Consider the following 57,671-nt stretch of genomic DNA (forward strand, 5'->3'; position numbering starts at 1 on the left):
ATTATTGTTTTCTAGGTTTAAATTCTCTTTTAACTCGCTGAAAGACTCCATATCAACTCCTTTTGGCGTTCGAGATGATGTGATTTTTAGTGTATGTCAACGTGTTATCTCAACGTACCGCAGTGCCAAATGCCAAATAGTTGCCCGCCTTCCGGGCAAGACAGTTTTTTTTGTCATGTACAGAGCACTTTATTGCAGAAGGATTTAATTAAAGTAGAATGAATAGCAGTTTATTAATATAGAGTGTTTCTACCATGTTACAGCATTACAAAACCCAAGGGGGCGTTCATGTCGAGTTTTCTCAACATTCTCTGGATTATCGTCAGGGAATTGAGTCCTTGCTTGAGCGCATTGATTCTCACCGAGGCGCATTGTTTGCCTCCAGTTTTGAGTTCCCTGGGCGTTATACCTGCTGGGATATTGGGTTTTATAATCCCCCTTTAGCAATAGTGTGCAAACACAATTTAATCAGATTGGAAGCATTAAATCAGCGGGGGGAAGTTATATTAACTTTTCTTTACCCATTATTGTCCGATCAGGATGATCTGGAAATTATCGAGAACACGACGGTATCATGCCAATTAAAAATTAAACCTTCGCAAAGGGTCTTTAGCGAAGAGGAGCGAAGCCACCAGCCTTCAGTGTTTAGTGTGATACGATTACTGCTTGCATTTTTTAAATCAGATGAGGAACACTATTTGGGATTATATGGTGCCTTTGGTTTTGATTTAATCCATCAATTTGAACAACTGACGCAACATAAAAAAAGGGATGATGCTCAAAGAGAAATGGTGCTCTACTTACCTGATGAAATTTATATTGTAAATCACCGCAAAGAAGAGGCGTTTTTAAGGCGCTATGATTTTCAATATCAAGGTAAATCAACAGAGTCTCTGGCTCGAGATGGAATTTACTCACCCTATACACCAACCGATAAACCGCAAAAGGACTGTGATCATGCTCCCGGAGAATATGCTCAGGTTGTAGAGAAAGCGAAAAAACGTTTTGCTTGCGGTGATTTATTTGAGGTGGTTCCCAGCCAAACCTTTTACACGCATTTTGCGGATCAGCCCTCTTTATTATTTACTAAAATGCGGCGCACCAATCCATCTCCTTATGGCTTTTTCATTAATTTGGGGGAAGGAGAGTATTTGGTTGGAGCGTCTCCTGAAATGTACGTTCGGGTGCAAGGAAGACGAGTTGAAACGTGTCCTATCTCAGGGACGATTAAACGAGGCGCTGATGCAATTGAAGACGCACAGAACATTCAGTATTTATTGGATTCTGAAAAGGAAGAGTCTGAATTAACCATGTGTACTGATGTGGATCGCAATGACAAATCACGGATTTGTGAAGCAGGAAGTGTCAGGGTCATTGGCCGACGTCAAATTGAAATGTATTCTCGCCTTATTCACACAGTAGACCATGTTGAAGGCATTTTAAGGGAAGAATTTGATTCCGTAGATGCTTTTTTAACCCATATGTGGGTAGTTACCGTAACAGGCGCTCCTAAAATTTGGGCAATGAATTTTATAGAAGAGCATGAACAATCCCCACGAAAATGGTATGCAGGTGCTGTAGGATGGTTTGGTTTTGATGGCAACTTGAATACCGGGCTTGTTTTGCGTACTGTGCGAATTGAAAAAGGCATAGCCGAGGTCAGGGTAGGCGCTACTTTACTCTATGATTCTGTCCCGGAACTAGAAGAACAGGAAACTCGTTTAAAAGCTTCTGCTTTTCTGGATCTGCTAAGAAATGTCGAACCTCAGCATTATAAAAATCCCATTAGCCTGCCTCAAACAGGTAAGAATAAGAACGTATTGCTTATTGATCATCAGGATTCGTTTGTGCATACCTTGGCAAATTACATCCGGCAGACCGGGGCTTCAGTAAGCACCATTCGTTATGATAATGCTCTGAGCTATTTAAAGAATAACCGCTACGATTTGGTGGTCTTATCTCCTGGGCCAGGAAAACCCGCTGATTTTAATTTATCTGCAACCATTCAGGAAATAATCAGTCTTGGCATCCCATTATTTGGCGTGTGTCTGGGGCTGCAGGGAATTGTGGAGCACTTTGGCGGAACTCTTGATGTGCTCGAGTACCCCATGCATGGTAAGCCTTCCCAGATTTCGGTTCTAAAATCTGAAGGTTTATTTCACGGCTTGGGAAATTCGTTTAAAGCTGGAAGATATCATTCTCTTTATGCTCGTCTAGCAGCCATGCCAAAGGAATTATTAGTTACTGCAATGAGTGATGACGGGATCATTATGGCTGTTTCTCATCGACAGTTGCCTGTACACGCAGTCCAGTTTCATCCAGAAACTATCTTGTCATTAACCCATCAGGCTGGTCTTAGGATTATTACTAATTTAATGGATATGGTGAAATGAAATGGGTAAAAAAATACTGATTCTTTATGCTGTATCGATCTTGTTAGGAGTGATAACCGGAGCTTTTGCATCATTTTTTCAGTTGGCTATCGCCGGTCTGGTTGCTTTAATCAATTCGTTTTACAGTCTGGTCAGTACGCATGGTTGGCCTCAAGGAATCATCTCCGCTCTAGTGACTATGATGATGGTTCTGGTGGCTTTTCTTATGGTGAAACATATTGCTCCCGAGGCATCCGGAAGCGGAGTCCCTGAAATTGAAGGGACTCTTCTGCATGTTCGCCCTATATTTTGGAAGCGTTTAATACCTGTAAAATTTATCGGTGGAGTATTATCCATTTCTGCGAATATGGTTATGGGGCGTGAAGGCCCAACCATACAGATGGGGGGGAATCTGGGCGATATGCTGGGAGACTTGCTTCGACTTCCGCGTGATAAAAGGGATACTTTAATTGCCGCTGGATCTGCTGCCGGTCTTGCTGCAGCTTTTAACGCGCCGCTTGCTGGAGTGTTGTTTGTCATGGAAGAAATGCGTAATCAGTTTAATTATTCATTCACCAATTTCAAAATGGTCATCATTTGCTGTGTTATGGCTACAATAACTTTGCATCTGATCATTGGTCCTGAGCCTGCTATAAAAATGCAATTATTCGAATTACCCAGTTTGAAAGCTTTATGGTGGTTCTGTTTGTTTGGTATTGTCGTGGGGGTAGTAGGGATATTTTTTAATGTGGTTTTAATGGGAACACTACGCCTTCTGGATAAGTTGAAACCCAGGCAAAAAATGTTCTACGTGTCGTTTGTTGGGTTTTTGGTGGGGTATCTCGCTTATATTCATCCTCAAATGGTAGGTGGCGGTTATGACATCATTAATCAGGCGCTGACCATGTCTCCTGCATTTGGAATTTTATGCTTGCTGGTGGTTATCCGATTTTTTACAACCATGCTGTCCTATTCTACGGGCATCCCTGGCGGTATTTTTGCCCCGATGCTTGCATTAGGTACCTTGCTGGGGCTGGCTGCTTATCATGTGTTTGGATATTTTAGTATCGACTCTACAATTCATCCAGGTATGTTCGCCGTGGCTGGGATGGGGGCTTTATTTGCTGCCTCGGTTCGATCTCCGATAACAGGGGTCGTTCTGGTTGTGGAAATGACTCAAAATTATTCATTAATACTGCCATTGATGATTACTTGCATCACTTCCACAACGATAGTGCAGTTAGTGGGAAATGAACCTATTTATACGCAATTGCTGGATCGTACTTTAGAGCATGCATCAAAAGCGGAATAAATCCTACCTTAATCGGTACGAATCACTATTTTGCCAAAGTGCTTTCCTTCTTGCATGCGAGCATGTGCTTGTTCAATTTGATTAAGATGGAATTCTGAATCGATTATGGGTTTGACTTTAAGATCCTGCAGAGGTTCAAACCAATTTTTATGTGCCAGTTTCCATAGCCTGGCTTTTTCTTTTACACTCTGTGATCTCAATACAAATCCAATAATCTGCAATCTTTTGCGCATAATCAGAGCGAGGTTGCATTCAACGCTGCTTCCTTTAAGGCAAGCAATTTGAACTAATTTTCCTTTGGGTTTTAGTAGGTGAAGATGCTTGTTAAAATAATCACCACCTATAAAATCGATAATTAAATCAATACTGTGGTCTTCAATTAAATTTTCAAAATCTTGGTCTTTATAATTAATGACCTGATCGGCACCCAATTCAAGTGCCTGAAATCGTTTGCTTTCGTGTCCCACTGTAGTAATGACTTTTGCTTGGCTTAATTTCGCCATTTGAATTGCTAAAGAAGCGATCCCGCTTCCTGCACCATGAATCAACAATGTTTGTCCCTTTTTTAAAGAGCCCAAATCAAGCAGAGTGGCATAAACAGTGGTTAACGCTTCAGGAAGAGCCGCTGCCATAGAGTAGCTCCAGTGCAGGGGAATACGATGAGCTAATGACGAATCAACGGCACAATGCGTGGCATAGCCTCCGCTACCGACCAAACCATAAACTTTATCCCCTGGTTTAAAGTGTTGTACCTTAGCTCCAATAGCAATCACTTCTCCAGCAACTTCAAGCCCTGGAATTTCTGATTCACCAGGAGGAGGAGGATATTTTCCCAAACGTTGCATTAAATCAGCTCTGTTTAATGCCGTTGCGTGTACTTTAATCAGTATTTGATTGGGAGTGTATCCAGGTTGGGAGCCTTCTTTAAGAGTTAACTGGCTGTGTGGACCTGGATTTTCTATGTGGATGTATCGCAAAGATGTCTCCCTTTTGAACGTCTTAAGTGAATGATACTAATATTAATAATTTATACTACATAATCGTTATTAGCGCTCGCAAATTGATTCAAAATAGCTATATAATCTTTATTTAGATCGATGTAATCAGGGTCTGTTAACCATTGTTCCCTTAGCCCCGGTTCTGCGATTTATACGCGGAACCGGGTAATGGTCTCATTAACAGTAGGTGTATTTTAGTGAGAACAGTATAGATACTGCGCATAAAGTTCGGGAAGCAGGGGGTTAAAAGATGAAATGTCAACAGACCCTGTTAGTACATCATTTACCGCTCCATGGTTGGCTAATGGCTAAATTTAATCACCAAAGTTTCTATGCGTGGCTATTTATAGTACCGCAATTGTTTATCACTGTAGTGTTTTTTATTTGGCCTGCTTGTGGTGCATTGGTGCAATCATTTTTTTATACCGATGCCTTTGGTCTTCATCAGCACTTTGCAGGTTTAAGTAATTTTTCAGATTTGTTTGAAGATCCCAGTTATCTTAAAGCAGTCTGGGTTACTTTTATTATTGCTATCAGTGTTACGGCAATTACCATGAGCCTGGGCTTATTAATGGCTACTTTAGTAAACAGCAGAACCCGTAGCCAGGGTGTGTATAAATCTTTATTAATCTGGCCTTATGCAATTGCTCCTGCTGTGGCTGCGATACTCTGGCGTTTTCTTTGTCACCCGACTTTGGGTTGGCTGACGCATTTTTTGTATTCTATCGGAATACATTTTGATTATGTAAATAATGCGAATCAAGCATTGCTGGTTGTCATTTTAACCGCAAGCTGGCAACAATTCAGCTACAATTTTTTATTTTATTTTGCTGCTTTAAAAGCCATACCAACAACCTTGATTGACGCAGCCACAATGGATGGTGCTTCTTCCTTGCAACGATTTTGGCAGATAATCGTTCCTCTCTTATCGCCCACTACATTTTTTCTTTTAATTATGAATTTAATCTATGGTTTTTTTGATACTTTTGGAATTATTCAGGTTATGACGCATGGAGGTCCAGGGAACAGTACAACCAATTTGATATACAAAGTTTATGAGGATGGCTTTGAGGGCATGGATCTTGGGAGTTCATCTGCTCAATCGGTGTTATTGATGATCATTGTCATTCTTGTTTCATTAGCTCAGTTCAAATATCTTGAAAAAAAGGTACATTACGAATGAATCATTTAAATCGCCTGTTATCACATGGTCTTTTAAGTATTTTTATTCTTTTTATGTTGTTACCACTCTATCTGGCAATTGTTGCAGCCAGTCATGAAGGTTCTGCCATGATGCAGTCCCAGCTTCCTTTGCTTCCAGGTGCATCCTTTTTTAAAAATCTGAAACTGGTGCTCACTGAAGGTATGGCAGTTACTGGAGGTGAACCTATTACCGTGATGCTGTTGAATAGTTTAGTGATGGCGTTTGGTATCGCCTTTGGAAAAATAATATTGGCTTTAGGATCGGCATTTGCTCTGGTTTACTTTGACTTTCCATTTAAAAAATCATGTTTTGCGTTGATTTTTGCAACAATGATGTTACCCGTTGAAGTAAGGATAGTACCTACCTTTCAGGTAGTGGCATCGTTTGGATTATTGAACTCGTTCACTGGACTATCATTACCTTTACTCGCATCAGCAACAGGTACTTTCTTATTTCGTCAGTTTTTTAAAACCATTCCCAAGGAACTGGTTGATGCCGCCAAGCTTGATGGAGCAGGACCAGTGCGATTTTTCTTTGATATCGTATTACCTTTATCTCGTGTACAAATTTCAGCGTTATTTGTCATATTATTTGTCTATGGATGGAATCAGTACCTTTGGCCATTAGTCATTACTACAGAAACTAAAATGGCTACTATAGTTATGGGTATACGTTATCTTGCCGGTGTCGCGGATCAGGTTCCGGAATGGCATTATATTATGACCGTTGCGCTGATTGCTTTAATTCCTCCATGTATGGTTGTCATGTTAATGCAACGCTGGTTTGAAAAAGGATTAAAATAAATATGGCTACAGTCGATTTAATTAATGTTACTAAAAAAGTAGGAACAACCTCTATTTTGGAACAATTAACCCTTAGCATTAAAAAGGGTGAGTTTATGGTTGTTGTTGGACCATCGGGTTGTGGAAAATCGACTTTGTTACGTCTTATTGCTGGACTGGACCAGTTAAGCTCCGGAACTATTCTGATCAATAATCAATGCGTTAATGACATACCGGCAGCAAAACGAGATATGGCGATGGTATTTCAAAACTACGCGCTTTATCCGCATATGTCCGTTTTTGATAACATGGCTTATGGATTAAAAATGCGACGGATGAGCACTTTTGATATTAATCAACGAGTAAGGGATGTTGCAAAATTATTGCATCTGACACCGTATCTTGAACGAAAACCCAAAGAACTTTCCGGTGGTCAAAAACAAAGGGTCGCTATGGGAAGAGCCATAGTCAGATCACCTGCAGTTTATTTATTTGATGAACCATTATCGAATCTTGATGCCAAATTACGTACAGAAATGCGGCACGAAATTAAGAAATTGCATCAACAATTTAATACCACCAGCTTGTATGTTACGCACGATCAAACTGAAGCAATGACCATGGCCGAACGAGTATTAGTATTAAATCAAGGAGTTGTGGAACAACTGGGAACGCCACAGGAATTGTATCAAAATCCAGCGACAGAGTTTGTTGCTGGATTTACCGGTCATTACCCAATTAATTTCTTTACAGGAGTTTTTAAAAAAGATTCGGAGATTATTCAGACAGGATTAGGTGTAGACTTTCCAGCTCCAAAATGGACAGAAACGATTGAAGACAATGCTGCACTCACTTTGGCAGTCCGACCAGAGCACATTCAATATTCCAGTAATAAAAATTCCAATTCCATAGAATTAAAAATTGAATTTATAGATGACATGGGCGCAGACAAGTTGATTCAGGCAAAAAGTATTCTCAATGGGGAGCGTATTAATTTGCGATTGCCTGCAGATTACTCCTTTCCAGATGGACAAATCTTTGTAGAGTTACCTAAAATGAAATTGCATGTATTTCATCAACAATCAGGTAAGCGTATTGGAGAATGGTGTGGCGAAAAATAAAAATAACTTAAAACCTTTTGATGCTCCGGTCTACAGTTACTGGTCAGCACTGTACATGTCTTTTTATTCAAGAAGATTATACATTGATGTGGGGAAGCGTTGGCGAGGGATCGGGCTTCTTTATCTTTTATTAGCCATTGCGATTGGTGCTATTCCGTACTCTTTGAAAATGAGTGCTGACTTTAATTCCGAATTCCATAATCAGTTGATTGCGCCAATTCTTTCCTTACCTACTATTTATATACAAAATGGAGAAACCAAGTTTGATAAACCAATGCCTTATCTTATTAAAAATGATCAAGGACAGGTATCAGTAATTATTGACACAACGGGAACGGTTTCCAAGTTTACCAAGGATTATCCTTATCTAACTTTGCTCGTTAACAAAGAAGCTATGTCGATTAAAATTCCTTCGCCATCAATAATGAATGTTGGCGCAGACCAAACAATTAGAGGCCCAGTAGTGGTTCAGCCCTTTGATAAAGGCATGAATATGATGTTCGATGGTAAAAGTATCATCAACAGCACGTCTGTATACAGTTTAAAATATGCGGCACAATTGATGATATATCCTGTGGTTGTTGCTATTTTTTACTCATTACTGGCGGTTTTTTTCCTTGTATTGGCATTTCTGGGACAGGTTTTTTCAAGAGTCTTTTTTTCATTTAAACTGGGTTTTAAACAGTCCTGCCGATTATTCATGGTTGCAGCGACTCCAATGCTGCTTGTATTAATGACCTTTATCACATTAAATGCCATATTCTATGGATTTGGGTTCCTATTATTGATATGCATTGGGATTTATTTTGGTTTTGCGATCAGTGCGTTACGCTCTGATAGTAAGAAAATGGTGTCATGATGAAGGAGTTAATCCATTTTGCTCATGGCAATGGATTTCCATCATTATGTTATAAGCAATTTTTAGATCAATTGTCAGTCCGGTTTGATATCTGTTTCGTGGACAAGGTTGGGCATAATCCGGATTATCCAGTGACAGAAAACTGGCATCATCTGGTTGATGAAGTGATTACCAGTATTGAACACCAGGCGAACCAAAAGGTGATTGCAGTTGGTCATTCATTAGGAGGTGTTTTAAGTTTGTTGGCAGCGATTGAACGCCCCGATTTATTTAGAGCTGTAGTTTTACTTGATTCACCTTTAATTGGCCCACTTAAATCGATCATGGTTCGTTTGGCTAAAGCTTTAGGTGTTATTGACAGGGTGACTCCTGCTTATAGAACAAAAGGCAGAAGAGCTTATTGGCAAGATCATGATCAATTGCTTCGATATTTGAAAACCAGAGATTTATTTAAAACATTCACTGATGACTGTTTAAATGATTACATCACTTACGGTATGGATTTAAAAGAAGATGGGTACCATTTGAAATTTGACCGATATATCGAGTATAAAATTTATAGAACGATCCCTCATGTCATACCCAGTTATGAAGGAAAGTTAAAGGTTCCATCTGCATTAGTTTATGGTGATAAAAGTACCGTTGTTGATCGTTTGGATGTACGTTATATGCGCAAGCATTTTCATATAAAAGGTTTTAAAACCAAGGGGACACATTTATTTCCAATGGAACACCCAAAGTCTGTTGCTAAACAGGTTATTGAAGTCATAGATGCTATACTTTAAGAATAACCCAAAGTTATTTTAATCGGCTGATAATAAGGAGAACACTGTGTTACATGTACTATTAATACTTGCGACAATTGGTGCAGCAGGGATATTGATAACACGCCAAGCATCAATATCGGTTTGGGCTATCAGCTTTGCGCTATTCATGGGCTTGGTCTTTCATTTTGGTTCTCCAGGATGGTTCGCACAATCCCTCTTATGGGCTGTAGAACTTGTTTTAATCGCAGGAACGATAACCCCTTTGCGAAGAGCGTTAATCTCCAAACACCTGTTTAAAATAATCAGCAAGGCAATGCCCGCAATGTCCAGCACGGAACGAGAAGCATTGGAAGCAGGAACAGTGAGTTGGGAAGGCGATATATTTAGCGGCGCACCTGACTTTGCCAAGTTAAGAAGTGCTCCAGTTGTCCATTTAACACAAGAAGAACAAGAGTTTCTGGATGGTCCTGTAGATATTTTATGTTCCATGCTTGATGATTGGGATATTACTCATAATCGCACTGATTTACCTCCAGAGGTCTGGCAATTTATCAAAGACAATCGTTTCCTGGGTATGATTATTCCCAAGCGATATGGTGGGTTGGAATTCTCTGCAACGGCACAGATGTCCATATTGGTTAAAATCTACGGCCGTTCAATTACTGCAGCAACAACGATTTCAGTACCTAATTCCCTGGGCCCAGGAGAATTACTGCTGAAATACGGTACAGAAGAACAAAAAAATTATTATTTACCACGATTGGCCGATGGCCGTGAAATTCCCTGTTTTGCATTGACTGGACCAAATGCCGGATCTGATGCTGCGTCCATTCCAGATCAAGGCATTGTTTGTCGTCAGGAATTTAATGGTGAAGAAGTCATTGGCGTCCGCTTGAATTGGGATAAGCGCTACATCACTCTATGCCCAGTGGCTACTGTTGTTGGATTGGCATTTAGAATGTTCGATCCGGATAACATTCTCGGGAAAGGAGAAGACATCGGTATTAGCTGTGCGTTGATACCTGCTACTACACCCGGTGTAATCAAGGGAAGACGACATTTTCCTTTAAATACAGGATTTTTAAACGGACCTACCCAGGGTAAAAATGTATTTATTCCTCTGGATTATTTGATTGGCGGCGCTGCTATGGCAGGTCAAGGCTGGCGTATGTTAATGGAGTGTCTCAGTGCAGGACGCGCTATTTCTCTTCCATCAAGTGCTTGTGGCGGTGCTCAGGCAGTGGCTCTTGCTTCTGGAGCGTATGCGCGTATTCGCAAACAGTTTAACCAGCCCATTGGTAAATTTGAAGGGATAGAAGAGCCTTTGGCACGAATTGCTGCAAATACTTATATTATCGATGCCTCTTTGGTCATGGCTGCAGCTGCTATTGATCATGGAGCCAAACCTTCAGTAGCTGGAGCAATATTAAAATATCACACAACAGAGCGCGCCAGGGCCCTTGCTTTGGATGCTATGGACATTCATGGTGGGAAGGGTATTTGTCTTGGACCCAATAATTATTTAGGCAGGGGCTACCAGGGCTCACCTATTGGAATTACAGTAGAGGGTGCAAATATTTTAACACGAAGCCTGATTATTTTTGGTCAAGGTGCTATTCGTTGTCATCCCTATGTGTTTAAAGAGTTGGAAAGTGTGCGCAATAATGATTTGGCGCAATTTGATAAAGCCTTTTTTGCTCATGCAGGATTCATACTTGCCAACTTTACCAAGTCACTCGTGTTTGCCTGGACTGATGCTCATATGTCGAAAGCACCAGCCAGTTCAGTTAAGAGATATTACCAACTCATTAATAAGTACAGTGCGAATCTCGCTTTTCTTGCAGATTTTTCCATGGGCGTCATGGGTGGTGAATTAAAGCGTAGAGAGAAACTCTCTGCTCGGCTGGGTGATATGTTAAGTTGCTTGTATATGGCATCCAGTGTGTTGAAACGGTTTTATGAAGATGGTGAACCAGCAGCTGATCTGCCCTTGGTTGAATGGAGTTGTCAGCAACTATTGCATGAGTGTGAAGATGCGATGCATGGTGTGATCATTAATTTTCCAGCTCGTTGGGCACGAATTGCCTTGCCTTTGATCTTAAAACCATTCGGTAACAGAAGGCATATTCCTAATGATCGATTAGGGCATAAATTAGCTAGAATGTTAATTGAACCTAATGAAACCAGATCACGGTTAACACGTCTTGTGTACAGCAAGCCTGGTGTTAATTGCCCATTAGGTCGAATGGAAGAAGCGTTTCATAAAATATGCGCGGTAGAGGAGCTTGAGCGAAAAGTGATGAAAGCCGCTAAGGAGCATGTGTTGAAATCACTTACTTTCAAGGAGCAAATTGAAGAGGCTTTAAACTGCGGTATTCTTACTTCTGAAGAGGCTAAAGAGCTTGAAGATGCTGAGCGTGCTCGGCAGGACGTTATTAAAGTAGATGATTTTGCCGATGATGAATTAAGACGATCTTCTTCTCCATCTAAAAATTCCAAGAAGAAAATTGAAAAGGGCGCTGTTGAAACTGAAATCGTTTAAGTTGAGGTAATCACTTAGCCTTCAGCATGCTGCTATTTGCCATGAGTATGACTGAGGGTTGAGAGATTATACATTTTCCTTTACCATTGTTTTATTCCTTTTTTTCATTTCTATGCCAATAAAGTATCGTTTAACCTTTCTCATGCACAATAAGGACATGAAGTCATGCAAAGCAATAAAAGGATTTTTTTTAGATACGTTTTAATCAGCACATTGTTCTCCATGCTGATTTATTCGAGCGTACAGGCAGCTGGGCCCTTATGGTCGTTTGTACCACAAACTCCGACCGACATCGCAATTATGCCAGGGAATAACGCTCAAGTTACTTATACTGTGTATAATCAAACATCAAGAGAACGAATACTGGAGCTGAAGCCTGTAGCAGGAATCAGTCAAATCTCATCGTGCTATCTTCCTGCTAAAGGGATGTGCACATTGATACTCAACGTGAATGGCTCTGCCTTGGAAGGGGATGTACTGGGCGGTCCGACAATGTGTCAGCTGGGTAATTACCTGCAGTGCTATCAACCAAGTGCAACCAATATTTTACACATCAGGTTGATAACGGCTGCCAATCAGACAACTTTATCCCCTCTCACACAAAACCTGGCTCTGTCAATAAACAACCCTGGAGCTGACCCTGCACTAACTGGCAATGCACGCAGCATTCGAATAGTCAATACAGGGTCATTACCAGCTAACAATGTGCGGGTTAGCACATCCGGATTTCCTACGGGCACAGTTATTACCCATAATAGTTGTATCGGCACTCTGAATGTTGCTGCGTCCTGCGACATTACCATCACTCCAGGTAGTACAGCCAGTCCCGATAACAATGCTAACGCCTGTACCACATCACCAGGAACTGAGCCTGTGCCAACGACAGTCACAGTCAGTGCTGATAATGCTCCATCTACAAACATTAATGTTTCGGTTTTGGGTTATGGCTGCATCTATCAGGGGGGCTTTTTGTTTTCTGTCGATGACAGCACTCCTGCTTCTGGCAGTATCGGTGGAAAAGTGGCTGCGTTGACGGATGAGGAGGAGGGGCCAAATAACGCTGCTATCTTTTGGTCGATGGTATTAAATGCCACTTTCGCTGATAGTCTCACCAATGGGCTGGCGAACACCAATATTCTTGAAAACCCAGTAGGGCAGTACCCTGCCGCACAAAAGTGCCTCAATAAGAGTAGCCAAGGATTCAGTGACTGGTACTTGCCAGCAATTTGCGAGTTAGGGCGGTATGTAGGTATTGGTGTGGATGCCGGTTGCGGCCTTACCAATCCCAACTTATATTCAACGCTCTATTTGAATAATTTAGCTGGTTTTACTCAAATATACTATTGGAGTTCTTCTGAGTATTCCAGCAATACAGACAATGTCTGGTTCCAATTCTTTAGTAATGGCCGTCAAAATACTCTGGTCAAGAATAACGCTCTACCGGTTCGGTGTGTTCGGATTTTCACCCCTTGATTTCTGCATTGTTCTTGGGGCAGCTTAGCTGCCTCATATTTATTTGTATCAAATAATCTGGGGTTGTTGAACAAATCTATATTTGTTGAGCTATGTACTTAGACTATAATGACAGATCAATTATCTATTTACCCCTGGCTCCCGCGTATAAAGTGCGAAACGTAAACTACAGGAGTAATGGTCAATAGCTCTTCATTGTATTGGATATAATAGATTGCTGGTCGTGATCAGTGGTTGTTGCTTCTGTATTTATTTTCAACAATTCATTTTCTACTCTAGCAAATCCTTTCTTGATTTTTTTCTTGTCTTCGTTTACTTCTTCAATCAATTTTTCAACCTTGGGGCTTGGTGTTAGGTTGCCAATTTTAGCTGCAACCTCGTTATTGCGGGATGTGCGAAATTGATGCTCATCATACGCTATTGTAGTGCCAAAAATAGCCGCGCCAGTTAGCAATCCTGCACCCAAACCCACCGCTGTTGCAAGGCTAAATCCTGCTATCCCAATGCCTAAAGGAGCAAAAAAAACAATAGCAGTTAAAGTCACTCCAATACCAACTCCAACCATGGTTAATATGGCTACACCTAATAGTTTTATCCAATTACGTGATAAAAATGAACTTTGATTTGGTGTGACCACAGACACTGATTTATGGAACTCTTCAATTATATCGAGTTCAATGTGACGCTCTATTGTTTCATCATCAATTAAATCAAAATTCTCATGGGTTTCTGGCTTTATAGGCTCATACTCGGTAAGCGTTAAATTGATATCTAAAGTTTCTTTCGCTTTCGTCTTGATGAACTCAACTCGCTCTCTTAGTGAGAGTTGCAATAATTCCTGATCTTCTTCTTCAAAGTGAGACGATATGTATTCAGCAATTTGATGATAGCATTGGTCTAAAATTGATGGGTCTTGGTGAAGAAAAGTATGGACATGAGGATGTTCAAAAAATAATTCTAGTGCAATAGTGCTTCTATTCGTGCATTCATCAACTGCTCTCATTCTTTTATCTTCATCCCCGGGCGAATAAGCTTTATTTGCAAGAGAGCTTAACAATTCTTGAGAAAGCATAGCCAGTTTCAGTCGAGTAAATAGTTTTTCCTTGATGTATTCGGGGTTGCTCTGTACATGAGAAGCGTTATGATAAATTCCTCTTTCATGGCATGTTAACATATTATTTTCATAGTGTTCTTTGGACTTTTTTGAAGTCACATTGCAACGGTCAAAATCAATTTTTGTTAGATGGCTTTGATAAACATCTTGAGAAGATAATCCATAGTTTTCAACGTTTACATCTCCCTCGCCAACAAAATTCGTTACTTCATCAATAATACCTGTTCCAGGAAAAATTCTTTTTTCTTGTTCGATGTATTTTTTTCTTGCCTCTCGAGTATTGTGATCGGCTACTGATACAGCATAACCAGGTATTCCTCTTGAACCAACTAAACGATTATCAAGCAATCGCTCTGAAGAAAAATGAATAGGACTTACCAAAGTCGCAATTTTTGAGGCCAAAATAGCATTAGGAGAATAATGTTCTACCCCGCGTATGAATAATATTTTTTTTCCATTGGTAGCCACGAATGTGTTATTTCCAGAATTTCCCTTTACGATTTTACTAATCATTTTATATGGGAAATATACATCACTATTTTTAATCCCCTTTTTTAATGGATTTCTATCGGTTTTAATCACCTTCAAATGTAATGGATAAAACGCTTTGCTTAAATCAATGCCATTGAAATCATTAGTGAGCGGTAGTTTTCCAACTAATCGCAGCACATTGATAGAAAAGGGTAGGGCATAGGAAAAATAAGAGCGTTCAAATGAGCTAATCCCAGGATAAATCAAGTATTTAATACCTGCACTTGTAGAGACATGATGAGCAAAGAGTTGATAGCAGTTTAATAACCCGATGTACTTTGTAGCATTTTTTAATGATTGTTGTGTCAGTTCTTTTCCAGCAATTAAATTACTTTCAAGGTTCTTAATATCCTTTTCGATTTCACTCTTATGCTGTTCATAAGTATTTGAAGTGATTTTAAAAAGCAAATGAATAATGCAATTTTTCTCAAGGTTATTAAGAGATGACAGTTGCTGAGAGAACTTTTGAAATTCAGCGTTATTTATAGGCTTATTTTTACTAAATTTATCGATAAATCTGACCATTTCGTTTGGAATAATAGTATCAATAGAATTCTTTGCAATATAAACAACAGCTTCCTGTTTTTCATAAGACGAGACTAGGTAAGTCTTGATTAAATCTTTTAATATCATGTCGCAAAGGCTCGCTTGGTATTTTTAGACAATATGAATAAGATTGTATCATTGTTTTCGTAGTTTAATGTCATTATTTTTGACATTTCAGGATGCGGTAGACCATAAGGGTGGGGCAATGGATTTTATGAAATATCGAGACTTTATAGCTGGTGTTGCATTGCTTCTAAAATAAAACTACCGTGATGGATCATTTTTTAGAAGGAGGATTCTATATTGGTTTGCCTGAAGCAGCTTAATATCACTTGAATTTTTATTTTATATTAATTAGATACTATTAACTGTATCAATTAACAAAGTCTAATAGTATTAAGCTTGTTCTGTAACATCTGGCATTGTAATATTTAATTCCAGAACGGCATTATCACCCATACGCTCCAGATTGACACTGACCTGATCACGGGTAATATGTACGTATTTTGCAATAACCGCAAGAATTTCTTCTTGCAGTTTAGGAAGATAATCTGGAGTATTACGTTGAGAACGTTCATGAGAAATAATGATTTGAAGACGTTCTTTTGCAACGGATGCGGTAGAGTTTCTTCTACGGAGGTAATTAAAAATACTCATATTGTTACTTCCTCCTTGTTTTTACCAAATAAGCGACGCAGTAATCCTTTACGTTCATTGCTTATAAAGCGCATTGGTCGATCTTCCCCGAGAAAGCGTGCTATAGCATCCTGGTAGGCAATGCCGGCATCACTTGCTTCATCAAGTATTACTGGTGTGCCTGTATTGGATGCTTTAAGAACAGATTTTGATTCAGGTATCACTCCAATTAATGGAATCGCCAGTATTTCTTTCACATCACTGACAGAAAGCATTTCACCACGCTCAACACGCTCAGGATCATAGCGGGTTAATAAGAGGTGCTCCTGAATCGGGGTTGAATTTTCAATCGCTCGTTTTGTTTTACTGGCTAATATGCCTAAAATGCGGTCAGAATCTCTCACGGATGATACTTCCGGATTGGTTACGACGATTGCATGATCAGCAAAGTACATGGCCATCAAAGCGCCAGTTTCTATTCCGGCAGGTGAATCACAAATGATGAAATCAAAATCTTTTGCTAATTCGTTTAATGTTTTCTCTACCCCTTGAAGGGTTAATGCATCTTTATCACGTGTTTGCGATGCAGGTAGAATGAATAAGTTTGGGACGCGCTTGTCTTTTATCAGCGCTTGATTCAAGCTTGCTTCGCCATTGATGACATTTACAAAGTCATAAACTACACGGCGTTCGCAACCCATGATGATATCCAGGTTTCTTAAACCAATGTCAAAATCTATTACTACAGTCTTATGCCCTAATAAGGCAAGACCTGAAGAAATAGCCGCAGAAGAAGTAGTTTTGCCTACTCCGCCTTTACCTGATGTGATTACTATTATTTTAGCCAACGCTGAACCCTTCCTATTATTCGATTCAACACAATATTTAACCAACAGTGTACACGCTAATCAATCTTTAATTCAAGATGTCAAGAGATTTAAACGGAATTAAACCTAAAATTCATAATAAAATGTAATATTTATGAATTAAATGTTTAACTTTTTTTACAAATGGAGTAAACTATTCGGTTAATTTAACTACTGGAGTGAGAACACCATGGCTCTTTCCATCGTACAGCAAGCTCTGACTTTTGATGATGTTTTACTTGTACCTGCCCATTCCCTTATTTTACCAAAAGACGTAACCTTAAATACCCGATTAACACGTTCAATCAATTTGAACATGCCTTTGCTCTCAGCTGCAATGGATACTGTTACAGAAGCACGATTGGCTATTGCTCTGGCCCAGGAAGGCGGTATAGGGATTATTCATAAAAATATGAGTATTACTGAACAGGCTGAAGAAGTACGACGGGTTAAAAAGTTTGAAAGCGGTATGGTCAAAGATCCCATTTCAGTAACCCCCGATGTAACTGTTAAACAATTACTTGATGTAATGACCAAATATAATTTTTCGGGAGTTCCAGTTGTTGATGGTCAAAATCTTGTTGGAATTGTAACCAGCCGCGACATTCGATTTGAAACGAATATGGCTCTGACTGTAGCACAGGTAATGACGCCCAAGGAAAGGCTGGTGACCGTTAAAGAAGGTGCCAGTAGAGAAGAAGTACGCAGCTTGTTGCATAAGCACCGAATTGAAAAGCTTTTAGTTGTCAATGATTCATTTCAACTAAGAGGTTTAATTACGGTTAAAGACATTCAAAAGGCTAAAGATAATCCTTATGCCTGTAAAGACGGTTCAGAGCAGTTACGTGTTGGGGCTGCCGTTGGTGTTGGTGATGGTACTGATGAGCGCGTAGAAGCACTCATCGAGGCAGGAGTAGATGTTCTGGTTGTTGATACTGCTCATGGGCATTCTCAGGGAGTATTAAATCGGGTGAAATGGATTAAACAACATTTTCCGGATGTGCAAGTGATCGGTGGCAACATCGCTACAGCTGCCGCTGCTCGTGATTTATATGCAGCAGGTGCTGATGCAGTAAAAGTAGGTATAGGCCCTGGTTCTATATGCACAACTCGTATAGTGACCGGAGTTGGGGTGCCGCAAATAAGCGCGATATCCAATGTAGCTAATGAACTGAAAGGAGCCATACCCGTTATTGCTGACGGCGGGATTCGCTTTTCAGGCGATGTATGTAAGGCACTGGCTGCAGGGGCAGATACTGTGATGTTGGGTGGAATGTTTGCAGGAACTGAAGAATCTCCAGGTGAAATTGAGTTATATCAAGGACGTACTTATAAAAGTTATCGAGGAATGGGCTCTATCGGAGCGATGTCCTTGGCACAAGGCTCCAGCGATCGTTATTTTCAGGATGTGTCGCAAGGTGCAGAAAAACTGGTTCCTGAAGGAATTGAAGGGCGAGTACCTTACAAAGGGCCGGTACAGACAATAATACATCAATTACTGGGTGGATTACGTTCGTGTATGGGATATACGGGATGTTCTACCATTGATGAGTTGCATACCAAAACAGAATTTGTCCAGGTTACCAATGCGGGTATGCGTGAGTCACACGTGCATGATGTGAGCATCACCAAGCAGGCACCTAATTATCAGGTGGATAATTAATCATGATTGATTTAAAACAACGTCCTTTACTCATACTGGATTTCGGTTCTCAGTACACTCAGTTAATTGCACGTCGAGTTCGTGAAATGGGAGTTTATTGTGAAATACATCCATACAATATAACTCAGGAGCAGTTTCAGCAGCTTGAACCCTGTGGCGTGATTTTATCTGGTGGTCCTTCGACAGTAACGCATGATGCCAATCCACGAGCGCCACAATGGCTGTTTGTTTCCGGTTTGCCTCTACTCGGTATTTGCTACGGTATGCAAACAATGGCCGTACAACTCGGAGGCGAGGTGCAATCGTCTTCAATCAGAGAGTTTGGCTATGCTGAGTTATGCCTGCATGGTCAAAGCAAATTGTTTGAACATATTGAAGATCGCACTTCAGAAAAAGGAGAAGCGCTCTTGGATGTTTGGATGAGTCATGGAGATAAAGTGACTCAATTACCGCCTGGCTTTAAAATAATCTGTGAAACGCGTAATGCACCTATTGCTGGAATGGCTGATGAATCACGACAGATGTATGGACTTCAATTTCATCCTGAAGTAACCCACACCTTACAAGGCTTACGCATTTTACAACGGTTTGTTGTTGATATATGCAAGGCACCAACTACCTGGACTGCAGGGCATATTATTGATGAAGCAATAACTAAAGTGAGAAAGCAGGTAGGCGAAGAAAAGGTTCTCCTTGGTTTATCTGGCGGCGTTGACTCTTCTGTTGTTGCTGCTTTGTTGCATAGAGCGATAGGCAAGCAATTAATTTGCGTCTTTGTTGATACGGGTTTGTTACGTCTTAACGAAGCAGAACAAGTGATGACCATGTTTGGTCAACATATGGGAATTAATATTATCGCGGTTAATGCAGAAGAAAAGTTTTTATCCGTGCTTAAGGGAATTACCTGTCCTGAAGAAAAAAGAAAAATTATTGGCAGAACGTTTATCGAGGTTTTTGACGAAGAAGCTCAAAAAATTCAAGACGTCAGTTGGCTTGCCCAGGGAACTATTTATCCCGATGTCATTGAATCTGCGGCTACAAGTACCAATGGAGCATCAGTGGTTATTAAGTCGCACCATAATGTTGGGGGATTGCCAGAAACCTTGAATTTAAAATTATTAGAACCAGTTCGTGAATTATTCAAGGATGAAGTACGCAAGGTAGGCCTTGAATTAGGATTGCCACATGAAATGGTGTATCGACATCCTTTCCCAGGACCGGGCTTAGGGGTACGAATACTTGCTGAAGTCAAAAAAGAATATGCAGATATTTTGCGTCAGGCCGATGCTATCTTTATTGAAGAACTTCATAGGGCCGATCTGTATCATAAAGTCAGCCAGGCATTTGCTGTGTTCTTACCGGTTAAAAGCGTCGGTGTTATGGGTGATGGGCGTCGCTATGATTATGTGATTTGCCTTCGTGCCGTAGAAACTGTAGATTTTATGACGGCTCATTGGTCCCAATTGCCCTGGGATTTTTTAGGCACAGTATCTAATCGCATTATCAATGAGGTAGTAGGGGTGTCTCGTGTCACCTATGATATTTCAGGTAAGCCTCCTGCAACTATTGAATGGGAATGAACGATAAATTCTGGATGCACATGGCTTATGAACAGGCACTTCTTGCTCAATCGGAGGGGGAAGTACCTGTTGGCGCCGTACTGGTGAGCAAAGATAATGAATTATTGGGCGTGGGTAGAAATGCCCTGCAAAAAAGTCATGATCCTTCGGATCATGCGGAATTCCTATCCATAAGACAAGCCGCTCAACAGCTTAAAAATCATCGGCTTTTGGATACTACTCTTTTTGTGACGCTGGAACCTTGTGTGATGTGCGCGGGCCTTATTGTACAGGCACGCATCAAACGCTTGGTCTTTGCAACGAGAGATTTTAAAGGCGGAGCAGCTGGATCGGTATTTAATCTTCTTCAAGGCTATCCCTTAAACCATAAAGTGATAATAGACGAAGGACTTATGCAGCATGAGTGTTCCAGTTTATTATCTGATTTTTTTAAAACATGTCGCTGAGAGGATGATTTATCATCCCGTTTCATCATTTGTAACTCCCCAAGTCATCCCGAGCGCTGCGCAATAGTGTCCGGGGAAATTAAGCTGATTTCGATCAAATCCCCTCTCCACCACATGTAGCGTGGGGCAGAGGGTTTAGGGAGAGGAGGTTAAAATACTTACGTGCAAAAGCGCACTCATTTGCTTGAAATTCCTCACTGGGCTTCGGATAAAGTGGTGATTTACCATTATTTTGCACTGGCCAGATCATGAATTAATTTTTGCCGTAACAGTTCTTTTTCTTCGTTAGATAAGGGTTGACCTCGTTGGTTAGTGATGTAAAACATATCTTCTACTCGTTCTCCAGCAGTTGCGATTTTTGCATTATGCAAATGGATGTTCAAGCTAAGAAATACTCTACTGATGGTTGCCAGCAAACCAGGACGGTCATTGGTTACCAGGAATAAGCGCGTGTGATGATTCAGGTTGTCTTCACTGTAGTTAATTTGTGTTTTGATATCAAAGTGAGCGAGTACTCTGGAGAGTCTTTTTCGCGCAAGCGGGGGAAGATGTTCTTTATCTGCGAGGTGGACGCATAAAGCTTTTTGAATATCGTTGGAGCGTTCTTCATTAAAAAATGCCTGGTTTTTTTCATCTAAAATAATATAGGTATCCAAATCAAATTGATTATCGCAGGTTGTAATTGCTGCTTCCTGAATGGTTACATGATGATTACTTAGAACCGTAGTGGTGATGGTAAAGCGTTCATCTCGATGAGGAGTATAAATAAATACTTCTGTTCCTCCCTGGCTATGATGCGGCATGATGATAACCAGTGGAAATTGTGTACAGGATAAAATTGCTTTGGTATGACGTGCAATGACTTCAGGGGATTCATGGAGAAAATATTTCCCTTTAAACTGACTCCACAGTTGTTGAATGGAATCATCGGAAATGTGTTCTGATAGCAATAGATTCCTGGCTAGCTGTTTTCGGGTATTAATGAGCTCGGTTTCATCCATTAGTTCTTGTTCTTTAAGCAGCATGTGTTTGGCAGCATTATAAAGCTCTTTCAATAATGAATCTTTCCAAGCATTCCAAAGTGTAGGGTTGGTTCCACATATGTCGGCGACGGTCAATAAATACAAATAATCCAGATACCTTGGCTGAGGGAGAAGTTGGCAGAAGTGTTCTATCGTTTTAGGATCATATATATCCTGCCGTTGTGCCGTTTGGGACATTAATAAATGATATCGTACCAGCCATATTAATAAATCGCTGTCTTCTTTATTGATTTGGTGTCTTTCGGTAAATAACTGCGCCTCAGCAGCTCCCAATTCCGAATGATCTCCACCTCTGCCTTTGGCGATGTCATGAAATAAAGCGCTTAAATACAAAATTTCAGGTTTATCCAAAGTAGGCATAATTTTAGCGCACAGTGGGAATTGTTTTGTAAAGGCATCTTGTGTAAATCGTGAGATATTACGAATAACAAAGAGGGTATGTTGATCTACCGTATAAACGTGGAATAAATCGTACTGCATTTGACCGGTCACTGTAGCGAAGCAATCAAGATAATGAGCTAATACACCGTATCGATTCATTCGTTGTAATGCTTCGTAGGGATCATTACCTGTCCGGAGTATGTTCATAAAAATTTGCGTCGATTCAGGCGAATCTCGAAATCGTTTATTCAATAAAAACAAAGACTCCCGGATTAATCGAATGGTACTAGCTCTTACTCCTTCGATATCAGGACGTTTTGCTATCCAGAGAAAGAGTTTAAGAATGGAATAGGGGCGATGTTTGAATACCTGTGTGTGGCGCACTTCAATGTAGTTATTGGATAATTGAAATTCATTATCAAGCTGAATTATTTTTTGCTTTTGATGATGCGCAATCGTTTCTTCAAACCATTGCAGGAGCATTTCATTTAATTCGCGATTTCGTTTGATAACTTTAAAATAATCCTTCATAAATTGTTCGATTGCCAACGAATGCGGTTGATCCTGGTAACCAAAAACCTGTGCCAGTTTAACCTGTAAATCGAAGGATAAGCGTTCCTCTGCTTTTTCTGCCAGCATATGCAAAGCAAAACGGACTCTCCAGAGAAAGTGCTGGCAGTACATAAGCTTTTCATATTCCTTTTCTGAAATAAATCCATAGCCAATACCATCGGCCAGTTTTTTAATATTGAAATGACGCTTACCAATACTGAGGAGCACTTGAAGATCTCTTAAACCTCCGGGGCCATATTTAATGTTGGGTTCAAGGTTATAGGCTGTTTCGCCATATTTTGCATAGCGATTTTTTTGCTCAAGCTCCTTGGCGTAAAAAAACTCATTGCTTGGCCACATATGGAGAGGATGAATTTGATAAATTAATTCTTCCATTAATGTTCCTTTGCCGCAAATCAGAAACATATCAAGAAGGGTTGATATAACGGTTAAATCCTTGCTGGCTAATTCAGCGCAGGAATGAACACTGGTTATTTGATGACTGACCTCTAAACCTACATCCCAACAATCCTGAATAAAGGTTTGTGCTTTGTGTAATTGGTCACTGGAGAGAGGTTCTGTATGCAGAATAAGCAAGTCAATGTCGGAATGCAGTTGAAGCTCCCTGCGACCGTAGCTGCCCAGGGCGAGTAAACAAAAATGTTCTCCCTGGTCCATTTGGTTTTTAGTAAACAGGTCGATGAGCAGGGTATCTATAAATGCAGCCAATTTGCGAGTTATGGAAACAATATTGGCTTTTTGTCTGAATTCATTGCACAGTTCGTCCTTGAACTGTTTAATTATATTTTTAATCGTGCGATTATCGTTCTTCATTACGCAGAGTCAAAATTTCTACACCATTATCTGTGACAAGCAAGGTGTGTTCCCACTGTGCAGAAAGGCTATGATCTTTTGTCACTACGGTCCAGTGATCGGGTAATAATCGAGTATGGTGTTTCCCAACATTGACCATGGGCTCAATTGTGAAGGTCATTCCAGGTTCCAGCTTCATACCGGTACCAGGCACACCATAATGCAGTACTTGCGGATCTTCATGAAATACTCGGCCAATTCCATGACCGCAATAATCGCGAACTACGGAACAGCGGTTTTTTTCGGCATATTGCTGTATCGCGTGGCCAATGTCTCCAAGCTGTACTCCAGGCTTCACCATGTCGATTCCTATGAACAGACAGTCATGAGCAATTTGGACTACGTGTTTTGCTTTGATGGATGGTTCGCCAACCAGAAACATTTTACTCGTATCACCATGATAATGATCTTTAATTACGGTGATGTCTATATTAATGATGTCCCCATTTTTTAAGGTTTTTTTACCCGGAATCCCATGACAAACCACATGGTTGATCGAGGTACAAATGGATTTGGGAAAACCATTGTAATTTAATGGAGCAGGAATGGCTTTTTGTACATTCACGATGTAATCATGACATAAGGTATTCAGTTCCTCGGTACTGATTCCTTCTTTTACATAAGGCCCAATCATTTCCAGAACTTCACCTGCCAGTCGACCTGCGACACGCATTTTTTCAATTTCATCAGGTGTTTTAATTGTTACTGCCATTTTGGTTTTTCCAAAAATATTCATATTACCACATGCAAAACTTTAGAAACAGTATAGTCGACATGGCTGTCCCATTAAAAATTTGACGTCTTTCCGAGCGTAGCGAGGAATCTCCTGCAAATTGGCACAATCTGAATTAATGCATTAATTATCATTACCTTTTAAACTCGTTTTTTTACAAGGAATTTAATGATGTCATCAGAAGATGTACCTGGATTTTTATATCATTTCGACTGATATGATTTTAATGGCCGCATTTTAATGGGATCGTGCAACCTTGCAGGAGATTCCTCGCCACACTCGGAAAGACGTCACATTTTTAATGGGACAGCCGTGATATAGTCGATGTTGTAATGATTATCGTTTAACAAACTGATCTTATTTTTTTTTGAGGTTATTATAAAGATCAACAGGACGCTATTGAACTGACTTTATTGTCTTTTCCTGATTAGCAAATACGGTCAGACCCTGGGTCCTGAACCACTCCTTATCTTCATTGATAACCAATCCTTCAAGTCCGGGTATGGATGAAATAGATGGGTAATCAGTAGTAATGAAATAAGTTTGCCCTAAAAAGTAAAATTCTTTGCTCTTTTGGGTCGGTGTTACCAGAACTTTACCTTGGGGTACCAATTGGGTAATTTCTTTGATAAACCCGATAATATCCTCGGCTTTTTCTATTCCATTGCTTACCCCAAGTAAGTAGGGAACAAAGGCAGTGTCAAAAACAGGTTTATTCTTAGTGTGCATCAGGTTTTTTAATTCTCCGGCATAAAAGCTGATGTTTTTTTCAAATTCATATCGATTGTTCTCTTTAGCTCGAATCGCGTTGCGAACCAGCGTTACGATGTACAACAGATATTTACGGCGTAACATCCGGGGATTCAGAAGCCAAAGAATGTGAAGAGCAATTCCTTCAGAAGGTAGCTTCAGTACAGGTGGATACCAAAGGGTAAGCGCAGTCAACAGTTCACCAACCGAAGGGTAGGGGGTTCCCTGTTCGTCATATTCCCTGTAATGATAATATTTTTTATAAGCTTTCATCCAGGCTATAGTGACAGGGTCTTTATCGTAAACCGTGACAGATTGTGCTCCGGCTTTGGCAAAAATAAAGCTGCTGTTACCATAACCTGGGATAATCAGAATGTTTTTATGTTCTATGTCCTGCTTAAGTTGGTAACGATCATTGTATGTTCCTGATAATATAGAGAACAAATAACGCTCAGCGCCCATTGGATAAATCAAAACTTCTTTGTGATCCGTAATTCGAGTAAATCGTTGCTCAAGAATCCAGTTCTTTTCCTGTTTGCTTAAAATGGTGGTGGTCACATCAGAATCTGACATTAGTATACCTCAATTTGGAGATCTTTTGGATTATATTGCTCAAGCTCATTGAGAAAGTACCAAAATTTTTCATTATTCGCCATCTTAACATTTTATACCGATGATGCATTTCGCAAGAGAGCGGGTAGGTCGAAGAAAATTGATAAATCGGTGCTTAAGCCTTGTTTCAAGAGGGATCAGTAGGGGTGTCAAACACAACACGTGAGGTTGAGCGATAGTAATGACTCAACCTCATTGTATTGTCGATGAAATTACTGCTGCGTGCATTGAACAACTACACAATTCTTGGCATACTCAGAGCCTTCTGAGCACAATTCCATAGCAGTACCAAGGGCTGACGCTCTGTCCGAACCTGTACCGTTGAATACCTTTCCTTTTGCATCATTGACAATACATAACCAGTTGGCGCTTGCATTAAAACTCAATGTCATTATGGTTATTGCCAACACTAAATTTACAGTTTTCATTAAATTCTCTCCTTGTGAACAGACAGATCCAGCTGATGTTGTCGCAAACGTCACCAACAGCTTCTGGTTTTCATCATCGTTTTCGACCGCCTTGGGAATAACTTTAATTTGAATGATGAATCAGAATCGATTTTCCTAACCATGACATCTCATTTTAATTACAGTGCAAAAATATCTGTTTAGTGTTAAACTTGCTCAATTTATTGCACTTATTGAGCAAGTTTTGCTCATCAACTCAAAACAAGGCTGGGCAGATGTTAGAAGTTAAAAATATTAGTATGCAGTTTGGACCTAAATCATTATTCCAAAATGTGGACTTAATCTTATTGCCTACCCAGCGTTATGGGGTTGTTGGAGCAAACGGTACCGGTAAATCTACTTTTTTGAAAATATTGGCAGGAGAAGAACAAGCCTCTAATGGTTCGGTTGAAAAGGCTAAAAGTCTTAAAATTGGGATTTTAAAACAAGATCATTTCCGCTATGAAGAAGACAGGCTCATTGATGTGGTCATTCGTGGAAACTCCACGCTATGGGATGCACTGGTTGAGAAAGAGCAATTATACTCTAAGGATGTTTTCACTGAAGCTGATGGATATCGACTCAGTGAATTAGAAGAAATTGTTATGAACCAGAATGGTTATGAAGCAGAGGCGATTGCCAGAAAGTTGCTTTTAGGCTTGGGTATTGCTGAAAAATTTCATTATGGCCCCCTTAGTGCTTTATCAGGAGGATATAAGTTACGAGTCTTATTAGCTCAAGTACTCTATCAACAACCGGATATTATGCTTCTGGACGAGCCGACCAACCACCTGGATATCGTATCTATTGCCTGGCTTGAAGAGTTTTTGAAAACACAATTTAAAGGATTATTGATATTTATCTCCCATGATCGCAGTTTTCTCAATAATCTTTCGACCAATATACTCGACATTGACTACGATACCGTACTCGATTATCCGGGAAATTATGATAAATTCTGTAACGCAAAGGAAGAAAGTTTACGATTAAAACAATGTGAATTAAAAAATCAGGAAAAACGTATTGAAGCCTTACAAGGATTTGTTGATCGTTTTGGAGCAAAAGCAAGTAAAGCCGCTCAAGCCGCCTCCCGGCAAAAAATGATAGATCGGATTGAATTGGTGGAAATCAAGGAGTCCAATATATTCAAACCGTATTTTAATTTTCATCAGAAAAGACCTTCCGGGAAAACAGTTATCAGCGTAGAACAGCTTCATAAGAAGTTTGATGAGCGAATTTTATTAAAAAATGTTTCATTTGCCATTCAGCGTAGTGATAAATGCGCCATCGTCGGACCAAACGGGATTGGTAAATCCACTTTATTAAAAATTTTATTAAATCAGCTGGATGCGGATCATGGGGCGTTTGAGTGGAATGATACTGTTAGTATTGGATATTTTGCCCAGGATTATCGTACTCAATTAGCCCCTGAGCAAACGGTATTGCAATGGATGGAAAATCAGATAGCCGCTTCCTCTCAGGAAATCAGGAAAGTATTGGGGCAGGTATTATTTCGCGGCTCTGATGTAGATAAAAAAATTGGAATGTTAAGTGGAGGAGAGTCCGCTCGTCTTATCATGGCAAAATTAATCCTGGAACGACATAACGTTCTTATATTTGATGAGCCAACCAACCATCTTGATCTTGAGTCGATCGATGCCTTGATTGAGTCGATTCAGATTTTTCCAGGCGCCGTATTGTTTGTCAGCCATAATCGATATTTTATTGACAGTATATCAACCCGGGTATTGGTACTCACTGAACAACATGGAGTACAGAATTACCTGGGTAATTACAATGATTATCTTGAGCAGTACGGTGAAGATTATCTGGCTACTGCCTAAGTTGTGTTGATAATTCATCACCGACTTCACGGCAAGAGCACTCGAATACAAGAAATCAGCGCTTCACTATCCTGGCCAAATCTTCATCGACATCGTATCCTCTATCAGTACGTTTTGATGCGCTAAAAAAACTGCTTCCTGAACTGGAAACAGCGGCTGAACTCGAAACAGCGCTTGAGCTGGAAGCACTACTTGAACTCGCACTTGAAGCGTGTTGTCTTCCCTGTGTTTGTCGTGCACATTTAGTTTTTGCTTCCGCATGTTCGATGCGCGCATCAACTCGTTCACGCTTTTTGGCATTAGTGTTCACAGTGCTTTGAGCAAGACGGAGCAAATCCCTGAATGTTGGGCCAGGAAGAAGCTGTTCTTTTTTAGCTCGTTGTCTGTTGTTCATAAAGGCCTTAATCATGTCGCCAGCAACATTCTCTTTCACGCCTTCGTTGATTAAAATATTCAGCATCTCCTTTTTGGAATAAAGCGGCAGTTCTTCCGTAATAATCCTCCTGGATAAGGCAGTACTCGGTGCGCGGCGACCGGACAGGGTGATGGGATTTTGCGTTCCAATAATAAAAAATCCTGGAACATCGGGTGTATCTCCTTGCAGGGTTTTACCCATAAGAAGACTATTCAATAAATGTTCCATCATCGGAGAACTGTTCATCTCGTCAATGACCACAACTGCTCCCTCATGAAAAGCCTTAAGTAACAGCGCTTCCTTATCCGTAGCAGACATACTGACGGGGAGAACATACATGGGGTGCTCACCAGGAGCCGGCACCGAGTTTCTGGACATGAGTTTAAATCCGCGAGCGATTAACGTTTGCTTTATTTGCTCGGACTTACCAATACCGGGTTCTCCCTCAAAAGTTAAACCACCCAAACCGCCGTAGCGTTGCACGTCATTTGCAGCCGACTGTTGACGCCATTGTCTTAAATCCAGCACATCGTCCAACAGTTGCTGACTGCTCAACCGAGATTGAGTGAGAACAAAGTCCATCGGTTCACTGGATGTTGTGAACGGCAGTGGATTCTTCGGCTCAAACTCCTTAATAAACAACGCTCTTTTTGATTTTGGCACCAGGTTTATCGCTATTTTAAAGGCATAATGAGCGGCAACGTCCAGGCGATTGGCCTGGGGATTTTTTTGACAATAACTCTGGGCCAACAGAGCCATCATTTGTAATTCTCGAGGCGTGATTAACACGTCGGTGGTTGAGCAATCCACCATAAATCGATACACATCAAGAATAACGCCAGACAGTTGAACCACTTCAGCTTCATCGAGGCATTGGTGTTCCAATGCCGGTTTTAAAATCTTTTCATACAAAACGGCAACAGGTAAGGGTTCAAACTCCACCGCATTTCCGTGACGCTCAAAAAGTGTTGCAAGACGGCGCTCATCTCCATAACTCACCGGATTTCCAGCAAAAATCACTTTATGCTCGTCACTCAGAGGATAATAGGCACCCTCATAAAAAATACCCGAAGGAGTATGGAATAGTCCTTCAAATAAAGACCAATTTCCCGAGTTTAAAGTCGCCTCATCCAAAAACAGGTACTTCCGACCGGTTCGAGCATCCTGCGCCCAGGCTTTTATCGCATCGATGCCTTGATGCAGTTGTTCCCCCTCGTGCACGAGCTCCTGGGTTACAAAAGTCGTTTTTCCGACTCCAGACAGTCCCGAAAGAAACACATAGGGCGCTACGTCAAGCATTTGGTGCACTAAAGTGATTCGTGCCTGGGTAGATTCTTCTGCCTCCTGCATCGCCGTCATTGGGTTTAGCGCTGCGAGGGGTTTGATTTGTGCCGTGTGCTGAGACAGCCCTGACCAGGCCGCATGACGTTTATGACAGTCAGGGAAGGCCTGCCAATACGTGCTTCTGGCTTTTAGTTTGCACAACGGTTCGGTAGCGATAAACGGCTCCAGCTCATGAGGAAACTCACCAAGACAGACTCTTTTATCCTGTTCACTGACTTCATGAACCTGAGTTTCAACCCATTGAAAACTCTTTGAATCTTCGGTAATCAAAAGTAATCGTCCGGGTTCTATCCCTGTTTTCTTTCGTTGCACGATTAAAGACGCTAATTGGTCTTCCAGCTCTTTAGAACAATGTCCTTTCAGAACAATATTCTTGCCTTCAGATAAAGCATCAAGCAACCAGGATGAACGTTGATGAAATTCAAACTGAAGCACGGCTTCATTCAATCGTCCGTCAACACGAGTCAGTAAATCAGAAACCATTAATTCCGATACATCAATAATATGCCAATTCTGTTGGGATGTTGCGAGCAGGGAAAGCGTTACATCACTATCCGTACTGTGTATCACTTCAGTTGGGGAAGGAAGAGCCGGATGCCAATTCGTCCGTTCCACAGGATTCACTACGGTATTGAGTTCCAATGAATCAGGAAGTGATGCTCCCTGAGCACACTGCACTCTTAATTTGACCTGATGCTTTTGGCATTCAGTCAAAATCCTGGCCCAGTCATCTAATGAAATGGAGCGAGTGAGCATCACATCCAGAGTACTGCGCTGTGCCTGCTCGATCAACCCCGGCTCTTTTCTTAAACTGCAATCACTGGCTTCAGGGCGGTAAAAATGAAAATAATGAGCCAGACGGTGAGGATTAAGAACATGAGGAACCTCATTCCCGCTGGTGTCCTCATCGGATAAATAATCGACCTGAAGCCATTTTTTTAATTCATTCAGGGCATATCCCTCTTGTTTATTCAGTTGGAGAAGAGCTGGGACAGGAATGGAACTGCCGGGAAAATAGCGTGTTCCAGGATAACAGGCTTCCATCCAAAACAGATTAAAATCCTCATCATCCCAAGGGCCATTTTGAATGGTGATGAGTCGCCCTTGCAGATTGGACAAAGCTCCTTCCTGAAACGTCAAATGAGAACCATCCAGATCCCAACGACCTAACAAGCGCTCTTTCCAATCACTGGCATTGAATAAATTAATCACCAACCCCGCAGCAGCTTCCTCATCGATGGCGGTAGCTAACGGCGGGACCGATTGTTCTAATTGTTTTGCAGGGATGGGACAGCGCTCTTTGGTGTTAAATCGCGAATAAAAATCATCCCCCTGATAGCAATCCGGTTTACTGGTATTGTACAAACCAATAATCTGGACGTTCTCAGGCACTGGTGTTCCGTCGGCATAGCCCTGTTCATCAAGCAGCGCGTTAAAGCGGACGATATCCTCAGCAGAAAAGTGCTCGTAATTCACCAGAAGTACTGGTGATTCCAGCCGATAATCCTCGGATAAAAAATCATGAAGCGGACCACCCGGTCCTTTACGTAAAATACCACGATTATTGAGATCTCGTTGAATAAAAGAGGCAGAGCAGATTAAATCATCCGGGGAATGGATGTAATACACGGGTCTATTGTTTAAATGACATTGTCTTTGTAACGCAAGCCGTAGTGCGTGCACCGACGCTGTAGAGTCAAGTTCAATCAAATGCTTTTTAGAATCGGCAGGGTGTAACACCTGCTGACAATATCCCTCCAGCGAATTGACTGATTTTGAAGGTTTATGCCAGGTTTTCAATACCTGCTCAAAATAATTACTATCCGAACTGCTTCTAAGAACGTCAATGAGTGTATTAGTCTGTTCCGAAGGTTGCGACGGCGCCGGACAACCCATTATTTCAAAAAAAGAAGAATGATTTTTAGGGCCTGATCTGAGCAATGTGCTAATGCTCTGCTGTTTTTGTTCCGGAGTCAGCCGTTTCATGCTTTGGTCCAACATGGCGGAATAATCATCTGGACACACACTTCGCAATTGAGCTAATAAACTACAGGTCAACTCCAGAGTGTGAGGAGTATTAAGCCCTCTGAACCATGCAGGAATGCCCTGTAAATTGTTGAGCAACAGGCCTTGAAGTGCATCAGCACTAAATTGAAAATCCACGGGGATGAGGTCTAACAACTGCTTGGAATTTTGATTGCAAATTAAATGAAACAATCCACCATGTTGAATGAACTGATTGGGATCACGAATTTCGGGAACTATGACATCACGATCCATTTCAATACGAATCAACCTACCTAAATCGGTATGAATATGGTGCATGAGTTCCGTTGTGGAAACGGACTTAACCCCCTCTTTGTAGTTAGGGTTATAAATCAGCCACCGACCATTATCGATTAAACGGATGCAGAGCGCATGCCAGAAATTGGATAGGATGCATCCCTGGTGCAACTTGATTTTGAGAGGATTTTGAAACGGGTCGTCCTCTAAGTCAGAAAAGAGTATTGAGGATATCCAATCATCGACATCATCATCGTTCAACTGAAGGCGAGATCCAAAAGTGCTGTCATTTATTGAATTGCTGAGAAGAAAATGCTCCAGACTGTCTCCAATGTATTGTATATTAGATTGCTCATTAAATTGATATTGCTGAATGGCCACACAAAGTGCCTTAAAATCATAGAGTAATTTGATATCAATTGTGGATAACTGGCCATCCCATGTCTTCACTCGAAGAATAAACTCATTCCACCTTTCAAGAGTACTTCTTTGAAACAAATGACTTAAAGCATTACAAATTCCATCCTGAATTTTGGGTATGTGCTGTGTGCTGATTTTGGAAAAAGTGAAACATTGCGAGAGCTTTTCAATAATCATTTTTTGATCTATTGATGAACGCTTGCCTTTGAATTGAAATTTAAAATCTTCCGATGTCGGTTCAAAGTCTTTGTAGTCAGCAAGATTATATTTCGAATCCGGCTCATCATCACTATAGGACAGATGATCATAGTCATATTCAGAATCATATTCAGAATCATCATAACATTCATATTCATCTTCATAACATCGATAACACACATTAAGCCCGGGATAGATATGGGATAGCTCTACAGTATTATCACGATTTATGTTGACACAATTGATGAGATTCAGTGCTTTGAGATTAGTCAGAGTTTCGATGCCTAATTGAACCGATTCAATAGTCACTGTTCGGGCTTCATGATTATCACTGAAATCGATTACCTCAAGCATCTTACACGGAGTAAAATCAAATTCATATATGCCATTCCAATCAGAATCATAATGTTCATTATTAATGAATCGAAGTCTTTTTATATTTGGAAAACATTGAAGAAGCTTTTTAAAATCCGTTTTCAGTTCAAAAGTATTATTAGAGATAATGAGTTCTTCAAGCTGTTCTAAATGGAATGGATTTTGTTCTGGGAGCTTTTTAAAATTAAAATCATTAAGACGAAGACATTTAAGATGGGTTAATTTGTCTCTTAATGAGACAAAGGTGCGTTCATCCCAAGGCAGACTTGATAAACACAAATAGTCAAGCCCCCTTAATGCATCCTCATTAATTTTATCAAATTCAATAGATCTTCCTTGTTCCTTAAAAATTTTGCCTCCAAGGGTGAGTTTTTTGAGATGGGGGGTTCTCAACAGTAAGGAATTTAATACATCAGAATGAAACAATGTTTCCGATAAGTCTATTTCTCTCATATTAAAACAATGAGAGACATCCGATAAATCGAGTTCATCATGAACCTCATTGTCAATGACACAGTGTGTTAAGGAAAACAATCGAAGGGATTGCGCTTGCTCTTTCAATAATTGCAATAATTGCGTTAATGCTAATTGTCCCTGTTTTATTGTCAAAGACTCCAAATGAATTCCTTGAGTACTCAGATTTAGTGGATTGTGTTTTGTTGTAATTAAAAGTTCTTTAAGATTGGGGGCTGCGGTTATGAATCTATCTAAATAAATGATGCTTTTGTGATTCAAAGCTAGAAAATTCAGTTGATTCAAGTTGAATTCGGCAGGATTAAAGTTGCCTTCAGGTAAATTGAAATGAAGCTCCTCTAACGAGGATGAACTGGATAATAGTTCCCTCAAGCGTGCTTCACAATAACCCTTGGATTTAAGTGTGATGGTTCTCAGGCTCTGGATGTGATTGATTTTAGCAAATGTGTTCTTAAAGTATTGAAGTCGCTCAGGGACTTCATTTGACAAAACATCTGCAACAAGTACGCTTAATGGAGGGTTGAATTGCTCACGAGAATTATGAAAAATATATCGCTCATATCTATTTAGCCTGACATAATCGCTTAAATTAAGAGAACGAGGAGCATTAGGCTCTTTGGCGCCAATCAAGCGTTGAACCCAATAATCATCAAGTAATAAGGTTTCATCTTTAGATATTCGATGTTGTTCCGTTGCTCTCTTAAAAATGTCTTTAGGTTGTTCAATCCGGATATGAAATCGAGTATCCTTTCGATCGAGGTTCTTTATATCGTCCAATAGTAAGGGATACACTTGCCCTAGTTGTAGAATGTATAGTGAAAATCCCTGTTTCAGTAACTGCAGTAAGGATTCCTGAACGAGTGTTATTTTATGACAGGACCAGTGTTCTGCAGTCCAATCACTCAGAATGAGCTTTTTAGGTTTTTGGCCCATACTGGCTGGTAATACCCATGCTGCTTTGGACTGGATGAGTCTATTGATATCTAAAACATCAGTAGGGGTGTGCGTGTATGCAGGTTTTGTCTGCGACAGCATGTAATAAAACTCAGCAGGTATGTTCATCTTTTCTCTCAAAATCTATCCTATGTACAGCCATCTCCAAACGCGATGTTCTTTTTAGCTCGACAAATGGGGTTATAATCGTCTTATTTGATTCTCTAATAAGACGATGCTTTTCAGCATCAATCGGCTGCAAATATTGAACGCAAATGTCCATAATATATACAGGGAGAGTATTAAGAGATAATTAATGATGACATTAAATAATTAATAGTGGTTATATGATTTATTAATGGCTTTTTTCATAGGGTGAACAGACTGCAAGAGGCAAATCGTTCTTTAGTAGCGCTTCCTGAGCTTTTCCATGCAACCTAAGGAACATGAAACTCAAATGCATCTGGCATATGACGCATGATGCTTTTATTGATTTAATATATATCAGAAAGGCCTTGGTTTGTGTCATATTGTGCATTTTGTGCGCTCATGATATAGTCAGCCCATTTTAATCTTGCAAAGACTATCAACCATGCCTTTCAATCTCAATCACCAGATACTCGAAGAAGCTCAAAGAACACAGAGCACTCACAATCATGTCACCTCAAACGCTGCTGCAATGCTTGCCATCCGGCTCGCCTCAAAATATTTTTTGCCCGAGCACAAAGCCAGTAGCTCGAGTCAGGCCGCATCTTCGTCTTCTGTTACCGCTTCATCCTCTTCTTCCTCCACTAAAGAAAACTCATCCATGACTCTCGGGATTTCCCATAATTCTGCCGCAATAACAAAAAATCAGCATATCAGAGCACGTTACGAGCACAGAACCAAATCATCCTTATTGGAACTGTCCACAAGGAGCTGGCTAAGCACGATTTTGGACAAAAATATTCTCAATAAAGAATTTGACCGAGTCACGCTGGTGGAAGAGCGTGAGGGAAAGCGGGTATCCACTGAATGGTATCTGCCATTACCCGAAATTTTTGCCATTGTGCTGTGCGCACTTATGGATAAACACGAGCAGGCATGGCCTGTACCTCCTGGCAGTACAGCAACCAGGGAACGACTGCTCCGTCTGCAGAAATTTGACCTCATCAACAATGAACTGATGAACGAAATTCCATCCATTTGCTCTGCTGGTATCCGTCACCGATGGCTTATGGCACTGGATGGTTACGAAGGCAAACGTCTGCCGTTGAATGCAGAAGACGTTCTCATGCAGGGATTGTTCGATTTTATGGTACATGAAGTACTTGAAACACAACTCAAGTTAAAGCTCCCTGATGGACGAGACCCTGCAGGAGATGAATACATTCCATTTTATGAACGATTTCAATCTCTGTTTTTACCCTGGATATTCGACACCATTCCAGATGAAGTTAAAGCGGCAATCAGAAATGCGGGGCAAGAAGATGCCGCTAAGGAATACATACTCAAGCGCTTTCGCACCATCCAGACCATACCCAGTGATAACATGCTGACAAAAATTAACGGGTATTGCAGTTATGAAGGGCTGATAAGCATCCCTTGTAATTTCGTACCCATCCTCGCAGCATTGGACCGTTTCGCCAAACGTCACGCTATGGCATTAAGCTCTGGACGCATTGCGGCAACCAGTCTGCACTCGCTTGCCAGCCAAACGATTGCCTGGCTGAAAGGCCCTGGCTTCAGCCCTGAGTCATTAAAAAATGCCGACGCAGAAAAAAAAACATGGGATACTGTCTATCTGGTGATGAGACTCCACGATGTGCTGTACCAGTACAAAGACTACAAAAATCTGCTTCAAGTCTGTGATATGCCCCCAGAACACAAGACTGAATGGCTAGACTCACTCCTTGTTCTGGAGCAATGGCTCAATAATCAGGAGCTCTCTCTGCAAGCCTTACTAGCAGACACCGCTTCACTGGAGCAACAGCTGCGTGCTTTTGAGCGCGGGGTTAGCTTCTGGCGAAGCAACACCTATTATGACTTCATCAGCAATTACACCGCACAATGGTTCGCTGCAAGAAATGAAGGGGATATTCCTGTTCTAGCCAGTCTCTTTGCCCGGCTTTGTGAACTGTTTTTTAATGAAAATACACCCGAAGCTCACTCTAACCCCGCCATTCGAGTTGACGATGCTCTTTTATCCAAATGGATGACCCAAACGGCCGAAGACGGAACTCTGGATGTCTCGCCTTACCAGATAAACCGCATAATCCTTCATGCCCTGTGTTATGAACCCAATACCTGGTCGCTTTTGTTTCGCCGGTGCCTGACTGTAGTACTTACTTTCATTCACAACCGTTGCAATCAGGGGCTAAACAGCGCAGGAGAGGCACTATTCCGAGATTCATGGCCGCAAGAACTACTTGACCAGATTGAGTACCAGCTCAACTCAGAGCAAACAGGTGAATCACCAGTCCCAGTCATATTCACACCAGGTACTATTACGTTTGATACAAGTCTTGACACCGCACGTTTATTGGCCATATCCAGTTCTATGCCCGAACACATCATCAAAAAAATTGTGGAGCATCCGGGATTTAATCCGAATGCAACAGACGATCTGGACTTGACTCCATTTTATATTGCCGCAGAGTTTGGCAACATACCTTTTGCAAATGCTTTACGTGCAAGAGATGCAGAGTACAAGGTAAGTTATAAAGGCCTGTACAAGCCAATGGTTGCAGCTTTGGAAAATCAACATTTCCCTTTTTTGCAATGGTTTCTCCAGACACTGGATGATCTTAGCGTTCTTGATGAACTGACAACAAGGGACGCCAATGGCTCTTACCTGATGAAGCGCTTGGCTTCTAACCCTCAGGATTTGATAGACATATTACGATGTTTACCTGAGCATATAAGAAAAGAGGCTTTGCTGGCAGAGGATAACAGAGGTTTAACCGGATTGCGCTTATTTACACAACATCCGTTATTCATCAAGGATGTTGTGAATTGTCTGCCCGAGGATGAAAGGGCTAAAGCATTCATGAAAGATCAGATAGCTGCCCGCAGCCTGTTCCATATCGCAGCAACTGAACAACCTGACATCATAATACAGCTTCTGGAAGGCTTACCCGAGATCGAAAGAGAACCATTTTTACTGACGGAAAGTCAGGATGGAAATACCATGCTGCATCATGCGGCTGAAAAATATCCTGAACTATTGATAAGCATTGTGAGCTACCTGCCCAAAACAAGAAGAATTAGCCCTTTAAGCGCAAAAAACAATGAAAATGTGAGTGTGCTCCACCAAGTAGCTATTAGCCACCCCAAGTTACTGGAACGCCTTTTCCTTCTCATTCCAAGTCCCGACAGGTATTACGCTCTGACGCAACAAACGCAAAATAACAATACTCTCCTTCATGATGTAGCAGTAATTGCGCCCCAAATCCTAATAAAACTTCTTGATTGCCTTCCCAAAACACGAAAAGAAAAGGCAATCATGGCAATAAATAAAGATGGGGATACAATCCTGCACCTTATCGCACCATGGAATTACCCTAAAATTCTATTAAAACTCTTCAACTACTTGCCGTTGGAATTAAAAGAAAAGGCAGTGATTATAAAAGGCCGAAATAACTCTACTTTGCTGCATCTGGCAGCAAAATTTCACCGATGTTTAAAGCCACTCTTAAATCTTGTCCCTGAAGCAGCGAAAACGGATGTGGTGATGGCGTGTGATGATGGGGGTAATAACGTGGCGCACTATACATTATACAGTTCAAAAAGCCTGAAACTGTTTTTAAACTGGCTTCCCCAAAAAGATCACTTTACTGTTTTTATGGCAAGAAACAAGGACAATTGTACTGCGCTGGAACAGATTGCAAAAACCAACCCAAAAATGCTGATCCAAATTCTGAACACCTTTTCCGAGACAGAAAGACGTACCATCTTGCAGGAGAAATTCGAATTCGGCAACGGCATGTTACATCTGATCGCCTCAAATCACCCCAAATACTTGATACAACTTTTGGATTATCTGTTGGAGAGTGAGAGAATAGCCGCTTTGACAACACTTAACGGCTATGGCTGGAGCGTGTTGCACATTCTGGCAACAAAAGGCGCTCAACTTTTTATAAATGTTCTAAACTGCCTTCCCTCAGGAGAAAGAGCTGCTGCTTTAGCAGTAACGGATAACACTGGTCTACCTGTAGTACATCAAATCCTATCTTATTCTCCTATCATAACAAAACAATTCAAGCACTTCCTGCCTGAGGCCGATCGCGCTTTTGTAGTCAAGTTAAGAGACGCGCAGGACTCTTCCCTGTTGCATAGCGTAGCAGTAAAGTGCGCCATCGCATTAAGTTCTCTTTTGAATTCTCTAAACGAAGAAGAAAGAGTAGATGCAGTGATGACTCCAAACAGCGAGGGTAATAACGAACTCTATCAAGTAATACATCATACAGGGTTAGTAAAAGTAATAATGGAGTGTCTGCCGCAATCAGCACGCGCAGGGGTAGTGACGTCATGTAACAAGAATGGCATTTCGGTGCTGCATTATGCCGCATCATACCCTGACTTGCTGGATTTGCTTCTGAATTATCTGCCCGAAGCAGAACAGGATGCTGTTATGATGCTTTGTACCAGCGATGATTTTATCCCCTTAAAATCGTCTGAATGTCGCTCCAGATTCGATCCACTACATCAACTTAGACCAATATTGAATCGATCCAATGACATTTTAAGAGGATTAAGCTCCGTAGGTTTATCAAGTTTTAACCCGAATACACCCAGAGTAATATCTTCACCGGCCTCGTCATCAGCCTCGGATTCTTCTCCAATCTATGGCAGGCATTCATTGTTCAAACCGATTTCAAATACGCCTGAAAATGAGAGCGAAAGTGAATTGGATACAATGAATATGAAGAGACGAGCTTTATGAGCGCATGCTCTGTACATGACAAAAAAAATCGGTCATGCCCGCGCAGGCGGGCAACCATTGATGATTCATCACGGAAGTAAAATGAGATAACTCGCTGACCTATGTTAAACATCATATCATCTCGATCGCCAAAAGGCGGTGATATGGATAGTTTCAACGCGTATTTTGGCTGGAACAAGGCGAGAATGGCATGATGTGTCACTATGTTGCTTGCATTACTTGCTACGCATGCAGTCAATTGAAGCAAATTGGCCTGTGTTGTGGTCGGAGAGGCGCAACAATCGTCATGATACCGCAGAATCCAACGATTTTTTTCAAATGCAACAAGCACTAAAAACTCTGAGTTCTATCTCATTATCGCCTGCCGGCTCCTAATCATTTATCATAGTGCAGCGGATTACTCTATGGAAAAATAATGGTGGTCCAGAAAGAAAAAGTGGATTTTAGCAACCAACCAGGATGAATAATGGAAGAGAAGCACTATTGTGTTTATATATTAGCCAGCAAGGCATATGGAACCCTTTATACTGGCATTACCAGCAATCTGATACAACGAGTATATCAACATAAGGGAGGATTGAGCGAAGGCTTTACAAAAAGATACCATGTTCATCGTTTAGTTTATTATGAAATTCACTCTGATGTTTATCAAGCAATAACCAGAGAAAAACGTATTAAAAAATGGAACAGACAATGGAAAATAAACCTGATTGAACAAAACAATCCTCAGTGGCTCGACTTGGGCATTGGATTATTTTGATGAATGGTTGCCCGCCGGCGCGGGCAAGACTCGATTTTTTTTATGTACACATGTATGTAGGTTGGGCATTTGAGCTGTGTTTTTGTTGTTCATGCGCTAAAACCCTTATGCAGAGAAATGACTTACTTGCAATGAATTAAACATTCGGCCTTCTGTACATGACAAAAAACCTGTCTTGCCCGCGCCGGAAAAACGGTTTTTTTGTCATGAAGAGAGCGTATAGCCCATGACTTGCTTCTTTTCCAATAGATCATCAAACCTGTCTTGCCCGCGCAGGCGGGCAACCATTCATCAAAACAAACCGATGCCTAGTAGTCAGCAGGGATTATTGTTCTTCAGGTTTAAACTCTCGTTGAACTCGCAGAAACACTCTATATCACCTCCTTTGTACATGACAAAAAATCTGTCTTGCCCGCGCAGGCGGGCAACCATTCATCAAAATAAACCGATGCCTAGTAGTCAGCAGGGATTATTGTTCTTTAGGTTTAAACTCTCGTTGAACTCGCAGAAACACTCTATATCACCTCCTTTGTACATGACAAAAAACCTGTCTTGCCCGCGCCGGCGGGCAACCATTCATCAACATAAACCGATGCCCAGTAGTCAGTAGTGATTATTGTTCTTCAGGTTTAAACTCTCGTTGAACTCGCTGAAACACTCCATATCACCTCCTTTTGGCGTTCGAGTGGATGTGATTTTTAGTGTATGTCAACGAATTGTCTCAACGTACTGCAGTGCCAAATGCCAAATAGTTGCCCGCCTGCGCGGGCAAGACGGGTTTTTGTCATGAACAGGGCGCATAACCCATGACCTGTTTCTTTCCTAATAGAGAATCAAAAAAGGCAGTATTAATGCAAATTAAACAGTTTGCCAACCTTATGTTATTATTAAAGACTTTAAATTCACCAAAGACAGCTGTATATGCCTTTCAATATCGAACAAAAAACAATCAAAGAAGAGCAAAGCATGCAGAGCGTTCATGAGAGCGCTTCCTTTAAAGCCGCTGAAACGCTTGTCAGGCTCTTGGCCTCACGTTATTGTTTACAACAAAAAAACACTAATGATTCAGTTCACGCAGCATCTTCTTCTACTGACACGTCTTCCTCTGCATCCTCAGATCCAGTAGTAACGACTGATTGGCGTGATAACCAACAAGTGCAAAAGCAAATGTTAACAGAGGTTACTAGCCTGCTGCATCAGACTGATAAAACATATCCTGGCACTTTGACAAAATTGGTAGATCCACTTTCCTCAAAAGAACTGATGTCTCTTTTAAACTTTAAAGACGATAATGGTATCACCGTGTTGCAGCAGGTGGTAAAAAACAACCCTAAAGCACTGAAACACATTCTGTTACTTTTAAACGAAAACGACCGATTTATTGCTGTAATGGAAACAAATCATAAAGGCAACACGCTCCTGCATGAAATATCAATAAATAAACCCAAAATACTGGTAGAACTTGTTGATTGCCTCTCAGAAACACAAAAAGCAGACGCAATCATGGCAACAAATGAAGACGGTGATACCATCTTGCATCAGATCGCCATTACCTATCGTAAAATTCTCCTTCAACTCCTGGACTACTTGCCTTTGACTCAAAAAGTACATGCAATCATGATAAAAGGTCGACTTAACTACACTTTGCTGCATTTGGTAGCACTTGATTCCCAGGCATTAATGCGGTTATTTCAGCTTGTGCCCGAAGCAGAAAAAGCTGACGCTGCATTAGCATCTGATAATAATGGTAATAACCTGGCGCATTGTGTGTTTTATAATTCCAGAAGTCTTAAACTGTTTTTAGACTGGCTTCCCAAAACCCAATACTTTGCAGTTTTGACGGCAAGGAATAAAGAACATTGTGTTGTACTGGAACAAATTACACGACACGACCCTGGGTTATTGATAGAAATTCTGGATTCCTTTTCCGAAACACAGAGGCATACTGTAATACTGACAAAATACAGAAATGGCAACACTTTATTGCACCTGATTGCCACACATCACCCAAGCTACCTCATACAACTGCTTGATTATCTGTTGGAAGATGTAAGAATAACCGTCTTGAGAATACCTAACGACAATAACTTGAACGTATTGCGTCTCTTGGCAGAAAAAAACGCCACAGTCTTGCTAGAGCTAGTAGACTACCTGCCCGTAAGAGAAAGAGAAACCTCAGTAACACATCGAAGTGAACAAAGCCTTGTTGATTTATCAATTAGAGATCAGGATATCCATAGCCTATCATCCTCACCTGCCTCCTCATCAGTCTCAGACTCTTCGCCAACCCACGGAAGATATTCATTGTTCAGAAGAATGGAACATGCGCAACAGGCTGTGCAAAGCTATGAAAGGGACAGCAAAAACGAATTGGGTAGACTCCTGAAGAGAAGCAAACCAAATCCTACTGAACTTAGACAAATTGTAAAAACAAACCCCGAACTGTTGATCCCCATTCTAAGATCGTTTTCCGAGAGAGAAAGACACACCGCCTTACTGGATCAATACGAAGACGGCAACAACCTGTTACACCTGATCGCTATATATCATCCCCTCTACATAAAACACATGCTAAATTGTCTGTTAAAAGAAGAACAAATGGCCGCTTTGATGATGCCTAATGACAATGGCTTAGACGTATTGCTCATTCTGGCAGAAACAAATGCCACAGCCCTGGTAAACATTCTGAACTACCTGCCTGCAGAAGAAAGAGTAGCTGCTGTAAAAATTACGAACAAAATTGGTGAGTCAGTAGCACACCAGGTGGTACATGATCCTGCGTTAATAAAAATAATGATGGAATCTATGCCCATAACAGCAAGAGCTGGTGTGGTGAAGTTGTGTAATCATGATCGAATGTCGGTGTTGCATTGTGCCGTATTATATCCTGACTCACTGCATCTTCTTCTGAGTTCCTTGCCCATAACAGAAAAGGCCGCTGCCGTGACGTTTTGTAGCCGTGATGATTATACCCCTATAGAACATGCTGAACGTCTATCCAAATTTGAATCACTGCGCATCCTAAAAGCAGTTTATGCGCGAACAATAAGGGACGCGGACGGACAAAGCACCGTCAATAGATCAAGCCTCGAGCTGGATACAAACACAATGAAATCTTCACAAGCCTCTTCATCTGTCCCAGATTCTTTTTCAATCGAAGGCATGAATTCGTTTGTTGTAATCAAGGATCAGGCGCTACAGAGTACAAAAACGTCTGAAAATGAAAGCGACAGTGAGTTGGATACAACAAATATGAAGAGGCGACCATTATGAGCCAATGTTTAATTCGTCGCAAATAAGTCATTTTTAGAACATGTAGGTTGGCGAATGAGCAAGAAAAATACAGATTTGGCGCCTAACCCTCTATACATAACTAACAACCTGTCTTGCCCGCGCAGGCGGGCAACCATTCATTCAAATAAATCGATGCCAAAGAGCCAGTAGGTATTATTTTTCTTTAGGTTTAAACTCTCTTTCAACTCGCTGAAACACTCCATATCATCTCATTATGGCGTTCGAGATGATGTGGTTTTTAGTGTATGTCAACGAGTTGTCTCAACGTGCTGCAGTGCCAAATGCCAAATAGTTGCCCGCCTGCGCGGGCAAGACAGGTTTTTTTGTTATGAACAGAGCGCATAACCCATTATTCTGAAAGACTTTCTATACACTGCAGAGCTGAGATTATAACGTATTCTCTCAATAAAAAAATCGCCAAAACTCTTGCTTTGGAAATCGGGAAAAAAGAGTGCAGAGAGACGCCAGGCTCACTGCCTTGAGCTGTATCCGTAAAAAAAGGATATCGACTAGCCATAACAACCAGATAAAATTAACCAGTATGACAAATGTATGTTAATAGTCAATAAATGCATGTCAAGTGACAAAAGGCTAGATCTGAACCTTTAATAGTTAATGTTTATTGATTCTAATAAAATGACTGACTTGATATTTAATTATTAAACAATATACGCTGATAATGTGATGTGTGAACTTATTATAAAGTGATGAAAAGCTCATGAAACTGAAACAATTGATTCGATACCTTTCTTTTTTTATGTTCCTGGCATGTCATTCGCTTGCTAGCGCCCAATCAGATGAGGAAAAGAACCTGGCTCTCCTGATGGATTCTATTGCAAAACCCTATATTTTTTCTCACCAGATTCCCGGTGTTTCCATCGCTGTTTATTATAACGGTCAGGATTATTTTTATAATTATGGCTTAGCTGATAAACAGAAACGTACCCCGGTAACTCAAGATACTATTTTTGAATTGGCATCGATTACCAAAATATTTGTCAGTACGTTACTGGCTCTTGAAGTAGAGAGAGGCACTATAAAATTAAATGACTCTATTATCCGATACCTGCCTCAGCTTGCTATCAGCAAAAATGCTCCCATAAATCAAGTTACATTGCTCAATCTAGCGACGCATACTGCAAGCTTTCCACGTCAATTGGAGCAGTTTGGTGTATCCAAAGGAGATAGAGACGCGTTTATTAAACAATTAAAAACATGGCGTCCCAATACACCTGTGGGTACTCAATATCACTATTCCAATATCGGTTTTGGCTTTTTAGGCTTGATCTTGGAGCAGGCAACAGGAACTTCTTTAACAGTCCTGACAACCCAAAACATCACCGAGCCATTGGGTATGACTCATACCTGGTTTAATGTCCCTCACTCTTTGAAATCGAATGAGGCTCAGGGTTATCGTTACAATAATAACAAAGCCCCCCATTATGTGCCTGCCAATTATTTAGGGGGAGGTGCTTTACGTTCATCATCTGCTGATATGTTGCGTTTTATGAAGGCTAATCTGGGAATTAAAGTAGGTGATGCTTCTCCACCCTTGCTGTCTGCCATGCAATTGGCTCAACAACCTGCATTTGTCGTTAGACCGAAATTTATCATGGGGCTTGGCTGGCAGAGAGTTATCCGCAAAAATAACTTATTGATAACCAAAAATGGAGGGAATCAGGGGTTTAGTACCTTTATTGGCTTTTCGCCGGCGAAAAAAATAGGAGTCGTTGTTTTAACGAATAAAGCAAAGGTTAATGCTAACCGATTAGGTATCAATATTTTAAATGCTCTTGTTCGTTAGCTAACCATCTCGATGAATATGCTCGTTCAGAGTTTTGCTTCAGTATCTGTTTTTAAAATGAACTATACTTGTACATGAGTGAAACATAATTCTTGAATATTGGATAGCTCCATGAACAAAACAGTGAAGAAAAATGCCTTACGAACTCTAGTTTTTGGATTATGCATTATTGCCAGTACCGCTGCTGCAGCTTATGGTGGTTGGCATGCTGTGGGTTGGCGTGGGCCCGCCGGGGGATGGCATGGGACTGTATGGCATAACAACGGTTGGAATAATGGTTGGCATAACGCAGGTTGGTATGGTGGAGTAGTGGTTACCGGAGCGCCTGGTGTTGGTTACTACGCACCTATTTGCCAGCCAGTCAGGTTGTGCAATTTATACGGTCAATGCTGGATACAGCAACAATGCAATTGAGATGTGGCTATGGCCGTGTTGCATGCCCCTGAGATGGGGCAATAATCCCTAAATACTGCCGAGGTAGTCTGTTTTCCCAATCGCCAGGCCCAAATGTCGAAGAATGGCATAGGTCATGCTGATGTGAAAATAAAAATTAGGCAGTGCAAAATGGTTTACATAGTCCAGTCCTTTAAAATGAAGTTCATTTTGATGTGTTTTGAGGGTAACTTCCCGATTTTCGCTTCCGTCGATTTGTGAAGAACTGACGCTTTCTAAAAAATGGATGGTTTTTTTAATTCGATCTTCCAATTCTGCAAAACTGGTTTCATTATCTGCATAAACAGGAATTTCAATACCGGCCAACCTGGAAGCACATCCCTTGGCAGTATCAGTAGCAATTTGTATCTGGCGAATTAATGGGAACATATCCGGAGCTAAACGAGCATTAAGCCATTCAGCTGGATCTATTTGGTTGTTGTCACAATGAGATACTGCTTTTTTAAGGATAATCGATGTATTATTTAACATACGAATGAATACAGGGATAGTCATTTGATGCATTGATAAAGACATGTTCGTTTCCTGATTGAATTATTATTTAATTTAGTGTCCAACTAACCTTATATCATGTTTTTTATTATTTTGGGCATAATATATTTCGTCAAAAAAATCGAGTTCAAAGGAAACGGATCTTGAAAAAAATCGTATTAATTCAGGCTGCTTTATAGGATGTGTATCTTCCACAATGACATTGACCTCGGTTGCAAGATTTTGGGTGAGCTGTACAAAATCAGCACCAGAATAGGTTGCTATCCAGTCTGAATAAGGATGGGTTTTCATTGGGTCTTTGTCAGCCATCATGGTGCCTAATTGGTAATAGATCCAAAAGCAGGGCAATATACTGCAAAGAGCCTCAGGCACCTCGGCTTGTGTTGATGTCTTAACCAGATACTGGGAATATTGAGATATTGAAGTTCCTGTTTGATGTTTATAGAACTCTCTAAAATGCTCACGGTATTGGAGTTGCATGCTGTGTTCGTTGTTTATAACATCGTTTGCCAAAGTATTCAGTTGTTTCGATAAACCTGGATGAGTCGTCTCGGTGCGTTTGGCAATATTTTGAAGAGCGCATGAAAATTGGCGTAAATACAAAAAATCATCGCGCAAATAGAGTCCGAACTTTTCTTGTGGTAAGGTTCCTGCAAATAACTCCTGATTGAATGGATGAGTGTATATTGCTTGCAAGGTGTTCTGATTGAGGTGCATTAACCGAGATAAATAACGGGCATCCGGTTTTTGTTTATAAAATAAAGGACAGTACTTCAAATAAGTCATAATTCACTCTTCCTTCGCAGGTATTATCCAGATCAGGTACTAAGGGTTTTTCTCAGCCGAACCACTAATCGGTTCAGCACCCCTGGTGACAATTTGATACTGATTCTAGGCTTGTAGCGTTTTAGAGTCAAGGCGGGAAGCGGCACTGTCGGAATGGTACCCAACAGCGCAACCATTGACCTTGTAACAACTCATCGGTGTTATTAAGAGTGATGACGTTCATGTGCTTGTTTGATTTCCTGATAGTGTTGCTTTTGCTGTGGTGTCAGGAGCGAATAGATTTGATGGCGCATCAGGATGTGAGTTTTCAGCATGGCGTCTTTAATTTTGCTTCTTTGACTGATTAATTGATCCAGTTTTGCCTCATCGATTTTTTCTGCCTTGATTAATGCATCAATTTGATCTCGAATCACTTTTAGTTGTTTGTGACTGGTTTTTAACTGGGTTCTGGCTTGTACACGTATTGCTTTGATTTTAGCTTTTTGTTCCTGGGTCAAATTTAAATTTTGAGATGTTTTTTTACTATCATTACAATGGCATGGTTGAGAAGGATTTTTTTCAGCAGGGCATGCAAAAGATGGTTGACCAATAAACAAGGCTAACGTAATAGCCGATATCCAGATAAGTTTCTTACTCATTATCATTTCCTCTTGTTCGTTAAACAGATATTCCTGTGGGTATAATTAACTCATTCCATCCATGATTGGCGCAGTATAGATCGAAAGGATTAGTTAAATACAGTGCTCTAGATTAATTTCATTGCTGTATTTCTCTCAATATGTTATAAATATCGCGCTTTAAATACACACACGCTTCGTCACATACGTTAGGGTCCCTTGTGGGTTTCGTATGGGAAGTGTGGAGGCTTAACCCTGGAGATATAATATGAATGTTAGTATGCGTGAGTTGCTTGAAGCTGGAGCACATTTTGGTCACAGAACTCGGTACTGGAACCCTAAAATGGGTGAGTATATTTTTGGATCAAGAAATAAAATCCACATCATCAATTTAGAAAAAACCATGCCTATGTTGAGCGACGTAGTGAACTACGTTGGCCGATTGGCATCAAACAAAGCAAAAATTTTATTTGTCGGAACCAAGAGAGCAGCACAAGACAGTATTCGTGAACACGCGAAACGTTGTGGCATGCCCTATGTTGATCACCGTTGGTTAGGCGGTATGTTGACTAACTATAAAACAGTTCGTCAATCTATATTCCGATTGAAAGAATTAAAAGAAATGAAAGAAAAAGGCTTGTTTAACGACATGATCAAGAAAGAAGCATTGATGCTGACTCGTGAACTGGAAAAACTGGAGCGTGGTTTAGGCGGTATTGAACACATGGGTGGTTTGCCTGATGCTCTGTTTGTTGTTGACGTTGGTTTTGAGCACATTGCTGTTGAAGAAGCACGTCGGTTAAAAATCCCTGTTATTGGTGTTGTCGATACTAATAACAGCCCAGACAATATTGATTACGTTATTCCTGGAAATGATGATTCCATGCGAGCTGTAGATATTTACGTTCGATGCGTTGCTGACGCAATTCTTGATGGAAAAAACAGCAATACTGTAGGTGGTATGTCTTCTGATTCTGAATTTGTAGAAGTTGCTACGGGTTCTGGTGAAGCAGATAAAGCTGGGGAATAATTAATATTTGAATAAAGGGGGCGTTAATTTTAATTAGCCCCCTTTTTGCTATGTGGAGAAATGAGTATGTCAACAATTAGTGCTGGATTGGTAATGCAACTTCGTGAGCGCACAGGCGCAGGCATGATGGAATGTAAAAAATTTCTAATTGCGACTAACGGTGATATAGAGCTTGCTATTACCGAAATGCGTAAAGCAGGTCAGGCTAAAGCAGATAAAAAAGCAGATAGAGTCGCTGCTGAAGGTATTGTTGTTATCGCTCGTTCTGCAGACGAATCTTCTGCAGTTATGATCGAAATCAATAGCGAAACCGATTTCGTAGCACGTGATGAGAACTTCACCAATTTTGCCAATGCCGTTTCTCAAGCTGCCTTAAACAGTTCTGTTTCTGATATTGCTGGATTATCTGATCAGCCTTTATCTGGTGGTGTTACGGTTGAACAAGCCAGACAGCAATTAGTCGCTAAAATTGGTGAGAACATCAAGTTACGACGCATTGAGCGAATCAGTTGTACTGGTGGTGTGATTGGTTATTACCTGCACGGTTCACGTATTGGTGTTATGGTTGCTTTAAAAAATGGTTCAGAAGAATTAGCCAAAGACATTGCGATGCATATTGCTGCCAGCAAACCAATTGTTGTAAATCGTGATCAAGTATCTGCTGAAGCAATTGAAAATGAAAGAGAAATTTTCACTGCCCAAGCTAAAGAAAGTGGTAAGCCACAAGAAATTATCGATAAAATGATTGAAGGACGTATTAACAAGTTTATTGATGAAGTCAGCTTATTGGGTCAACCATATGTTAAAAACCCAGATATTAAAGTCGGTCAGCTTCTGAAAGAGAAGGGCGCTGAAGTAGTTTCTTTCATTCGCTATGAAGTAGGTGAAGGCATTGAAAAGAAAGAAGATAATTTCGTTGAAGAAGTGATGGCTCAGGTTCGTACATGATGAATGAAAGTCACCCGAAATTAAAATACAAACGAATATTGCTTAAATTTAGCGGCGAAGCCTTAATGGGTAAGTCGCAATTTGGCATCGATCCCTCTGTTCTTGATACTTTGGCTCGAGATGTTGCTGAGTTAATTCAAATGGGAGTCGAGGTAGGTTTGGTTGTCGGTGGCGGTAACTTATTTCGCGGTAAGGCTCTTTCTCAAGCTGGGTTAGGGCGAGTTACCGGTGATCATATGGGCATGCTGGCAACAGTAATGAATGCCTTGGCAATTCGAGACGCATTGGAGCGAATCGATTTGCCAGCGCGTATTATGTCTGCCATCCCTATGATGGGTGTAGTTGACTCTTATCATCGGCGAAAAGCAATAACTCATTTGCGAAATGGCCAGGTTGTTATTTTTGCAGCCGGAACCGGTAATCCTTTCTTTACAACAGATACAGCTGCTTGTTTGAGAGCAATTGAAGTAGGTGCTGATGTTGTATTGAAAGCTACCAAGGTAGATGGAGTCTATTCTGCGGATCCTTTTAAGAACCCGGATGCAGTTCGATATGATTATTTAACTTATAAAGAAGTATTAACCAAGGGTTTGGAAGTCATGGACTCTACAGCGATTTGTCTGTGTCAGGATCAAGGTATGCCATTACAGGTTTTTGATATGGCTGCTCCTGATGCTTTGAAGCGAATTGTTACTGGAGAACGAGTAGGAACTATAGTCGGAGCGAATCATGATCAATGAAATAAAACAAGACGCAGAAAAGCGGATGAAAAAAACAATTGAATCATTGCATGTGGACATGTCAAAGATTCGTACTGGTAGAGCAAATGCTGGCTTGTTGGATCATGTTCAAGTAGATTATTACGGTACACTGACTCCTTTAGGCCAAGTCGCCAATATTAGCGCCAGTGACTCACGAACCATTACGGTTACTCCTTGGGAAAAATCTATGGTCGCTGCTATTGAAAAAGCAATTTTAACTTCTGATCTGGGCTTGAATCCGTCTACAGCAGGAAGTGCCATTCGTGTTCCAATGCCTCCTTTAACTGAAGAGCGTCGTAAAGAGCTGATTAAGGTGGTACGTGGTGAGGGCGAACAAGGACGGGTATCCATACGCAATATCAGAAGAGATGCAAATAGCCAGCTGAAGGATTTAGTAAAAGATAAGGCAATTTCTGAGGATGATGAGCGTCGTGCTGCTGAAGTGATTCAAAAGCTGACCGATAAATACATTGCTGAGATTGATGCAATTCTTGTTGTAAAAGAAAAAGATTTGATGGAATTTTAAATCAGGACAAGTGTGTACCTCACACTGTTTTGTGCCATGAACACTATAATAAACCCGGGCCTACCGGGTTTTTTTCTATGTTGTAGCGACAACAGATCATCTGATTATTCAAAATTTTCGAAGGCCTGAGCGTTTCATTGTAAGAAATAAAATCATCGTATTTTATACGGTGATATTCGCTCAATTATTCTTGTAACATCTGATGAGTTTATTTCAATAGATCAGATATGATTACAAACCTCAAAATTATTCATTTACTTACTAAATATCAGGCTATTCCATCCGAATATGAACCTTCTATTTCAATTGCCTCAACTCAGAGGTTTGACGAAGAAGCACGAACGACTTATGCATTTTTTACCAAATTGACCCAGGAAGATTTTCCAGCACCGGCGACTGTGTTAAAAAATAAAATTCACTTTTGGTTAGCAAAGCGTTGGGTTTGTGTAAGAAATACTGTTCTTGACTATCGTGTTACCCCTTCTTTGCCTGTCAATCAATTTTGCCTGGAACTTGCAGAAATGACGGCTGATTCCGACATGGCAGCGTATCATATCTTAATGCCTTACAATCGCTCTTTTCATCCTTTTGACTACGATACTCGGTATTTACTAGCCCATTTCGTTGATTATATGCAGCCTATTTACACACAAGATGAAATAGCCGATAGATTAGCTCCTCACATTTACAGTTTTCTGGACTTAAAATGTTTGGACGAAGATCCTTTATTATTGAAGGAAGTAATCGAGCGCGTTGTTCCGAGGTTAAACAATTTATCTGATATTACAGAATCCTTTTGGGTGATGCGCTATCTATCTCAGGAGGTACAGTGTCAATTTATTGAGGCAACATTTGATCGTTGGTTTGATGAACGAAAACGTGATTTATCACAGTACATCAGGGTACCTACGAAGGAATGGAGTGTCGATGTAACCGTGCTTTTCCGAACCTTATTGATAGATAAGATAGCTGAAAAAACGCTTACAGCTAGCGCTTGTTTAAGTGAAATCAATTCATTGAAACAATATACTTATATTTCTGAAGAAACTGAGATTATTACTGCATTTTTAACTAAATTGCAGCCGAGATTACCCGAGTTATTTCAAGATATAAATTCAGTGGATGATCTTCTGATAACAGCTTCTAGACATCAACGTTTTATAGCCTCAATATTTCGCAATCTGTTGATTGAGTCGGCTAATCCCGATAACATTTGGAATTTATTGATACTCAAAGAAGACGAATTTTTGGCTTATTTCTATTCTATTTTTATCCCGCATATCACTCAATCAACACGCTCTTTTACTGATTTTCTAGAATTGCTTGGGAAATGGAAAAAACCCTCATACTTAGTTAAGGTCTCTAAGTGGAGAAGCCATTATGAATCCGAAGGGTGTCTTTTAATTCAAGCGGAACTAATTAAAACATATTTAATCCACTTGGATAGCTGGATATCCGATATTCCCAATTTTTTATTATTACTGGATAAATTGAAAGCCATACACCACAGTATTGTTCCTTTATTTGAACGATTCGCGCCGTTTATTATTAACAATAGTCGTGTTTTCATTTCATTTTTTCAAAGACTTAATAGCATCATTAGTGTCCGTTTAAAAAATGACTATCGGAACTATTGGCTATCAAAAGTTGATTTCAAATTATTCGTCTCTTCATTGTCTGAGCTGGATAATTTTTTTATTTCCTCATGCATGAAGCCAGAAGAACGGCGCTTTGTTTTGTCAAAGCTTGACGCCCAGCAATTAAATTGCACCCCAGAGGCACTTGATATGTACAAAGTTCAAAAACTGGATGTTCCAACTTTGATTGATGATTTAAAAGCATATGTTTCCAAAACTTCATTCCGAAAAGGAGCCCTCGATTTAATGGACCAGTTGAGTAAAAATCCACCCTTTGACCGCTCTGAGTTGAATCAATTGATTATACCAATAATGAATGAAATTAAAGCAACTTTTAAACTAACTTATTTTTCTATACCATCTTCTTATAATAGTCACTTGTTGCAAATACTGAAAAAGGCTTATAGCGCTGAAGTGTACACGTCACAGACCGCGGCTGCCTCAGTTGCACCCATAGGTTCTTCTTGACGAAATGCTACATCTTTAATTCCAAATGTTATCGAAATCTCGCTAAAATGTCCTTCTCCCTCAGGGACAAGGTGCCAACGGCGGATGAGGGGATCACACATCATTCATTAACTACTTATAGATAACATCCATTACTAAATTAAATTGTTGCTGTACTTCATTATTCCAAAACCTTAATATTTCAGCAATCGTATTCATTTTGCCTGCACTTATTCTGCTGACCACCATCTATCTCAATAATTAGGGTCTGTTGACAATTCAAGTTTCCACGTCCCGCGACTTGTTTTCGGGATCCAATTCACTCTTTATAGGCACAATATATTCTTGTTTTGCGCACGATCTATCGATTCCGCGAACAAGTCGCGGAAAGTAGGCTTGAATATAATGAAAGGTCAACAGCCCCTAATCTTTTTTCGATACAAACGAAATCTACAATATAGGTACCAATAGGGAATTGTCTTCAGAATTTAAATCCTTGAACTCGTTGTGCCCAGGCGAGTTCCACATTTTAATTTCCATGCAGGAGCTGTTTTTGCGTAGGCTTTTTGCATTATCAATTAATCCCATGCATTGAATTCATTTTTGGTTCGACTCAGTATATTAAAAGATAATTTTAATCGTTTGAAGATCCCCTCAACCGCCGTTGGCACCTTCTCCCTGAGGGAGAAGGACATTTTAGCGAGATTTCGATAACATTTGAAATTAAAGGTTTAGCATTTCGTAAAGAAAAACTTAAGGAAAATTGGGAGAGTGTGCTTGCTAGGGCATGAAAGGTTTTTTGTCATGTACAGAGCAAAGTTATAGGAGATTAAGGGCTATTGAACTGGAATAAATTGATTAATAATCCTAAGCTTAAAGTAATAACAATAAATTCGGTTGCTTCTATGAAAAACTTGTTGGGGTTTATACTGTTTGCTTTTATAAGTACCATTGCATGTGCCGATGAACTGGGAAAAAAAACCTATGATATCGCGTGCCAAAATTGTCATTCTCCCAAATTAGCTACCGCAATTAAAGCTCCCGCAGCATTTGACAAAAATGCCTGGGAATTGAGGTTTAAAAAGGCAGAAACTGAATCAGAGAACAATCCCTCCTATTTTAAAACTCCAATGGACTATCTTCTTTACAGTGTAAAAATGGGCAAAGGGCTGATGTATCATGGAGGTTTATGCAATGAAGCGGATGTACCCAATAAAGATTGTTCTGATGAGGCACTTACTGCTGCCATTAATTATATGAGTGAACCACAAAGTGAATAAACAGTATGGATAGAGTCTTCCTATCCAGATGTATCGAATTAATTTTGTTTCGATTTAAAAGTATGAGTTCAATATTCTCCAATTGTTCCCCATGAATGGGTCCATGTGATCTTCTTGAGCTCACCGGTAGCGAAAATTTGCTCAAAAAACAGGTCTTTATCTGGACTTTTGGCTGTTATCAACACCAGATTAGCACAGTTCTTAATTGGAATAACGATTGAGGCCTTAAAGTGTTTTTTTATGGTTTGGACAAGTTCCCATTGCTCTTTGTAATTAGCCAGATTAACTGCAAGAAAACCATCTTCTGTCAGGTTGTTGCGGCAAAATATAAAAAAATCATCTGTTGTGCATTCTTTGGGAAAATGATGGGCATCGTATAAATCCACAATGAGATTCTTGTATAAAATGGAGTTGGTGTGAAGGAATTCATTGGCATCTTGATGAATTATCTCAAGATTGGATAATTGATTTACCATAAAAAAGTGTTTGGATATGTGAATGACTTCTTCACTACATTCTACTGCCGTGATGGATTGTTTTGGGGTACTGACTTTTAGCATATGAGGTATGCCAGCGCCACCAAGACCTAATAAACAACAATTATCAGGATGGTTTCGTGCCATAATCGTAAGGGCATTGAGGTAATGCAAAATGGGATTTTGTGGTCTTCGCCTATTGATTACCGTCTGTAATGCGTCACTTCCTAATGTCAGCCAACGATAGAGCGGGTTTTGAAATACTTTATATCCTGATGGTGAGGTATAAATGCAGCGTGCCAATTTTGTTTTCCACATGAATCGTTTGATCCTTTATGACAATTATTATCACTTCGTCTTTAAAATTGTAAGGTTGTATTTCAAATTAACTTCTGTTAAGTTTGACCTGCAAAGTTTAGCCTAAAATAACATATTTTTCAGACAGGGAGTCAGACGTATGGATGAAAAGCTTGATACGTTATTAGTTAAAACAGATAAGGTACATTCAGCAAGAGCGCGTAGTATAGAGAATTTTCAGCCAATAGTCTTCGATGAAGAGATTTCGTCTGGCAAAGTTCGTTTGGTTAAAAAAATCAAAGATGAAAACGAACAAGGTCAAAGCGCTGTTTATTTTTTAAAGCAACATGATACTAATCCCAGACTTGCAGAACTTGAGGCATACTGTGGGGCAATTAGTCTGTTTCTTGCTACTTCTCGATACGTCCCCAAAACTCGTCCTTATTATGATAGCGAAGGTAGAACAAATCATGTCAGTTCAAAAGAAATGGTTGGTTTTCTTTCAAATTATGAAGAGCCTCTCAGTCCCGATGATCTTTTAATCTCCAGCCCTGAAATTAACAAAGAAATGAATCAGCGTAGTTTGGTGCTTATCACAGAAAATTTGCTTGATTATTATAATAAAAAAAATCCCACGGGAGGATTGAGCTATTATACTTCGTTAAGTTTTATTTCTTCATGGTTGAATACTACTCCTACTCAATACTCAACACGAAGTGTTTTGCTCCATTCCCTCAATCATCCGACGCAAGATTCAATTTATAACTTATTTCGAATATTGCGTGAACGAAGAGAGCATTTAAGATCCCAAGCTGTAAGACCTGCTGATTTTCTTAATGAATACTATTATTTAAACCAGACGATTCGGCAACTTGAAGCCTTCATATGTATTGGCATCATTGATGAACCTGTTCCATTGTCTATAAAAGAATTTGAATTAATAGACAAGGACGTTGTATCAAAAGGAATTGATTTAGATCAATATGAACACGTTATTAATAGCGAAATTGATGGAACGCATTACACGGTACCGGTGAGGGATTTAAAAAATTATCGTACCGTCAAGGGGTTGGGCGTTGGTTTGACTACACGCTATATCTTTAAGGAAGGGGATGGTCATAATTCCAATATGTCCAAAGATGGAATCATTTTAGATTTTGATTGGACAAAAGCAAATATCCTTTCTGACTTCAGACAACAAGATGCATTTAATCAGTTACTTAGACACCCAGATAGTGTTGCATTTGCTTGTGATGAATACACTATTGAGCATTTCCCTGACATCAATGAACCCAATTTATTTTACTGGCCTACAAAGCAGCCGGATTTAAGAACGATTTTGTTGACTAATCTTGCTGGGCTATTATCAGTAATAGACAGAGACGTAATCGAAAGCAATCTACTGTTCAATCTGGTACCAGTACATTTACTACTGGCCACCTTTGAATACGTTGAAAATGAGTATTTGGATAATGCAAATAAAACGTATTTTGAACAAATCAGTACTTTCTTTCATGGGGTTTATCTACAACTAAATGGAATGATAACCAATCAGCCAAGAGATCAATTAATCGTAAAAGAGAAAATTAGACATATATTTAACAGTCTTCTTGAAAATGCAAATCAGTTAGCCGATCTCTTCTATTTTGGAGAAAAGCCATTAGATGCCAGGACAGCAGGTTATAACTTAAAAATCGCAGCACGATTTCTTTCTGCTTTTGTTAAGCATTATACGGAATTACGTTCGGAATTAATCGCTTTTACTCAAGGGCCTTTATTTAAATTCTTACCAGGTTTTGATTCATTTAATGAGCAGAAACTGGAACAATTGCTTTGGTACAGTGATCGGTTTATTGATTATTTAAAAGATCATATGGATCAGTTCGGTTCAGAAATTGAAATGAGATATGAGCGCTTTGAACAAAACTCATTCACTATTGAAGATAATACTCACTATAAATTATTAGCGGGTCATCCCGTGTTTATTTTTCATAAATATAAAACATTTCTTAAATATGTTTTGACCGATACAGAAGTGTTTCGCATCTTTGCAGAACTAAATATTGCTGTTAGTCCAGTTAGTTCTTCTGATGCACCTATGAGTATTATTCATGAAAAACTGATTGCTGATGAGGCGAACCGGGTACAGGAAATAGCAAAGACTTTAGTATCTATGCCTGATTTTAAGCGATTTTTAAAAGAGCATGGTCAATTTGCGTTTGAGTTGATAAAAGAGGAATTTACAGCGGATCGGGATAAATACAGCAAAAAAACACACGATTTAGACTACTACGAGAGATTGGTTAATGCTTTGGATCCAGAAAGGATTGAATCAAAATTCAATGAGCTGTGTAGTGTCTGTGAAGCAGAGGAACCGGATCTATCAAGTGAAGAGGATATGGCGTATCCATTATGCATATGATCCAGATAAAAATGACGGGTTAGGGGGCTTTGATAATGGGGTATCTGGATGTTTGGGGCACTTGATTTTATCTGTATTTGAATCCCACGAGTTTCTGTGGTTTTGAGTACAGACTCCAGCATACGTTTATTTAATTTATCTATATTGAAGCTCTTATTGTGCTTGTAAAATCCTGGTTCCTTGCAACTGAAGCTTCAACACATCTTCACAAAACCAGTCCGGTTCTGCT

Annotated in this window: 38 protein-coding genes, 1 pseudogene and 1 riboswitch; of the genes and pseudogenes, 25 read left to right on the forward strand and 14 right to left on the reverse strand. The window is 40.3% G+C overall.

From position 1 onward, the window contains the following. Nucleotides 1-254: 254 nt before the first annotated feature. On the forward strand, nt 255-2,393 hold the full coding sequence (locus tag G543_RS0104060) for an anthranilate synthase component I (RefSeq protein ID WP_028383399.1): 2,139 nt from the start codon (nt 255-257) through the stop codon (nt 2,391-2,393). Nucleotide 2,394: 1 nt separating this feature from the next. Further along, nucleotides 2,395-3,684, forward strand: a complete 1,290-nt coding sequence (gene clcA / locus G543_RS0104065; RefSeq protein ID WP_028383400.1) for a H(+)/Cl(-) exchange transporter ClcA — start codon at nt 2,395-2,397, stop codon at nt 3,682-3,684. A gap of 8 nt (nt 3,685-3,692) precedes the next feature. Here the strand turns inward: clcA and G543_RS0104070 are convergent, their stop codons facing one another. Beyond that, complete coding sequence (locus G543_RS0104070; protein WP_028383401.1) at nt 3,693-4,661, reverse strand: NAD(P)H-quinone oxidoreductase; 969 nt, start codon at nt 4,659-4,661, stop codon at nt 3,693-3,695. 325 nt (nt 4,662-4,986) lie between these two features. Between G543_RS0104070 and G543_RS0104075 the strand changes: the two genes are divergently transcribed. The 7 genes from G543_RS0104075 to G543_RS0104105 all read left to right on the forward strand — a co-directional run bounded on the left by G543_RS0104075 (nt 4,987) and on the right by G543_RS0104105 (nt 13,430). Continuing rightward, entirely contained in the window at nt 4,987-5,865 is an 879-nt protein-coding gene (locus G543_RS0104075) for an ABC transporter permease subunit (protein ID WP_028383402.1), read from the forward strand. After that, nucleotides 5,862-6,689: a sn-glycerol-3-phosphate ABC transporter permease UgpE gene (gene ugpE / locus G543_RS0104080; RefSeq protein WP_028383403.1), complete on the forward strand. Its 828-nt coding sequence runs from the start codon at nt 5,862-5,864 to the stop codon at nt 6,687-6,689. The genes G543_RS0104075 and ugpE overlap by 4 nt, the downstream gene beginning before the upstream one ends. Nucleotides 6,690-6,691: 2 nt before the next feature. Then, on the forward strand, nt 6,692-7,789 hold the full coding sequence (locus G543_RS0104085; RefSeq protein WP_028383404.1) for an ABC transporter ATP-binding protein: 1,098 nt from the start codon (nt 6,692-6,694) through the stop codon (nt 7,787-7,789). After that, complete coding sequence (locus G543_RS0104090; protein ID WP_028383405.1) at nt 7,776-8,648, forward strand: DUF1189 family protein; 873 nt, start codon at nt 7,776-7,778, stop codon at nt 8,646-8,648. Before G543_RS0104085 ends, G543_RS0104090 begins: the two co-directional genes overlap by 14 nt. Then, complete coding sequence (locus tag G543_RS0104095; RefSeq protein WP_028383406.1) at nt 8,648-9,433, forward strand: alpha/beta fold hydrolase; 786 nt, start codon at nt 8,648-8,650, stop codon at nt 9,431-9,433. The genes G543_RS0104090 and G543_RS0104095 overlap by 1 nt, the downstream gene beginning before the upstream one ends. 46 nt (nt 9,434-9,479) lie before the next feature. Beyond that, nucleotides 9,480-11,957 carry an acyl-CoA dehydrogenase gene (locus tag G543_RS0104100; protein ID WP_028383407.1) on the forward strand — a complete coding sequence of 826 codons (2,478 nt, stop codon included), beginning with the start codon at nt 9,480-9,482 and terminating at the stop codon, nt 11,955-11,957. Between the two features lie 165 nt (nt 11,958-12,122). Beyond that, nucleotides 12,123-13,430, forward strand: coding sequence for an Lcl domain-containing protein (locus tag G543_RS0104105; protein WP_028383408.1), 1,308 nt, complete (start codon nt 12,123-12,125; stop codon nt 13,428-13,430). Nucleotides 13,431-13,611: 181 nt separating this feature from the next. Here the strand turns inward: G543_RS0104105 and G543_RS0104110 are convergent, their stop codons facing one another. From G543_RS0104110 to minD, 3 genes are all read right to left on the reverse strand, one after another. Beyond that, complete coding sequence (locus tag G543_RS0104110) at nt 13,612-15,708, reverse strand: hypothetical protein (protein ID WP_028383409.1); 2,097 nt, start codon at nt 15,706-15,708, stop codon at nt 13,612-13,614. A gap of 309 nt (nt 15,709-16,017) precedes the next feature. Then, on the reverse strand, nt 16,018-16,278 hold the full coding sequence (gene minE / locus G543_RS0104115; RefSeq protein WP_028383410.1) for a cell division topological specificity factor MinE: 261 nt from the start codon (nt 16,276-16,278) through the stop codon (nt 16,018-16,020). Next, nucleotides 16,275-17,105 carry a septum site-determining protein MinD gene (gene minD, locus G543_RS0104120; RefSeq protein WP_028383411.1) on the reverse strand — a complete coding sequence of 277 codons (831 nt, stop codon included), beginning with the start codon at nt 17,103-17,105 and terminating at the stop codon, nt 16,275-16,277. Before minD ends, minE begins: the two co-directional genes overlap by 4 nt. Nucleotides 17,106-17,313: 208 nt before the next feature. On the opposite strand from minD, the gene guaB reads away from it, so the two are divergent. The 3 genes from guaB to tadA are packed head-to-tail and all read left to right on the forward strand — an operon-like array spanning nt 17,314 to nt 20,812. Next, nucleotides 17,314-18,786 (forward strand): IMP dehydrogenase, encoded by a 1,473-nt coding sequence (gene guaB / locus G543_RS0104125; protein WP_028383412.1) that lies wholly within the window; start codon nt 17,314-17,316, stop codon nt 18,784-18,786. 2 nt (nt 18,787-18,788) lie between these two features. Further along, the gene (guaA, locus tag G543_RS0104130; protein ID WP_028383413.1) at nt 18,789-20,366 is read left to right on the forward strand and encodes a glutamine-hydrolyzing GMP synthase; all 1,578 of its coding nucleotides are present in this window, start codon (nt 18,789-18,791) and stop codon (nt 20,364-20,366) included. Continuing rightward, complete coding sequence (tadA, locus tag G543_RS0104135) at nt 20,363-20,812, forward strand: tRNA adenosine(34) deaminase TadA (protein ID WP_028383414.1); 450 nt, start codon at nt 20,363-20,365, stop codon at nt 20,810-20,812. Before guaA ends, tadA begins: the two co-directional genes overlap by 4 nt. A gap of 227 nt (nt 20,813-21,039) precedes the next feature. Here the strand turns inward: tadA and glnD are convergent, their stop codons facing one another. The 4 genes from glnD to G543_RS0104155 all read right to left on the reverse strand — a co-directional run bounded on the left by glnD (nt 21,040) and on the right by G543_RS0104155 (nt 26,184). Then, on the reverse strand, nt 21,040-23,622 hold the full coding sequence (gene glnD / locus G543_RS0104140) for a [protein-PII] uridylyltransferase (RefSeq protein WP_028383415.1): 2,583 nt from the start codon (nt 23,620-23,622) through the stop codon (nt 21,040-21,042). Next, nucleotides 23,609-24,373 carry a type I methionyl aminopeptidase gene (gene map / locus G543_RS0104145; RefSeq protein WP_028383416.1) on the reverse strand — a complete coding sequence of 255 codons (765 nt, stop codon included), beginning with the start codon at nt 24,371-24,373 and terminating at the stop codon, nt 23,609-23,611. Before map ends, glnD begins: the two co-directional genes overlap by 14 nt. A 417-nt stretch (nt 24,374-24,790) precedes the next feature. Continuing rightward, complete coding sequence (locus tag G543_RS0104150; RefSeq protein WP_028383417.1) at nt 24,791-25,717, reverse strand: hypothetical protein; 927 nt, start codon at nt 25,715-25,717, stop codon at nt 24,791-24,793. 251 nt (nt 25,718-25,968) lie between these two features. After that, entirely contained in the window at nt 25,969-26,184 is a 216-nt protein-coding gene (locus tag G543_RS0104155; protein WP_028383418.1) for a hypothetical protein, read from the reverse strand. 254 nt (nt 26,185-26,438) lie between these two features. Here G543_RS0104155 and G543_RS0104160 point away from each other — a divergent pair, with 254 nt between their 5' ends. Beyond that, a complete protein-coding gene (locus G543_RS0104160; protein ID WP_028383419.1) occupies nt 26,439-28,046 on the forward strand; it encodes an ABC-F family ATP-binding cassette domain-containing protein in 1,608 nt (535 codons plus the stop codon). Between the two features lie 55 nt (nt 28,047-28,101). On the opposite strand, the gene G543_RS0104165 is transcribed toward G543_RS0104160, so the two are convergent. Next, entirely contained in the window at nt 28,102-34,617 is a 6,516-nt protein-coding gene (locus G543_RS0104165) for a hypothetical protein (protein WP_028383420.1), read from the reverse strand. Nucleotides 34,618-35,080: 463 nt separating this feature from the next. On the opposite strand from G543_RS0104165, the gene G543_RS0104170 reads away from it, so the two are divergent. The 5 genes from G543_RS0104170 (at nt 35,081) to G543_RS0104190 (ending at nt 45,684) form a co-directional block, all read left to right on the forward strand. Beyond that, entirely contained in the window at nt 35,081-39,412 is a 4,332-nt protein-coding gene (locus tag G543_RS0104170) for a hypothetical protein (RefSeq protein WP_028383421.1), read from the forward strand. A 466-nt stretch (nt 39,413-39,878) separates the two neighbouring features. Then, the gene (locus tag G543_RS0104175) at nt 39,879-40,172 is read left to right on the forward strand and encodes a GIY-YIG nuclease family protein (protein ID WP_028383422.1); all 294 of its coding nucleotides are present in this window, start codon (nt 39,879-39,881) and stop codon (nt 40,170-40,172) included. Nucleotides 40,173-41,093: 921 nt separating this feature from the next. Then, nucleotides 41,094-43,445 carry a hypothetical protein gene (locus G543_RS0104180; RefSeq protein WP_028383423.1) on the forward strand — a complete coding sequence of 784 codons (2,352 nt, stop codon included), beginning with the start codon at nt 41,094-41,096 and terminating at the stop codon, nt 43,443-43,445. A 739-nt stretch (nt 43,446-44,184) separates the two neighbouring features. After that, on the forward strand, nt 44,185-45,270 hold the full coding sequence (locus tag G543_RS0104185) for a serine hydrolase (protein ID WP_028383424.1): 1,086 nt from the start codon (nt 44,185-44,187) through the stop codon (nt 45,268-45,270). Nucleotides 45,271-45,381: 111 nt separating this feature from the next. After that, nucleotides 45,382-45,684, forward strand: a complete 303-nt coding sequence (locus tag G543_RS0104190) for a hypothetical protein (protein ID WP_028383425.1) — start codon at nt 45,382-45,384, stop codon at nt 45,682-45,684. Nucleotides 45,685-45,732: 48 nt separating this feature from the next. Here the strand turns inward: G543_RS0104190 and G543_RS0104195 are convergent, their stop codons facing one another. The 3 genes from G543_RS0104195 to G543_RS0104205 all read right to left on the reverse strand — a co-directional run bounded on the left by G543_RS0104195 (nt 45,733) and on the right by G543_RS0104205 (nt 47,639). Further along, nucleotides 45,733-46,239, reverse strand: coding sequence for a DUF1993 domain-containing protein (locus G543_RS0104195; protein ID WP_028383426.1), 507 nt, complete (start codon nt 46,237-46,239; stop codon nt 45,733-45,735). 30 nt (nt 46,240-46,269) lie between these two features. Beyond that, the gene (locus tag G543_RS18300) at nt 46,270-47,001 is read right to left on the reverse strand and encodes a TenA family protein (protein ID WP_051190573.1); all 732 of its coding nucleotides are present in this window, start codon (nt 46,999-47,001) and stop codon (nt 46,270-46,272) included. Continuing rightward, nucleotides 46,993-47,095: riboswitch (TPP riboswitch) on the reverse strand. Its footprint overlaps the gene before it by 9 nt. A gap of 109 nt (nt 47,096-47,204) precedes the next feature. Beyond that, nucleotides 47,205-47,639, reverse strand: coding sequence for a Spy/CpxP family protein refolding chaperone (locus tag G543_RS0104205; RefSeq protein ID WP_028383427.1), 435 nt, complete (start codon nt 47,637-47,639; stop codon nt 47,205-47,207). A 247-nt stretch (nt 47,640-47,886) separates the two neighbouring features. Here G543_RS0104205 and rpsB point away from each other — a divergent pair, with 247 nt between their 5' ends. The 5 genes from rpsB (at nt 47,887) to G543_RS0104230 (ending at nt 52,988) form a co-directional block, all read left to right on the forward strand. Then, on the forward strand, nt 47,887-48,648 hold the full coding sequence (rpsB, locus tag G543_RS0104210) for a 30S ribosomal protein S2 (protein WP_028383428.1): 762 nt from the start codon (nt 47,887-47,889) through the stop codon (nt 48,646-48,648). A gap of 66 nt (nt 48,649-48,714) precedes the next feature. Then, nucleotides 48,715-49,596, forward strand: coding sequence for a translation elongation factor Ts (gene tsf / locus G543_RS0104215; RefSeq protein ID WP_028383429.1), 882 nt, complete (start codon nt 48,715-48,717; stop codon nt 49,594-49,596). Beyond that, entirely contained in the window at nt 49,593-50,336 is a 744-nt protein-coding gene (gene pyrH / locus G543_RS0104220; RefSeq protein ID WP_028383430.1) for a UMP kinase, read from the forward strand. The genes tsf and pyrH overlap by 4 nt, the downstream gene beginning before the upstream one ends. Further along, nucleotides 50,326-50,883: a ribosome recycling factor gene (gene frr / locus G543_RS0104225; RefSeq protein WP_028383431.1), complete on the forward strand. Its 558-nt coding sequence runs from the start codon at nt 50,326-50,328 to the stop codon at nt 50,881-50,883. Before pyrH ends, frr begins: the two co-directional genes overlap by 11 nt. A 227-nt stretch (nt 50,884-51,110) precedes the next feature. Further along, on the forward strand, nt 51,111-52,988 hold the full coding sequence (locus G543_RS0104230; protein WP_028383432.1) for a hypothetical protein: 1,878 nt from the start codon (nt 51,111-51,113) through the stop codon (nt 52,986-52,988). Between the two features lie 340 nt (nt 52,989-53,328). Here the strand turns inward: G543_RS0104230 and G543_RS19530 are convergent. After that, nucleotides 53,329-53,448, reverse strand: a pseudogene (locus tag G543_RS19530) (DUF559 domain-containing protein); the annotation flags it as partial. A 424-nt stretch (nt 53,449-53,872) separates the two neighbouring features. Here G543_RS19530 and G543_RS0104245 point away from each other — a divergent pair. After that, nucleotides 53,873-54,247 (forward strand): c-type cytochrome, encoded by a 375-nt coding sequence (locus G543_RS0104245; RefSeq protein ID WP_028383433.1) that lies wholly within the window; start codon nt 53,873-53,875, stop codon nt 54,245-54,247. Nucleotides 54,248-54,315: 68 nt separating this feature from the next. Here the strand turns inward: G543_RS0104245 and G543_RS0104250 are convergent, their stop codons facing one another. Continuing rightward, on the reverse strand, nt 54,316-55,041 hold the full coding sequence (locus G543_RS0104250) for a fused MFS/spermidine synthase (protein ID WP_028383434.1): 726 nt from the start codon (nt 55,039-55,041) through the stop codon (nt 54,316-54,318). Between the two features lie 139 nt (nt 55,042-55,180). Here G543_RS0104250 and G543_RS0104255 point away from each other — a divergent pair, with 139 nt between their 5' ends. After that, nucleotides 55,181-57,442 carry a hypothetical protein gene (locus tag G543_RS0104255; protein ID WP_028383435.1) on the forward strand — a complete coding sequence of 754 codons (2,262 nt, stop codon included), beginning with the start codon at nt 55,181-55,183 and terminating at the stop codon, nt 57,440-57,442. Nucleotides 57,443-57,671 lie beyond the last annotated feature (229 nt).

It is taken from the genome of Legionella moravica DSM 19234 (assembly GCF_000423305.1).
GTDB classification, from domain to species: Bacteria; Pseudomonadota; Gammaproteobacteria; order Legionellales; family Legionellaceae; genus Legionella; species Legionella moravica.

What these genes read in the sequence shown, in the direction of transcription:
- G543_RS0104060 (WP_028383399.1), top strand. Translation starts at nt 255, where the DNA reads ATGTTACAGCATTACAAAACCCAAGGGGGCGTTCATGTCGAGTTTTCT.
- clcA (WP_028383400.1), top strand. Translation starts at nt 2,395, where the DNA reads ATGGGTAAAAAAATACTGATTCTTTATGCTGTATCGATCTTGTTAGGA.
- G543_RS0104075 (WP_028383402.1), top strand. Translation starts at nt 4,987, where the DNA reads ATGGCTAAATTTAATCACCAAAGTTTCTATGCGTGGCTATTTATAGTA.
- ugpE (WP_028383403.1), top strand. Translation starts at nt 5,862, where the DNA reads ATGAATCATTTAAATCGCCTGTTATCACATGGTCTTTTAAGTATTTTT.
- G543_RS0104085 (WP_028383404.1), top strand. Translation starts at nt 6,692, where the DNA reads ATGGCTACAGTCGATTTAATTAATGTTACTAAAAAAGTAGGAACAACC.
- G543_RS0104095 (WP_028383406.1), top strand. Translation starts at nt 8,648, where the DNA reads ATGAAGGAGTTAATCCATTTTGCTCATGGCAATGGATTTCCATCATTA.
- G543_RS0104105 (WP_028383408.1), top strand. Translation starts at nt 12,123, where the DNA reads ATGCAAAGCAATAAAAGGATTTTTTTTAGATACGTTTTAATCAGCACA.
- G543_RS0104110 (WP_028383409.1), bottom strand. Translation starts at nt 15,708, where the DNA reads ATGATATTAAAAGATTTAATCAAGACTTACCTAGTCTCGTCTTATGAA.
- minE (WP_028383410.1), bottom strand. Translation starts at nt 16,278, where the DNA reads ATGAGTATTTTTAATTACCTCCGTAGAAGAAACTCTACCGCATCCGTT.
- guaB (WP_028383412.1), top strand. Translation starts at nt 17,314, where the DNA reads ATGGCTCTTTCCATCGTACAGCAAGCTCTGACTTTTGATGATGTTTTA.
- guaA (WP_028383413.1), top strand. Translation starts at nt 18,789, where the DNA reads ATGATTGATTTAAAACAACGTCCTTTACTCATACTGGATTTCGGTTCT.
- tadA (WP_028383414.1), top strand. Translation starts at nt 20,363, where the DNA reads ATGAACGATAAATTCTGGATGCACATGGCTTATGAACAGGCACTTCTT.
- glnD (WP_028383415.1), bottom strand. Translation starts at nt 23,622, where the DNA reads ATGAAGAACGATAATCGCACGATTAAAAATATAATTAAACAGTTCAAG.
- map (WP_028383416.1), bottom strand. Translation starts at nt 24,373, where the DNA reads ATGGCAGTAACAATTAAAACACCTGATGAAATTGAAAAAATGCGTGTC.
- G543_RS0104150 (WP_028383417.1), bottom strand. Translation starts at nt 25,717, where the DNA reads ATGTCAGATTCTGATGTGACCACCACCATTTTAAGCAAACAGGAAAAG.
- G543_RS0104155 (WP_028383418.1), bottom strand. Translation starts at nt 26,184, where the DNA reads ATGAAAACTGTAAATTTAGTGTTGGCAATAACCATAATGACATTGAGT.
- G543_RS0104160 (WP_028383419.1), top strand. Translation starts at nt 26,439, where the DNA reads ATGTTAGAAGTTAAAAATATTAGTATGCAGTTTGGACCTAAATCATTA.
- G543_RS0104165 (WP_028383420.1), bottom strand. Translation starts at nt 34,617, where the DNA reads ATGAACATACCTGCTGAGTTTTATTACATGCTGTCGCAGACAAAACCT.
- G543_RS0104170 (WP_028383421.1), top strand. Translation starts at nt 35,081, where the DNA reads ATGCCTTTCAATCTCAATCACCAGATACTCGAAGAAGCTCAAAGAACA.
- G543_RS0104175 (WP_028383422.1), top strand. Translation starts at nt 39,879, where the DNA reads ATGGAAGAGAAGCACTATTGTGTTTATATATTAGCCAGCAAGGCATAT.
- G543_RS0104180 (WP_028383423.1), top strand. Translation starts at nt 41,094, where the DNA reads ATGCCTTTCAATATCGAACAAAAAACAATCAAAGAAGAGCAAAGCATG.
- G543_RS0104185 (WP_028383424.1), top strand. Translation starts at nt 44,185, where the DNA reads ATGAAACTGAAACAATTGATTCGATACCTTTCTTTTTTTATGTTCCTG.
- G543_RS0104190 (WP_028383425.1), top strand. Translation starts at nt 45,382, where the DNA reads ATGAACAAAACAGTGAAGAAAAATGCCTTACGAACTCTAGTTTTTGGA.
- G543_RS0104195 (WP_028383426.1), bottom strand. Translation starts at nt 46,239, where the DNA reads ATGTCTTTATCAATGCATCAAATGACTATCCCTGTATTCATTCGTATG.
- G543_RS18300 (WP_051190573.1), bottom strand. Translation starts at nt 47,001, where the DNA reads ATGACTTATTTGAAGTACTGTCCTTTATTTTATAAACAAAAACCGGAT.
- G543_RS0104205 (WP_028383427.1), bottom strand. Translation starts at nt 47,639, where the DNA reads ATGAGTAAGAAACTTATCTGGATATCGGCTATTACGTTAGCCTTGTTT.
- rpsB (WP_028383428.1), top strand. Translation starts at nt 47,887, where the DNA reads ATGAATGTTAGTATGCGTGAGTTGCTTGAAGCTGGAGCACATTTTGGT.
- tsf (WP_028383429.1), top strand. Translation starts at nt 48,715, where the DNA reads ATGTCAACAATTAGTGCTGGATTGGTAATGCAACTTCGTGAGCGCACA.
- pyrH (WP_028383430.1), top strand. Translation starts at nt 49,593, where the DNA reads ATGATGAATGAAAGTCACCCGAAATTAAAATACAAACGAATATTGCTT.
- frr (WP_028383431.1), top strand. Translation starts at nt 50,326, where the DNA reads ATGATCAATGAAATAAAACAAGACGCAGAAAAGCGGATGAAAAAAACA.
- G543_RS0104230 (WP_028383432.1), top strand. Translation starts at nt 51,111, where the DNA reads ATGATTACAAACCTCAAAATTATTCATTTACTTACTAAATATCAGGCT.
- G543_RS0104245 (WP_028383433.1), top strand. Translation starts at nt 53,873, where the DNA reads ATGAAAAACTTGTTGGGGTTTATACTGTTTGCTTTTATAAGTACCATT.
- G543_RS0104250 (WP_028383434.1), bottom strand. Translation starts at nt 55,041, where the DNA reads ATGTGGAAAACAAAATTGGCACGCTGCATTTATACCTCACCATCAGGA.
- G543_RS0104255 (WP_028383435.1), top strand. Translation starts at nt 55,181, where the DNA reads ATGGATGAAAAGCTTGATACGTTATTAGTTAAAACAGATAAGGTACAT.